The following is a 54964-nucleotide window of genomic DNA, read 5'->3' on the forward strand; positions in this document are numbered from 1 at the left end:
ACCGCAGCCGCCGGGCTTGTTGGCGCGGTTGAGGAAGATGCGGAAGGCGCCGGGCTCGTCATAGCGCACCGTCACCAGCGCCTTCTCGGTCAGGATGAAGGTGACGTCGGCGAGCTTCGGGACGATCGTGTCGGATTGGCAGATGACGCGCGCGGTCATGTAGCGCGCACCGCTCTCGCTGTAGATCAGCTCCGACGGCTCGAGATCGCGCATCTCCTCGCGCGTCGGGATGGAGATGCCGAGATGGGCCTCGACCTTGGCATCCTCCGCCGGCGTCGGCTTGAGCAGGTCGATCCAGACCGCGCCTGCCGGGATCGAAGCGTCCGCCGCGAGGCTGTCATGGACGAGGCGATCGCCCCGCTCGGGGCAGATTCCATGAATCAGGAGCATGAGCGATCATCCAGCCGGCCGGGTTGCCGCACCAATCGCAAACGCCCGGCCATGTCAAACCGGCGGCCCCGGCCGGCATGCCGACCGGCTACACCCCGCCCTTCACGCCCTGCGGCGGCGTCATCTCCTCAGGCACGAAGAAGTCCGGCATCAGCGGCACCGACGGGTCGACGCGATAGGGCGTGAAGTCTGTGACGCCCTCGCTCGCCATGAAGCTGTCGTCGATCAGGAAATTGCCCGAGAAGCTGCGCGAAGGCTTGTTGAAGATCATCCAGGCGGCATCGGCCAGCATCTCCGGCGTGCGGCTCGCCTGCACCATCTTGTCGCCGCCGAGCAGGTTCTGCACCGCCGCGGTCGCGATCGTGGTGCGCGGCCAGAGCGCGTTGACGGCGATGCCCTTCGGCGCGAGTTCGCCGGCGAGCCCGAGCACGCACAGGCTCATGCCGTATTTGGCCATGGTGTAGGCGAGGTGCGGCGCGAACCAGCGCGCCTTCATGTCGAGCGGCGGCGACAGCATCAGGATGTGCGGGTTCGCCGCCTTTTCCAGATGGGGAATGGCGTATTTCGAGACCATGAAGGTGCCGCGGGTGTTGATCTGATGCATCAGATCGAAGCGCTTCATGTCGGTCATCTGCGTGTTGGTCAGCGAGATCGCGCTGGCATTGTTCACGACGATGTCGATGCCGCCGAAGGTCTGCGCCGTCTTGGCGATCGCCTCGGCGACGCTCGCCTCGTCGCGGACGTCGACCATCAGCGGCAGGGCCCTGCCGCCGGCCGCCTCGATCTCCGCCGCGGCCGTGTAGATCGTGCCCTCGAGCTTGGGATGCGGCTCGGCGGTCTTGGCGGCGATGGTGACGTTGGCACCGTCGCGCGCCGCCCTGACGGCGATGGCGAGCCCGATGCCGCGCGAGCCGCCGGTGATGAAGAGCGTCTTGCCCTTGAGCGACATTCTGGTCTCCTCCCTCTCTATCCCTGCAAGCTGAATCGTTCCGGCTGGCTGCCGTCCGCATCGGTGAAGCCATAGGCGCGGGCAAGGTCGGCGACATGCAGCACCTGCCCGGCATGGCGCGCGACGGCGGGATCGGCCGCCAGCGCCGCAACCGCGCGGCCGGCATAGAGCGGCGTCTCGGTTGTCTCGGCGGCCAGGCCGGCGTCTCGCACCCGCTCGGTCAGGACATGGCCGGGCGACAGGCCGAGCGCGGTGACGCCATAGGGTCCGAGCTCCCGGGCCATCGCCAGCGTCAGCCGGTTCATCGCCGTCTTGGCCAGATCGTAGAAGACGTCGCCGAGATAGCCGGCCGCCGTGTCGAAGCTCACCGTGACGATCAGCCCCCGGCGCATCTGCACCATGGCCGGCGCGACGGCGCGGGCCAGCAATAGCTGAGCATAGACACCACTTTCGAAGCTCTGGCCCAGCCGCGCCACGGGCCGGCGCCAGAACGGCGTCGCGAAGGCGGAACCGTCCGGATAGCGCTCGCCATCATAGCCTTCATTGCCGCCCCAGACCGCGTCGACGACGCAGTCGAGTCGGCCGAAGCGGCGCAGGGACCAGGCCACGAGCTGGTCGACCTCGCGCTCATTGGTGTGGTCGCAGCGATAGGGCTCGCCGCGCCCGCCCACCGCCTCGACCTCGCGGGCCGTGTCCTCGAAGGTTTCCGCGCGCTGGTCGGTGCGCGGCCCGGCCTCGCTGGAGCGTCCGGTGACGATCACGCTCGCGCCGGCCTGGCCGAGCGCCCGCGCGATGCCGCGCCCGAGCCCGCGCGAGGCGCCGGCGACGAGACAGACCTTGCCGGCGAGCGGTTTTGGCGGGCTATCATCGGTCATGGCGATACCGCTGGCGCAATGCGAGCGGCTCCGCTAGAAGCCCCCTCCCCCGACCGGCGAGGACGATCATGGAAGCGAGCGAGGTCGCGGCCTGCTGGGAGGCCAATGCGGAAACCTGGACCCGGCATGCGCGGGCCGGATACGACCTCTACCGGGACGCGCAGAACACCCCAGCCTTCTTCGCGAACCTGCCAGACATCGCTGGCATGACCGGCCTCGACATCGGCTGCGGCGAAGGCTCGAACACGCGCAAGCTCGCTCAGGCCGGCGCGAGCATCACCGCGATCGACATCGCTCCGACCTTCATCCGCCACGCACGCGAAGCCGAGGCTGCCAGCCCGCTCGGGATCACCTATCGCATCGCCGACGGCATGGCCCTGCCCTTCGCCGATGCCTCCTTCGATTTCGCCGCGGCCTTCATGTCGCTGATGGATATGCCGCGCCCGGACCGCGTGCTGGCGGAGACGATGCGGGTGCTGAAGCCCGGCGGCTTCCTGCAGTTCTCGATCCTGCATCCCTGCTTCGCCACACCGGGACGCAAGGTGCTGCGCGACGAGGCCGGCAATGTGCTCGGCCTCGAGGTCCGGGAGTATTTTCACGTCGGCGACGGCGCGATCGAGAGCTGGCGCTTCGGCGCGGCCCCCGCCGAGGAGAGGGCCAGGGTCGAGCCGTTCAGGGTGCCGCGCTTCCACCGTACGCTGAGCGACTGGGTGAACCTGCTGATCGCCACCGGCTTCCGGATCGAGCACATGCACGAGCCGGGTGTGGATGAAGAGACGGCCAAGGCCGTGCCCTATCTCGCCGACACCTATATCGCGCCGCTCTTCCTGCACATGCGCGTGCGGAAGCCGGTCCGACCTTGATGCGGCGCCATTCGTGACGATGAAGCGCGGGATCCCCTCTCCCGGATGGGAGAGGGGTAGGAGTGAGGGACCGCCGCTGATGATTGCAACGAAACGGTGCCGCCGCGCCTTCTGCGGATAGGGCAGGCCCTCATCCCTGCCCTTCTCCCATCCGGGAGAAGGGTTCCCCGCGGTTGTCCCCTCGGCCATCGCTGGCAGGGTCAGCGTCGCTTTCACGCCGCGAAGACCGCGGCCGAATCCTCGACGGCGCCGGCGCCTTCCGTGACCGCGAGCTCGAGCGCCGTCGCCTCGCCGACGAGGTGCTCGGCGTAGAAGCGGGCGGTCGCCAGCGCGGCAGCGCCCTGGACGTCGTCGCGCATCGCCAGCGCCTTCTTCGCCAGGCCCGTGCCGCCCTGGGCGAGCGCGAACAGCTTGAGATAGGGCGTGGCGCCGGCGAGCGCGCTCGCCTGGTCGATGCCCATGGTCGCGAGCATCCATTCGGTCGCCCGCTCGAGCGAGTCGACCGCCGCGCCGAGCCGCGCCGCACTGTGGCCGAAGCCGGGCGTATTGGCCTCACGCACCTGTGCGACGACGCCGCGCATGTCGCCGATCAGAGCCCTGACGGCATCGCCATTGGAGAGCGGAAGCTTGCGCAGCACGAGGTCGATCGCCTGGATGCCGTTCGTGCCCTCGTAGATCGTGGCGATACGGGCATCGCGCAGATGCTGGGCGGCGCCGGTCTCCTCGACATAGCCCATGCCGCCATGGACCTGCACGCCGGTGGAGGCGACCTCGACGCCGATATCGGTGGCGTAGGCCTTGGCGACGGGCGTGATGATCGCGGCGCGCTCGGCCGCCGCCTTGCGCCTGGCCTCGTCGGTCTCGCGATGCGCGCGGTCGAGCGTCGCCGCGAGCAGCAGCGAGAGTGTGCGCGCCGACTGCGTCTTGGCGCGCATCTCCATCAGCATGCGGCGGATATCGGGATGGACGATGATCGGGCTCATCGGCGCGCCCTTGGGCGCGTCGAGCGCCGTGCCCTGCCTGCGCTCCTGGGCGAAGGCGAGCGCCTGCTGATAGGCGCGCTCGGCGATGGCGACGCCCTGCACCGCGACGTTGAGGCGGGCATTGTTCATCATCGTGAACATGCAGGCGAGGCCGCGATTCTCCTCCCCGATCAGCCAGCCGATCGCGCCGCCATTGTCGCCATAGCTCATCGCGCAGGTCGGAGAAGCGTGGATGCCGAGCTTGTGCTCGACGCCGGTGCAGCGGACATCGTTGCGCGCGCCGAGCGAGCCGTCGGCGTTGACGAGGTATTTCGGCACGAGGAAGAGCGAGATGCCGCGCGTCCCGGGAGGTGCATCGGGCAGGCGGGCGAGGACGAGATGGACGATGTTGTCCGTCATCTCGTGCTCGCCATAGGTGATGAAGATCTTCTGGCCGGTGATGCGGTACGTGCCGTCGCCGACCCGCTCGGCCCGGGAGCGCAGCGCATTGAGGTCCGAGCCGGCCTGCGGCTCGGTCAGGTTCATCGTGCCCATCCACTCGCCGGAGACGAGCTTGGCGAGATAGGTCTGCTTCAGATAGTCGGAGCCGTGGGCGTGCAGCGCCTCGATCGCGCCGACGGTCAGCAACGGGCCGAGGGCGAAGGCGAACGCGGCCGAATTCCACATCTCGGTGCAGGCCGACTGCACCAAAGTCGGCAGGCCCTGGCCGCCATAGGCCTCGGGCGCCGGCAGCGCGTTCCAGCCGCCCTGGGCCCAGGCGTGATAGGCCTCCTTCCAGCCCGGCGGGGTGACGACGACACCGTCCTGCAGCCTGGAGCCATGCCGATCGCCGATCGCGTTCAGCGGAGCGAGGACATCGCCGGCGAACTTCGCCGCCTCCTCCAGCACCGCCTCGGTGACGCCATCGGCGAGCTCGGGAGCGAGCCCCTCGGCGATCAGGGCGTCGAGCCCGGCGACATGGCGCATCGTCGCCAGGATATCCTCGACCGGAGCGCGGTACGACATCGTTCTCTCCCTCGGCGCCCGCGACATTCTGTCGGGACATTCCGTATCGTTGCGTTTGACGGCCATGCTAGCCGCGAATAATTCGCTTCGCCACGCGCCACCCGGCGCAGTTTCGCGCATGCCGGACCGGCATTGTTATAGTTTAGATATGAACTTTCAAGGGTGACCGTGACAGCATCCCGCCGGACCCAGCGCCTTTCCGCCAATGCAGCGGGCATCGCCGCCGCGGCGGACCTGCTCCGCGCCGGCAGGCTGGTCGCGCTGCCGACCGAGACGGTCTACGGGCTCGCGGCCGATGCCAGCGACGATCGCGCCGTCGCCTCGATCTATGCCGCCAAGGAGCGCCCGAGCTTCAATCCGCTGATCTCGCATCTCCCGGATCTGGATGCGGCGCGGCGCCAGGGCCTTTTCGATGCCCCGGCGCTGGCGCTGGCGAGGGCGTTCTGGCCCGGCCCCCTGACGCTGGTGGTGCCGGCATCCGGCGGCTGCACCGTCTGCGGCCTCGCCCGCGCCGGTCTCGACAGCGTCGCGCTGCGCGTGCCGTCCCATCCGGTGGCCCATGCCGTGCTGCAGGCGGCCGGCCGGCCGATCGCGGCACCGTCGGCCAATCGCTCCGGGCGGGTCAGCCCGACGCGGGCCGAGCATGTGCTCGCCGATCTCGACGGCCGCATCGACGCCGTGCTCGACGCCGGCCCGACGGCGGTCGGGGTCGAATCCAGCATCGTCGCCTGCCTGGGCGGGGCGCCGCGCCTGCTGCGCCCCGGCGGCGTGCCGCGCGCGGCGCTGGAGGCGGCGATCGGGCAGCCGCTCGCCATCGTCGCGGACGGCGGCGCCGCCCCGATCGCCCCGGGGCTGCTCGCCTCGCACTACGCTCCGCGCGCCGCGGTGCGGCTCGATGCGGAAGCGCCGGGCCCGGGCGAGGCCTGGCTCGGCTTCGGGCCCGAGCCGCACGACGGCGTCCTGCCCGCGCTCGCCGTCAATCTCAGCCCGACGGGGGACCTGACCGAGGCTGCGGCCAATCTCTTCGCCGCCCTGCGCCGGCTCGACGATCGCGGCCCGGCGACGATCGCCGTGGCGCCGATCCCGATGCGAGGCCTCGGCGAGGCGATCAACGATCGTCTACGACGGGCGGCGGCGCCACGCTGACGAGGCCGGCGGGCTCGCTTGCAGCCGCTTGCAATTCCGCAAGATCCGGCAATGCTGCGCGCGAGACCGACGGAGAACGTCCATTGCCGACATCCAAGCTCGCCTGGGACGATTTCCGCCTGATCAAGGCGATCGCCGACGCCGGCGGGCTGACCGGGGCCGCCGCGGCGCTCGGCGTCAATCATTCGACGGTGTTCCGCCGGCTCGGCCAGATCGAGGAGCAGCTCGGCCACGCACTCTTCGAGCGTCGCAAGACCGGCTATGTCGCGACCTCGGCCGGCGAGGAGATGACCACTCTCGCCTCGCGCATCGACGACGACGTCACCGCCTTCGGCCGCCGCCTGGCCGGCCGCGACCTCGCGCCCTCGGGCGAATTGCGCATCACCACGACCGACACGCTCTACCTGCACGTCCTGCTGCCGATCTTCGCGGCCTTCCGGGCGGCGCATCCGCTGATCCGGCTCGACATCGTCATCGCTAGCCAGACGCTCAACCTGTCGCGGCGCGACGCCGACGTCGCCATCCGCGCCAGCGATTCCCCGGGCGAAACGCTGGTCGGCCGCCGTCTCGCCACGCTGAGCTGGGCGGTCTATGCCCGCGCCGACGCGCCCGCGACGGAGGAAGAAGCGGCCGACCCCAGGCTGCTGTTCCGGCGCGACTGGGTCGCGCTCGGCGATCCGCTCGGCTATGTCAAGGCGGCGCGCTATGTCCGCGACCATGTTCCGGCCGAACGGATCGCGCTGCGCTCCTCGGCTGTGCTCGGCCTGACCGAAGCGGTCGAGCGCGGCATCGGCATCGGCCCCCTGCCCTGCTTCATCGCCGACCAGCGCCCCGGGCTCGTCAGGCTGCTGCCGCCGGACCCGGATTTCTCCACGGGCCTGTGGATCCTGACCCATCCCGACATCCGGCACGCCCCGCGCGTGCGCGCCTTCATGGACTTCGTCGGCGGCGAACTCGCCAAGCGCAAGGCGCTGATCGAGGGAGCGGGTTGACTGCCATCGCATCGCGCGAGCAGGTGTCCGCTTCCCTCAAAATTCTAGCCGATCTCGACCACCACCCGGCCGCGGACCTTGCCGTCGAGCAGGGCGCGGGCGGTCTCGACGACATCATCGAGCGGGATCGTCGTCGTCATCGCCGCGAGCCTGTCGCGGTCGAGGTCGCGGGCGAGACGGGCCCAGGCCTCGAGGCGACGCGGCTTCGGGCACATCACCGAATCGATGCCGAGCAGCGAGACGCCGCGCAGGATGAAGGGCGCGACCGAAGCGGGCAGGTCCATGCCCTGCGCCAGGCCGCATGCGGCGACGGCCCCGCCATATTTCGTCATCGACAGGACATTGGCGAGCGTATGCGAGCCGACAGCGTCGACGCCGGCGATCCAGCGCTCCTTGCCGAGGGGGCGGCCGGGGCCGGAGAGTTCGTTGCGGTCGATGATTTCGGCTGCGCCGAGGCGCTTCAGGTAATCGGCCTCCTCGGGGCGGCCGGTCGAGGCGACGACGTGCCAGCCGGTCCTGGCGAGCAGCGCGATCGCGACCGAGCCGACGCCGCCGGCGGCGCCGGTGACGACGACCGGGCCGTCGGCCGGCTTCACGCCATGACGTTCCAGCGCCAGCAGGGCGAGCATGGCGGTGAAGCCGGCGGTGCCGATCGCCATCGCGTCGGCCGGCGTCATGCCCTCGGGCAGCGGCACCAGCCAGTCGCCCCTGACCCGGCTCTTCTGCGCGTAGGCGCCGAGATGGGTCTCGCCGGTGCCCCAGCCATTGAGGATCACGAGGTCGCCGGGCTTGAAATCCGGGTGCTCGGACGTCTCGACCCTGCCGGCGAAGTCGATGCCGGGGATCATCGGCCAGCGCCGCACGACCGGGGCGCGGCCGGTGATGGCGAGCCCGTCCTTGTAGTTCAGCGTCGAATGGGTGACGCGGACGGTGACGTCGCCCTCCATCAGGTCGGCTTCGGCGAAGGCGCCGAAAGCGACGCTGGTACCGGCTTCCCCCTTGCTGGCGATCAGGGCCCTGAAGGTCGACATGGCATGCTCCCGGGATGTTTCCTGCGCTCTCGGCGAACCGCGCCGCCTCCCGAGAGTTGACCGCGCCCGGCCGCCACCCGCAAGCGGCAAGCCGGTGCGTCCTTGGTCAGGCCGGCTGCGGCGCGACGCGCGTCACCGGTTTCTCGACGATCGGCAGGTTGATCAGCGCCGAGGCGACGCCGAGCGCGACCGAGAGCCACCAGACGATGTCGTAGGAGCCGAAGCGCTCGTAGAGCACGCCGCCGAGCAGCACCCCGAGGAAGCCGCCGACCTGGTGCGAGAAGAAGGCGAAACCGTAGAGCATCGCCATGTATTTGGTGCCGAACATCAGCATGACCAGCGCCGAGGTCGGCGGCACCGTCGAGAGCCAGAACACGCCGATGACGATACCGAAGGCGATCGCGGTCAGCGGGCTCGGCGGCAGCAGGATGAAGGCGGCGATGGCGACGGCCCGGCCGAAATAGATCCAGGCGAGCAGATGGCGCTTGGGCATGCGCGCCGTCAGCCAGCCGGAACCGAGCGAGCCGACCGCGTTGGCGAGGCCTATCGCGGCCAGCGTCCAGCCGCCGACCCAGGCCGGCATGCCGGTGTCCTTGAGATAGGCCGGCATGTGCACGGTGATGAAGGCGAGCTGGAAGCCGCAGGTGAAGAAGCCGAGGACGAGCAGCACGTAGGAGCGATGCCTGAAGGCCTCGGCCAGCGCCTGCGGGATGCTCTGGCCGGGCGTGGCGGCCGCTCCGGGGGCGGCGCTCGCCTGGTTCGTGCCGCGCGTCGCCAGCATCACCGAGAGCGGGATCACCGGCAGCAGGGTGAAGGCGAAGACGATCAGCGCCTGCTGCCAGCCCAGCGTCTCGATCAGGATGTTGCCGATCGGCGGGAACAGGAACTGGCCGAAGGAGCCGGCCGCGGTGCCGGCGCCGAAGGCGAGCGGCCGCCATTGCTCCGGCAGCAGCTTGCCGAAGGCGGCGAGGATCAGGTTGAAGGAGCAGGCGGACAGGCCGAAGCCGATCAGCACGCCGGCGCCGAGATGAAGCTGCAGCGGCGTCGAGGCATAGGCCATCATGACGAGGCCCGCGGCATAGAGCAGAGCGCCGACGCAGAGCACGCGCACCAGGCCGAAGCGGTCGGCGATCGCGCCGGCGAAGGGGGCGCCCAGGCCCCAGAGCAGGTTCTGGATGGCCAGCGCCAGGCCGAAAATGTCGCGGCCCCAGCCATATTGGGAGGTCATCGGGATCTGGAACAGGCCGGCGCTGGCGCGCGGGCCGAAGCTGATCAGCGCGATCAGGCAGCCGGCGGCGACGATGATCTCCGGCGCGTAGCCGCGCTTGGCGGTTGCGGTCATGAGAGGCTCCGGAGCAAGAAACGTGTGTCTGCACGATAGGGTCTGCGGACCATGGTCGCCAACGCGATTTCGTTACGTTGCGCATCACAGGATTGCATGATCGCCACGCGGCAAGGTCATCGGAATGCGCCGGCAAACAGGGTGTTGTTCTGCTAGAGTTGCTCTCGCAAATGTGGAGGCTAGCTATGCGTGCCGTCGTGCAGTTGCTGTCCGCCTACTCCTCCTGGCTGTCCCGGATGCTGCTGGTGACGCCGGAATTCATCACCAGAGATCGACGGGGCAACATGCCTCCGCCTTCCGGCGGCATCGGCGCCTATTGACGATCGCTGCCCGCTTTTCGACGGCGGGCAGCAGGATCGACTGGACTACCTGCCCCAGCGGAGGGCGAGCGGATCGAGCTCGCGCGCGAGCTCGATCAGGCCTTCGCGCGTCTTCGGATGCAGCGGCGTCAGCGGATGGCGGACGGCATCGGACCCGATCACGCCGCCCTCCTTCATCACCGCCTTGGCCGAGCGCAGGCCGCATTGCCGGTTCTCGTAATTGACGATCGGCAGCACGCGGGCATAGAGCGCCGCCGCCTGCTTGCGATCGCCTGCGGCATGGGCGGCCAGGATCGGCTTGATCAGGTCGGGAATCATCGCCGAGGTCATCGTCCCGGTGGCGCCGGCATCGAGATCGGCCATCAGCGTGATCGCCTCCTCGCCGTCGAACGGACCGACGATGGCATCGCCGCCGGCTTCGATCAGGGCACGCAGCTTGCCCGCCGTGCCCGGCTGCTCGATCTTGAAGTAGCGGACGAGCGGCACCTCCCGGTTGAGCCTGACCATGAAGGGCACCGTCATGGTCACGCCGGAAAGCGGCGCGTCTTGGAGGATGATCGGGATTCCCGCTGCATCCGCCACGATCTTGAAGTGCTCGATCATGCCCTGCTCGTCGGCCTTGAGCAGCGCGCCGTGATAAGGCGGCATCATCATCAGCATCTGCGCGCCGGCCTCGGCCGCCGCCCTGGCGCGCTGCGCCGCGATGCGGGTCGAGAAATGCGAGGTGGTGACGCAGACCGGCACGCGGCCCGCGACCTGCTCGAGCGAAAGCCGCATCACCTCCTCGCGCTCGGCGTCGGTCAGGAGGAACTGCTCGGAGAAATTGGCGAGGATGCAGATGCCGTCGACGCCCTGGTCGACCATCAGGTCCATGACCCGGCGATTGCCGTCATGGTCGAGGTCGCCATTCTCGTGGAAGATCGTCGGCGCGATCGGGATGATGCCCTTATAGGGTTCGCTCATGGCAATGGTGTCCTTCCTGAAACCTCGAGCAGGAGCAAGAACGGCAGCGGCACTCCCTCGTAGAGCTTGCCGGACTGCAATGCGCTACACATTCGACGACAAGGGCGCCGGCATCGCCGTCAGGCCTTCGCCGCCCGCGCCGTCACCAGCTTGCGGATGCCGCGCCGCGTCGAGCCGATCAGCGGGAAGAGCAGCAGCGCGAGGCCGATCGCCATCAGGCTCGCCACCAGCGGGTTCGACCAGAAGATCGAGAGCGAGCCCTGGCTGAAGATCATCGACTGGCGGAAGGCGTCCTCGGCCTTGTCGCCGATGACCATGGCGAGCACCAGAGGCGCGATCGGATAGTCGAGCTTCTTGAAGAGATAGCCGACGATGCCGAAGGCGAGCGCCAGCCAGATGTCGAACTCCTTGCTGGCGACCGTATAGGCGCCGATGAAGCAGACCACCACGATCGCCGGGCCGATGATCGAGAACGGAATGCGCAGGATCGAGGCGAAGAGCGGCACGGTCGCGAGCACGACGACGACGGCGACGACATTGCCGAGATACATCGAGGCGATCAGGCCCCAGACGAAGTCGGGCCGCTCGACGAAGAGCATCGGGCCGGGGTTGAGCCCCCAGATCATCAGCCCGCCCATCATCACGGCGGCGGTCGCAGAGCCGGGAATGCCGAGCGCCAGCATCGGCAGCATGGCCGAGGAGCCGGCGGCATGGTCGGCCGTCTCGGGCGAGATCACGCCTTCGGGCTCGCCCTTCCCGAAGGCTTCCGGCCGGCGCGAAGAGCGCTTGGCCATGGCGTAGCTCATGAAGGAAGCCGCGGTCGGGCCGCCCGGGGTGATGCCCATCCAGATCCCGATGATGCTGGAACGCAGCAGAGCGAGCCAGTAGCGCGGCAGCTTCAGCGCCGTGGCGAGCACGTCGCGCGGGCTGACCCTGGCCTTGACCCCGTCGAAGCGCAGCCCCTCCTCCATGGTCTGCAGCAGCTCGCCGAGCCCGAACAGGCCGATCACCGCGATCAGGAAGCTGACGCCGGCGAGCAGCACGTCGAACTCATAGGTCAGGCGGACATTGCCGGAGACCGAATCCATGCCGATCGAGGCCAGCGCGAAGCCCATCGCCATCGAGACGATCGTCTTCAGCGGCGAGGCGCCGCCGAGGCCGACGAAACTGGCAAAGGTCATGAAATAGACCGCGAAATATTCCGGCGACGAGAATTTCAGCGCGAAGCGCGCGACCCAGCCCGAAAGCAGCGTGATCAGGATGACGCCGGCCATGGCGCCGAAGCCGGCCGACAGAAAGGCGAAGGAGAGCGCTTCGGTCGCCCGGCCCTGCTTGGCCATCGGATGGCCGTCGAAGGTGGTGGCGACCGAGGACGGCTCGCCGGGGATATTGAACAGGATCGAGGTGGTGGAGCCGCCGAAGAGCGCGCCCCAGTAGAGCGAGGTCAGGAGGATGATCGCCGAGACCGGGTCCATGGTGAAGGTCAGCGGCAGCATCAGCGAGACGCCGTTCGGCGCGCCCAGCCCCGGCAGCACGCCGACCAGGATGCCGAGCAGCACGCCGGCCATCATCAGCGCGACATGATGCGCCGTCAGCGCGACCTCGAAGCCGTGGAGGAGCGAGGCGAAGTTTTCCATGAAAGGCTCCGGCGCGCAGGATCAGAGGCCGAGCATCGCCTCGACCGGCCCCTTGAGCAGGCCGACCTGGGCGAATTTCTCGAGGCCGAGATAGAAGAAGGCGGCGGTGGCGAGCGCCGTCGCGAGCGAGGGCAGCCAGCCGAAGCGGCCCTGGAAGCGCATCGCGAAGACGAGATAGAGCAGCATCGCGACATACATGCCGAGCGTGACGCTGAGCACGACGAAGGCGAGCATCGGCAGGAAGAAGGCGAGGACGCGCCCGGCCTGCTCCCTGTCGAGAACGATGCCGGCGAGCGCCGCCGAGCCACCCATGCGCCGGCCGACCGTCGTCGCGATGGTGCCGAGGCTGGCGAGGGCGATCAGCAGGCCGCAATAGAAGGGGAAGGCGCCGGGCTGGGGTCCGGAGGAATCCCAGCCGATGCCGAACTCGCGGGCGCCGACGACGATGACGAGGCCGAAGGCGAGCGTCGCCAGCGCGGTCGCGATCTCGGCCTGGAAGCGGCTGATCATCGGCTTTCCTCCTACATTTCCCCATCCAGCAAAGCCCGTCATTCCGGACAAGCCGCGAAGCGGCGCAGATCCGGAATCCATCGAAGGGCGGCGTGTTCTACGATGGATTCCGGCGCTCCGCTTCGCTGCGGCCGGAATGACGACGAACTGGCTTCGATCAGTTCACCACCCAGCCTTCGTTCTTGAAGACCTTGGCGTTGGCGGCCTCGTCCTTGGCGACGAAATCGGCGAACTCCTTGCCCTTCATGAAGCGGCCGGTCTGCGCGGTGCGGGCGATGAACTCGGCCCATTCCGGCGTCTTGCTGACCTTTTCCAGCACATCGGCGTAGAAGGCGACAGCGTCGGCCGGGACATCGGCCGGCAGCCAGACCGTGCGCGGCATCTGGAAGGACTCGATCGGCAGGCCCGCCTCCTTGCAGGTGGGGATGTCGCCCCAGCCCTTGCCGCCATGGACCGGCTCGCTCTTGGCGAGGCGCACCGGCGAGAAGACGCAGAGCGGCTTCACCTGGCCGGCCTTCCACTGACCGATGTTCTCGTTCGGGTTGTTGGTGTTGGAATCGACATGGCCGCCGGCGAGCTGGGTCGCGGCCGCTCCGCCGCCCTGGAAGGGCACGTAGATCCAGCGGGCGCCGGTCGCGTCCTGGATCATCGCCGTCAGCGTCTGGTCGGTGTCCTTCGACTGGCTGCCGGCCATCTTGAAGCTGCCGGGCTTGGCCTTCACCGCCTCGATATAGGATTGGGCGTCCTCATAGGGCGCGCTGCCGTTGACCCAGATCAGGAACTCGTCGAGCGCCAGCGCGGCGACCGGGGTCAGGTCCGAGAACTTGTAGCCGAGCTTGGCGACATAGGGCAGCAGATAGGCGTTGTTGGTCCCGAAGACGACGCGATGGGGCTCGCCCTTGCCGCCCTTGCCGTAGACATAGCCCTCCGCGCCGCTGCCGCCGCCCTTGTTGAGAACCACGATCGGCTGCTCGATCAGCTTGTGCTTGGTGATGATCGACTGGATGACGCGGGCGAAATTGTCGGTGCCGCCGCCGGCACCAGACGTCACCACGAACTCGATCGGCTTGCTCGGCTGCCAGGCCGCGGCGGGAGCCGCCGCGACGGCGAAGGAAGCGGCGGCGAGACAGGCCGCGATGCAGAGACGTTTCATGCTGTTTCTCCCTGGACGTTCGTTGACATGAGGCGCGGCTCTTCGCGGCCGCTTGCCGGGGTGGGCTCAGGCGGCCTTGCGCGCCGCCCTGCCCTCGCTCGCCATCTTGATCGCCAGCGAAAGCGCGGCGCGTGTCGCGCCGAGATTGGCGATCCCCTTGCCGGCGATCTCATAGGCCGTGCCATGGGCCGGCGTGCAGATCGGGAAGGGGAAGCCGCCGATCAAGGTGACGCCGCGATCGAAGCCCATCAGCTTCATCGCGATCTGGCCCTGGTCGTGATACATCGTCAGGACGGCGTCGAAATCGCCGTTCCTGGCGCGCAGGAACACGGTGTCGGACGGGAAAGGCCCCTCGACGGCGTAGCCCCTGGCCTTGGCCGCCTGAACCGCCGGCTCGATCACCTCGATCTCGTCGCGGCCGAAATTGCCGCCGTCGCCGGCATGCGGGTTGATGCCGGCGACCGCGATGCGCGGCGGGTCGAAGCCGGCGGCGCGCAGGTTCGTCTCGGCGAGGTCGAGCGCGCGCAGGATGCGCTCCTGGGTGATGTTCCGCGCGACCTCGGAGAGCGGGATATGCGAGGTGACGCGCGCGTTCCAGAGCTTCTCGAGGACGTTGAATTCGCTCGCCGGACCGTCGAACCCGATCGCATCGCGGACGAAGCGGATCTCGTCGTCATAGCCCGGATAGGCAAAGCGCATCGCCGCCTTGTTGAAGGGGGTGAAGAACACCGCATCGGCCTTGCCCGAGGCAGCCAGGCGCAGCGCCCGGCGGAAATTCTCGGTCGCGGCCCTGCCGCCGGCGAGCGTCGCCTTGCCGCGCTGGAGATCGCCCGGGTCATGATTCTTCAGATCGACGAAGATCGGCTTGCCGGCATCGGCCGGCAGGGCATCGCCGTCACCGACGACATGCAGATCGGGGATCAGGCCGGCATCCTGCGCACCGAGCTGGAGCAGGCGATAGTCGCCGAAGACGATATAGCGGGCGGCGGAGCGCAGATCGGGCTCGGCCAGGATGCGGGCGGTCAGCTCCGGGCTGATACCGGAGGGATCGCCCATGGCGACCGCGATCACCGGCAAGGAAGCCTGCGCCTTCGTATCCATCTCGTCCTCCCGAAGCCGGCCGCCGCCGGTCTGCGTGCCCATCGCCTACCATGCTGCGGTCGGCGATAGCAAGTATGCTGTATGCAGCATAACGGAAACGCACTACCCTGCCGCGCATGCGGCAGGCTTCACCCGTCCACAGGCGAGGCCACGCCGAACGCGGGTGTCGCGATACCGGCGCGAAGCCCGTCGCGTTGACAGCGCGAAAGCGCCATGCCGTACAGGTGCAAAGGAGAGCCGCGATGACGAACGAGGCCGGCATGTCGAGCGAGGCGCAGGCCTATCCGCGCATCACCCGCCGCACCCTGCACGAGGAGGTGCTCGAACGGCTGCGCGACATGATCATCGAGGGCCGGCTCGCGCCCGGCCAGCGCATCAACGAAGGCGCCGTCGGCGCGCAGCTCGGCGTGTCGCGCACGCCCCTGCGCGAGGCAATCAAGACGCTCGCGAGCGAAGGGCTGGTCGAGATCCAGCCGGCGAAGGGCGCGATCGTCCGCAAGTTCTCGGCGCACGACCTGCTGCAGATCCTCGAGGTGCTGAAGACCCTGGAGCAGCTCGGCGGCCGGATAGCCTGTGCCCAGGCGAGCGAGGAGAGCATCGCGGCGATCAAGGCGCTGCACGACCAGATGATGGCGCTCTACGAGACGCGCGACCGGCTCGACTATTTCAAGCTCAACCAGGCGATCCACAGCGCCATCGTCGCCGCCTCGGGCAACGCCGTCCTGGTCGAGATGCACGGCACCCTGCAGGCCAGGATCAAGCGCCTGCGCTTCATCGGCAACGAGGGCCCGGAGAAATGGGCCGGCGCCGTGGCCGAGCACGAAGAGATGATGGACGCCCTGCTGAAGCGCGACGGCGAAGCGCTGGCGGCCGCGATCGGCCGGCACATGGACTCGACCCTGGTGCGCGTGCGCGACGTGCTCTGACCGGCGCGCATCGTCTGCGAACCGAAAGCCTTCGAGATACGCAAGCGTCAAACTGACGCAACGGCGCCTAAGCAATCAGTGCCGCCGCATGCTTGACCATGCCCGCCTTGGTTGCCTACGCTACATCGGCGCAACTAAAAGAATCAAATTTAAGTTTCAATCAGCAAGTAGAAGGCTTGTTTTCCGTAGACTTCGCTGTCGGGGGAAATGCTCATGTCCTGGCCGCATGCCCTCTTTGCCCAGTCCCCCGAGATCGCCTTGTTCCTATCCCTGGCAATCGGCTACTGGATCGGCAAATTTCAGTTCGGCAAATTTCAGCTCGGCGGGGTGGCCGGCTCGCTTCTCGCCGCGGTGATCATCAGCCAGGTCGGCGTCTCGATCGACAACGGCATCAAATCCGTCCTCTTCGCCCTGTTCATCTATGCGGTCGGTTATGAGAGCGGCCCGCAATTCTTCCGCTCGCTCGGCCGCCAGTCGCTGCGCGAGATCGCGATGGCCACGGTTCTCGCCGTCAGCGGCCTCGTCACCGTCGTCCTGCTGGCTCGCGCCTTCGGCCTCGACAAGGGCCTCGCGGCCGGGATCGCGGCGGGCGGCCTGACCCAATCGGCGATCATCGGCACGGCCGGTGCCGCCATCGCCAAGCTCGGCCTCGCCGCCGACGAGGCCGGGCGCCTGCAGGCCAATGTCGCGATCGGCTATGCGGTGACCTACATCTTCGGCTCGTTCGGGGCGATCATCGTCTGCGTCAACGTCCTGCCCTGGCTGATGCGGCGAAGCATCCGCGACGATGCGATCAAGGCCGAGGCCGAACTCCATGCCGGCGCGCACAGCTACGGCGTCGGAGAGCATGCCGCGACGCCCGAGCTGGTCGGACGCATCTACCGCATCGAGGGCGCGGCCGGCCGCAGCGTGGCGGAGATCGAAGGCGCGAGCGCCCCGCCGATCAGCATCGAGCGGGTCAAGCGCAACGGCGTGCTCATCGGCACGGAACCGTCCCTGCGGCTCGAGACCGGCGACATCGTCCTGCTGGTCGGGCGCCGCGCGGGCGTGGTCGACCTGTCGGAGCAGCTCGGCCCGGAACTCGAAGCCTCCGATGGCATGGATGTCGTCGTCGTCACCCGGGACGTCGCGATCACCGCCGCCGCCTTCGTCAAGCGCACCGTGGCCGAGATTCGCGCCGCGACGGCCGAGACCCTGCGCCATGGCGTCTACGTCATCGCTGTCAAGCGAGCCGGCAACCCGTTGCCGCTCGAGGGCGGGACGGTGATCGAACCCGGCGACGTCGTCAGCCTCTACGGTACGGCCGAGGACGTGCAGCGCCTGGCGCGGCAGGTCGGCAGCATCATCATTCCGAGCGACAAGACGGATTTCGTCTTCCATGGCCTCGGCCTGGTCGCCGGCCTGCTGATCGGCCTCGTCGTGCTCCGGTTCGGCGATATACCGCTGACCCTGGGCAGCGGCGGCGGTGCCCTGCTCTCCGGCCTCGCCTTCGGCTGGTATCGCAGCCGCAACATGACGATCGGCAACATGCCGAGCGCAGCCTCGACGCTGCTGCGCGATCTCGGCCTCGCCGGCTTCGTCGCGGTCGTCGGCCTGCAATCCGGCCTCCAGGCCGTCAGCACGATCGCCGAAAAGGGCCTCTCGATCTTCCTGATCGGCGTCGTGGTGACCCTGCTGCCGCTGCTGATCACCATGCTCTTCGGCCGCTATGTCCTGCGCTACGACAACACCGCCATCTTCGCCGGAGCGCTGTCGGGCGCGCGCAGCGCCAATCCGGCCTTCGGCGAGGTCCTCGACAAGGCCGGCAACGCGATCCCGACCACGCCTTTCGCCATCACCTATGCGCTCGCCAACGTCTTCCTGACCCTGCTCGGGCCGCTCGTCGTCGCCTTCGCCTGAACCGATGGGGGTTTCCCATGACCACCGACTATTCGAAATACGCCAAGCTCAGCCCGTTCGAGCTCAAGGACGAGCTGATCAAGCTCGCATCGGGCAAGGCGAACCGCCTGATGCTCAACGCCGGCAGGGGAAATCCGAATTTCCTGGCGACCCTGCCCCGTCGCGCCTTCTTTCATCTCGGCCTGTTCGCCGTGGCCGAGGCCGAGCTCTCCTATTCCTACATGCAGAACGGCGTCGGCGGCCTGCCGAAGATCGAGGGCATCGAAGGCCGGTTCGAACGCTTCACGGCCGAGCATCGCGACCAGCCGGGCGCCGTCTTTCTCGGCCGGGCGCTGAGCTATGTCCGCGACCAGCTCGGGCTCCCGGCATCCGAATTCCTGCACGAGATGGTCGAGGGCGTCCTCGGCAGCAACTACCCCGTGCCGCCGCGCATGCTCAGGATTAGCGAGGAGATCGTCAAGCAATACATCGTCAAGGAGATGATCGGCGGCTTCCTGCCGGCCGGCAGCGTCGACCTGTTCGCCGTCGAGGGCGGCACGGCGGCGATGGCCTACATCTTCAACACGCTGAAGCAGAACGGCCTGCTCGAGCGCGGCGACAAGGTCGCCATCGGCCTGCCGGTGTTCACGCCCTATATCGAGATTCCGGAGCTCGACGAATACGGGCTCGTCGAGGTCGCGATCAATGCCGATCCCGCCCGGGGCTGGCAATTCCCGGACGAGGAGCTCGACAAGCTCAAGGACCCGGCGATCAAAATCTTCTTCTGCGTCAATCCGAGCAATCCGCCCTCGGTCAAGATGGACGACCGCAGCCTCGACCGCATCGCCGCGATCGCGCGCGAACACCGGCCGGACCTGTTCATCCTGACCGACGATGTCTATGGCACCTTTGCCGACGATTTCCGCTCGCTGTTCGCGACCTGCCCGCAGAATACGATGCTGGTCTATTCGTTCTCGAAATATTTCGGCGCGACCGGCTGGCGACTCGGCGTCATCGCCACGCACAAGCAGAACGTCTTCGACGCCGCGCTCGGCGCCCTGCCGGAGGAGACCAAGACGAATCTCGACCGGCGCTACGGCTCGCTCCTGCCGGATGTAAGATCGCTCCGCTTCATCGACCGCCTCGTCGCCGACAGCCGGGCGGTGGCGCTCAACCATACCGCCGGCCTGTCGACGCCGCAGCAGGTCCAGATGGTGCTGTTCGCGCTGTTCGCCCTGATGGACGAAAGCGACAGCTACAAGGCCGAGGTGAAGAAGCTGATCCGCCGGCGCCAGGCCGCGCTCTATCGCGAGCTCGGCGTCGAACAGGACAGCGATCCCAATGCCGTCGACTACTACACCCTGCTCGATCTCGAGGAGATCGCTCGCAAGCTCCATGGCGACGCGTTCGCGGCCTGGGTGCTCGATCGTTCGGCAGCCGGCGACTTCCTGTTCCGCATCGCCGACGAGACCGGGATCGTGCTGCTGCCGGGACGTGGGTTCGGCACCCAGCACCCGGCAGGCCGCGCCTCGCTCGCCAATCTCAACGAGTATGAATACGCCAATATCGGGCGCGCCCTGCGCAGCATGGCGGACCAGTTGCACGCCGAATACGAGAAGAGCCGGGGCTGAGGCGCTCCCTGCGCCCAGAAAACTCCCGACATCGACGCCCGCTGGAGGTTGCCCATGATCCGAAGGATCAGCGCCGGCGCGTTCGCCGTCCCGGCCATCATCGCCTTGTGTTCAAGCCTGCCCGCCGGCCCCGCTGCAGCCTGCAACCGGATGGACGGCTGCATCCATGACGCCCAGCTGGAGAATTACGGGATGATGCATGACGGCCGCATGAGCGAAGCCATGCGCAGCGGCGCAGCGAATGTCGAAGCGTTCCGGTCGGCGGGTACGACGGTCAGCCGGCAGGAGCAGCCCCCGTCCAAGCCACGGAAGCGAACGGCCGGCCTCAGTGGCCGCTGAAGACCAGCGTCTGGATCGGCAGCACCAGCGCCTGGATGCGCAGCAGCATGGCGTGAACCACTCCGGTCGCGTCGACCGCATGCAAGGCGATCCGGCGCAGCGTGCCGGTGCCCCTGGCGGCGATGATGTCGTGGTTGTTGCTGTAGGCGTTGGCGATGCAGCTCGAACCGGGCGTCACGCCGTCGAGCCCGCCTGGATAGAGCGGCTCCATATAGGTCAGGATCGTTCCCGGGCGCACCGCCTGCTGGGCGTCGATCAGTTGTTCGCCGCTGCGGACCTGCCCCGTCGCGATGAAGTCCTGCACGCCGGTCACGACCATCGGGATGATGGTCCAGGGCTTCGAGATACAGGTGACCTCGGCGACCATGCCGACCTTGATGACCTGCGCCTCGATCTGGCCGAAGCCGGCCTGAAGCCGCCCGCGGCCGGCCTCCTCCGGGATGATCGCGCCGGCCGGACGCATGAACGGGTTGACGATGTCGCCGGGCCGCAGCGTGAACTGCTCGACATGGCCGTTGAAGCCGGCCCGCACCACGGTCTTGCCGAGCTCGACCTCCGCCTGCGCCAGCGTCGCCTCGGCGCTGGCCCGCTCGGCGGGAAGCAAGGTCGAGATCTTGGTCTGGGCTGCCGCCTGCGACGCCATCGTCGAGGCGACCGCGGCTTCGCGCCCGGCGGCGATGTTTTCGAGGCGCTCGATCTCACGGGTTGCGACGATGTCGTCGTTTCGCCGCTTCAGTTCGCGTTTGGTCTGCAATTCATCGAGGGCCTGCTGCAGCGCGCTCTTCGCCTCCTGGACCTTGCCGTCATAGGTGAGGATGTCGGCCTTCGCGACCACCAGCGCCGCGTCGACCTCGGCGAGCTTGCTCCGCGCCGTCTCGACCGCCGCCCGCTGGCTCGTGCTGTCGAGGGTGAAGATCGGCTCGCCCTGCGCGACCTTGCCGCTGACGCCGACGTGGACCTGGGCGACCCGGCCATTGATCTCCGGAATGATCGGCACGCTGCGGAAGAACACGGTCGCGCTGGTCGTCGAGGGGTGGTTGTAGAAGATCACGGTGATCAGGCCGATCGTCAGCATCACGCAGGTGACGATGCCCCAACGCAATTCGAACCAGACCGAATAGAACGTGATCTCCCTGCCCAGTCGCCGACCCTGGCCATAGCGGCGATACAGGTAGTCCGGGACGATGGTGAAGAGGGCGCAGACGAGGAGTTCGAGCATCAGCCTCTCCTCAATGCTGGCCGGCCGGCCCGGCTACGACTGGCGGAGGCGCCGGCTTGTCGTCCGGCGGGGCGATGCCGTGCTCGATAGCGGATGCCGCCTCGCCACCGCGGCCGGGGGCGATACCGGCGATCTTTTCGAGCGCGCCGGCCATGCGGCTGAACATGCCGGAGAAGTCGGGGACGTCGATCAGGGCCAGCAGCAGACCGATCACCCAGAAGAGATGCACATGCGTGAACAGAGCGAGCAGCCCGAGCACGGCGACGATCTCGAACTGCAGCTTGTGGGATTTGTGCGCGATGCGCTCGGGCAATGTGTGCAGGCGTAGAAACAGCAGGCCGACGCCGAGCACGGTGGCGAGCAGAATGATCGCCGCGACCACCATCAGAATATCCGTGCCGCCCGGTTCGATGATGAAAGCCGGCAGGTGATGCGCCGCCGCCGGATGAACCTGGTCCGCCATGGCATCTCCCGGAGCGATCGAAGACCTAAGGTCAGGTGAGAGCCAGATCGCGCGAAAGTCAATCGGCCCAGCGGACTACGCGTAGCGTCTTGACAGGTCGGCGGCCCTCACCTCCGCTTGCGGCAAGAAGCCGGCGAGGAACGGTCAGCCATGCTTACGCTGCGCCAGATCGAGGTGATCCGGGCGATCATGATCACCGGCACGATCGCCGGCGCGGCCCAATTGCTCAACGTCTCGGCACCGGGAATCAGCCGGCTGATGAAGCACACCGAGCGGACGCTGCGGCTCAAGCTGTTCGAGCGCAGGCATGGCCGCTATGTGCCGACGCCCGAGGCCAAGGACATTTTCGAGCAGATCAACGGCGTCTACCGCAAGGTCGACGACCTGCATTCGATGCTGGCGCGGATCGAACGCGGCAGCGAGGTCGAGTTCAAGCTCGGCTCGGTGCCGAGCATCTGCCATGTCATGGTGCCGCGCGCGATCGAGCGGCTGCGGCGCAAGCATCCCGACCTGCGCATCGACATCAACATCCTCAAGATCGAGGAGGCGCTCGACTATCTCCTGCTCGGCAAGGGCGAGATCGTGGCGATGAGCTACAAGCTGGACCACCCCGGCCTGGACTTCGTGCCGCTGGCCATGGGCGAGTTGCTCTGCATCGTCCCCCAGGACCATCCCCTCGCCGGGCGCGCCGTCATCTCGGCCCGCGAGATCGTGCAGCACCCGCTGATCGGCATCGATCCGAACGACCCCTACGGGCGGATCATGAGCGAGATTTTCGAGCGCCAGAGCCTGCACTACGAGATGGCGATCAAGGCACGCTTCGGCACCACCGTCTGCTCGCTGGTCAGGGCCGGGCTCGGCATCGCCGTCATCGACCAATTCACCGTCGCGCACGGCTCGATGCAGGGCATCGCGACGATCCCGATTTCGGAGCCGACCCGCTTCCAGACCTATGTGGCGATGAAGAACGACAAGGCTCCCTCACTCTATGCCGAGACCTTCGTCAGGCTGCTGCGCGAGGAGATGAACGCGGTGGTCGGACCACGCGTGGCACCTGCGTCCACCGGCATAACATCAGGTTAGGCATCCCGGATAAATTGGTTATCGCGTTAGCGGCGTAAATCGGCTTATGTCGAGTTGATCGAGAAGCCTGCCGAGACAGGCACCGAAGGGACGGGAATGTCGACCATCGCCATCGCCAGGAAGAGCAAGCGCGTCCTGCTCGGGCTGATCGGCTCGCCGATCAGCCATTCGGCAACGCCGGCGGCCCAGGAGGCGGCGGCACGTGCGGCCGGCATCGAGGCGCATTACCATCTGATCGAGGTCGCCGGGGCCGGGCGCGACGATCTCGCCGCCATGCTCGACGGCGTGCGCCGGCTCGGCTTCTCCGGCATCAACGTCACCTACCCCTACAAGGAGGCTGTGGTGCCGCTGCTCGACGGGCTGTCGGAGCAGGCCGCCGCGATGGGCGCGGTCAACACCATCGTCGTCGACGATGGCCGGCTGACCGGCCACAACACCGACGCCAGCGGCTTCGCCACCGCCTATCGCCGTCTCGGCCGGCAGGATGGCGACAGGCCGGTCGCGATCATCGGCGCGGGCGGCGTCGGCAAGGCGATCGCCTTCGCGCTCGCCGGCTGCGGCGTGCGCCGCCTGGCTATCCACGATGTCGACCGGAGCCGGGCGGAGGCTCTGGCCGCCCTCATCGGCGCGCGGGCGCGCGTCGCGATCGCCGCGACTGCCGAGGCGGCCGCGGACGGCGCGGCCGGCATCGTCAACGGCACGCCGGTCGGCATGCTGCCGAACCGCGACATGCCCGTCCGGGCCGAGGCGATCCGGGCCTCGCAATGGGTGGCCGACGCCGTCTATCACCCGCTCTGGACTCCGCTGCTGAAAGCGGCGCAAAAGGCGGGCGCGACGGTGATGACCGGGCGGGAGCTCGCCATCCACCAGGCCGTCGACGCCTTCCGGCTGTTCACCGGGCGGGAGGCGTCGGAAGCGGTGATCGGCGCGGCCTTCGACGCCGCGATCGCAGCGCGGGAAGGCGGAGATCGCGCCGCCTGACAATCAAAACGACCCGGCGGGACCGGGCAGAACGAGGGACGAGTGGAGGAGACGACAATGAAATCGCACTGGATCATCGCGGCCGCGCTCGGCATGGCCGTCAGCCTGCCGGCGCTGGCGCAGGACAAGGTCAAGCTGATCGACGTCGTGGAACTGTCCGGCGCCGGCGCGACGGCGGGCACCAACTGGAAGAACGGCATCGACCTCGCCGTCGCCGACATCAACGCCAAGGGCGGCATCCTCGGCAAGCAGATCGAGATCGTCCACTACGACACCCAGACCAATCCGGGGAACACCCGCGCCGCCGTGCAGCGCGCCATCGACGAAGGCACCTACGCCGTGCTCGGCCCGGTCTTCTCCGGCCCGATCGGCGCCTCGATGCAGATCGCCCAGCGCGCCGAGATCGCCCAGATCGTCGGCGGCGAGGCGGCGGGCCTGACCAAGCAGGGCAACCAGTACCTGTTCCGCACCTCGCTGAGCCAGAGCGCGGCCATGCCGAAGATCGCCAAATACCTCAAGGACACGGTCAAGGCTGCTTCAGTCGCCGTGGTCTGGGTCAACAACGATTTCGGCAAGGGCGGGCGCGACGCCATCATTCCCGAGCTGGAGAAGGCCGGCATCAAGCTCGCGGCCGACGTCGCAACCGAACAGGGCCAGGCCGATTTCGCCGCCGACGCGATCAAGGTCAAGAACGCCAATGCCGACGCGATCTTCGTCTATCTGAACGAGGAGGAGAGCGCCCGCTTCCTGCGCGCCGCCAAGCAGCAGGGCATCACCAAGCCGATGATCGGCGAGACGACGCTGCTCGGCGCCAAGGTGATCGAGCTCGCGGGCGAGGCCGCGAACGGCGTCAAGGGCCATGTCGGCCTCTCGATTGACGCGCCGATCCCGGCCTTCCAGGAGTTCGGCAAGAAGTTCCAGGCCAAGTACAATTATGCGTCCGACCATAACGGCCTGAAGGGCTACATGGCCGTCCACATGATCAAATGGGCGACCGAGAAGCAGAAGAAGTTCGACAAGAAGGGCGTCGCCGACACGCTGCGCGGCGCGACGATCAAGACGACCGAGGAGCCGGGGATCATGATCGAGACCACCATCGAAAAGAACGGCGACCTCGATCGCGAGAGCTTCCTCGCCGAGGTCAAGGACGGCAAGCAGGTGATCACAGCGACGCTGCCGAAGATCAACCCGTAGGGGCGGGAACCGCGCCCCCTCCCTTCTCCCCTTGCGGGAGAAGGTGGCTCGGCAAAGCCGAGACGGATGAAGGGTCGCGCAACGCCCGCAGCTTTCATCGCGTCGGACAGCCGGTCGCTGGATAGACCTGAGCGACCCCTCATCCGGCCCTTCGGGTCACCTTCTCCCGCAAGGGAGAAGGGAAGAGCCTCCTTCCGACGCGCCAAACGAGCGAGAAACCGCCATGGCCGAATTCCTCGCCTATCTCATCGCCGGCATCGCGACGGGGGCGATCTACGCGCTCGCTGCGATCGGCTTCACGCTGGTCTGGCAGACCTCGCAGACGATCAACTTCGCCCAGGGCGAGTTCGTCATGCTGCCGGCGGTGCTGGTGCTGCTCGCGATCAAGCTCCTCGGCGCCCCGGTCTGGCTGGGCGCGCTGATCGGCATCGCCGCCTTCATCCTGATCTTCGGCGTCGGCTTCAAGCTGGCGGTCGTCGACCCGATGATCCGGCACGGCGTGCTGCCGCTCGCCATCGCCACCATGGCGCTGTCGATCATCATGAAGGAAGGCGCCAAGGACGGCTTCTCGGCCGAGGCGCAGAAATTCCCCTCCTTCGTGCCGACCGAGACGATCTCGGTGTTCGGCGCCGCGATCTCGCTGCAGCACGTCGCGATCATCGCGGTTGCCTTCGCCGTGATCGGCCTGCTGCAATGGTTCGTCGGCGGCACCCGCCTCGGCCGCCAGATGCAGGCGACCGCGCAGAACCCGACCGTGGCCCGCATCCTCGGCATCCCGGTCGAGCGCATGGTGCTGCTGACCTTCGTCATCAACGCGGCGCTCGCAGTGGTCGCCTCCGTGCTGATCTCGCCGATCTACCTGGCGAAATTCTCCAATGGCGAGGTCATCGGCCTGTTCGCCTTCATCGCGGCGATCGTCGGCGGCTTCAACCAGGTGCGGGGCGCCCTGGTCGGCGGCCTGATCGTCGGCATCGTCGACAGCCTGGCGGCGGCCTATGTCTCGACTTCGTATCGGCTCGCCGTGCCGCTCGTGCTGCTCGTCGTCGTCATCCTCGTCAAGCCGGAGGGCCTGATGGGACGTAGAGAGGAGCGCCGCGTATGACCGCGCCCGCAACCCATGGCGCCGCGCCGGCGGCGCGTCGCCTCGCCCTGCCCGGCTTCGTCGACGGCACGCTGCTGACGCTGGTCGCAGCCGCCCTCATCCTCTGGTTCGCGCCCTCCGGCATGGGTCGCTACGGCACCTATGTGCTCTCGCTCTGGCTGGTGATGAGCGTCGCGGTGATGGGGCTCAACCTGACGCTCGGCTATGCCGGCCTGAAATCGCTGGCGCAGGCCGCCTTCATGGGCATCGGCGCCTATGCGACCGCGCTGCTGACCAGCAAGGTCGGGCTCGACTGGTACACTGCCTTCGCGATCTCGGGCCTGCTCACCTTCGCCGTCGGGCTGGTCCTCGGCTTCCCGGCGCTCAGGGTGAAGGCGCATTACCTCGCCTTCGTGACGCTGGCCTTCTCGACGCTGATCTGGCTGATCCTGCGCAATGAGCAATGGCTGACCGGCGGCGTCTTCGGCCTCTCCAACATCCCGCGTCCGAGCTTCCTCGGCCTCAAGCTCGACGGGGCGCTGGCCTTTCACCGCTTCGTCGTCGTCGTCACCTTCCTGCTCGCGGTCGTGCTCTGGTGGATGATCCGCTCGCCCTGGGGCCGCGCCTTCACGGCGCTGCGCGAGAACCCGATCCGCGCCGCCAGCCTCGGCGTCGACACCCGCATGTACACGCTGCTCGCCTTCGCGATCGGCTCGGCCTATGCGGGCTTCGCCGGCGCGCTCTACGCCCCGCTGGTCGAGTTCATCGACCCCTCGCCCTTCTCGCTGTCGCAGAGCTTCTTCCTGCTGCTGATGGTGGTCGCCGGCGGCGCCGGCTACCTGCTCGGCCCCTTCATCGGGGCGCTGCTCGGCGTGGTGCTGCCGGAATGGCTGCGCTTTGCCGGCTCGCTCTACCTAATCATCTTCGCGGCGATCGTCATGCTGCTGCTGATCGCCTGCCCGCAGGGCATGAGCGGCCTGCTGGAACGCGGCTGGAATCGATTGACCGGCAAGCCGGGGGCCGGACGATGACCCAGGTCCTCGAAGTCTCGAATCTCCACAAGGCCTTCGGCGGCATCAAGGCGGTGAACGGGGTCTCCTTCTCGGTCAACGAGGGCGAGATCCTCGGCATCATCGGCCCGAACGGCTGCGGCAAGTCGACCCTGTTCAACTGCATCCTCGGCCAGCTCGAGCCGAGCGAGGGCGCGGTCAAGCTCGACGGGCGCGACGTCACCAATATGCGTCCCTCCGAGCTCAACAAGCTCGGCGTCAGCCGCACCTTCCAGCTGCTGCAGGTCTTTCCCGAGCTCTCGGTGCGCGAGAACCTGATCCTCGCCGGCCAGGAGCACGAGGGCACGATGCTCTCGCGCTTCTTCGGAGCCCGCGACGCCGGGCTGACGGCGAAGGCCGAGCAGATGATCGGCTTCTTCAAGCTCGGCCATCTCTCCGACGCCAAGGCGGGCGGCCTCTCCTATGGCCAGCAGAAGCTGCTCGACGCCGCCATGGCCTTCATGGCCGGGCCCCGCCTCGTCCTGCTCGACGAGCCGGCGGGCGGCGTCAACCTGACCATGCTGGGCGATCTCAAGGAGCGCCTGCGCGCGATCAATGCCGAGCAGGGCGCGACCTTCGTCGTGATCGAACACAACATGGATTTCGTGATGTCGCTGTGCTCGCGCGTCATCGTGCTCGCCGAGGGCAAGGTCCTGGCCGAAGGCACGCCGGCCGAGGTCCGCGCCAACCCGGCTGTCATCGAAGCCTATCTGGGGCACTAGCCGTCATGCTCGGGCTCGACCGAGCATCTCCTGCCAGGGATTCTCGGGTCTGCGCTGCGCTCCGCCCGAGAATGACGCGAACGGGAACGGAGACGAGAATGACCACCCCCATCCTCGAACTCGACGGCGTGGTCGGCGGCTACGGCGCCATGACCATCCTGAACGGCACGAGCTTCACGGTGCCGCGCGCCGCCATCACCACGGTGATCGGACCGAACGGCGCGGGCAAATCGACCGTGTTCAAGGCGATCTTCGGCCTGATCAGGGTGCGCGAGGGCCGGATCGGGCTGGAGGGCCGGGAGATCACCAACTGGACCCAGCGCAGGCTGCTCGAAGCCGGCATCTGCTATGTGCCGCAGGGCCGCAACATCTTCCCCGAGCTCTCGGTGCGCCACAATATCGAGCTCGGCGCGGTCGCTGCCGGCAGCCAGATCACCGATATGCCGAAGCGCATCGAGGCGGCGCTCGACCGCTTCCCGGCGCTGCGGGCGAAAGCGGACATGCAGGCCTCGACCCTGTCCGGCGGCCAGCAGAAGCAGCTCGAGATCGTGCGCGGATTGCTGCTCGACCCCAAGCTCGTGCTGATCGACGAGCCTTCGATCGGGCTCTCGCCGATGCTGGTGCAGGAGACCTTCGACATCCTGAAGGAGCTGCGCGCCAAGGGCGTCACCATCCTGATGGTCGAGCAGAACGCCCGCTCGGCGCTGGAGATTTCGGACGAGGGCCTGGTGCTGGAACTCGGCCGGACGCGCATGCAAGGCCCTGCCGCCGAGATCCTCGCCGATCCGCGCGTCGGGCAGCTCTTCCTCGGCGGAGCGATGACGGAGGCGGCGTGATGGCGCCTTGCGCGTCGTTGCGAGGAGCGAAGGCGACGAAGCAATCCAAGAGCCGCAGAGCTCAATATCCCGCTGGATTGCTTCGCTGCGCTCGCAATGACGGACCACGCGATCTGACCACGGAGCCCGCATGAACCCGACCTCGATCGCCACCGTCTCGCTCTCCGGCGACCTCGCCGACAAGCTGCGCGCCATCGCCGCCGCCGGGTTCGACGGGGTCGAGGTCTTCGAGAACGACTTCCTCACCTTCGACGGCGGTCCGCGCGATGTCGGCAGGATGATCGCCGATCTCGGCCTCGCCATCGTCGCCTTCCAGCCCTTCCGCGATTTCGAGGGCATGCCGGAGCCGCTGCGCGGGCGCACATTCGAGCGGGCCCGACGCAAGTTCGCGCTGATGAACGAGCTCGGCGCCGAGCTGATGCTGATCTGCTCCAACGTCTCGCCGCAATCGATCGGCGGGATCGACCGCGCCGCCCATGACCTCGCCGAACTGGGCGATCTCGCGGCGACGCACGGCGTTCGCGTCGGATTCGAGGCGCTGGCCTGGGGCCGTCATGTCAACGATTATCGCGACGCCTGGGAGATCGTGCGCCGGGCGAACCATCAGCGCATCGGGCTGATCCTCGATTCCTTCCACACGCTCGCGCGCCGTTCGCCGCTGGAGCCGATCGCCGCGATCCCCGGCGACCGGATCGAATTGGTCCAGCTCGCCGACGCGCCGCAGCTCGACATGGACGTGCTGAGCTGGAGCCGGCATTTCCGCAACTTCCCCGGCCAGGGCGACCTGCCCGTCGCCGACTTCCTCCGGGCCGTCGAGGCGACGGGCTATGCCGGCCCGCTTTCGCTCGAGATCTTCAACGACCAGTTCCGCGCCGGCTCGGCCAGGCGCGTTGCGGTCGACGGCCTGCGCTCGCTGATCCAGCTCGCCGACCAGACGGCCCGCCTCAGCGACCCCGCCAAGGCGGAGATGCCGGATCGTGCACCGCTGCTCGGCGTCGAGTTCATCGAATTCGCGCTCGACGAGGAGCCGGCGCATGAGCTGGCCGCCCTGTTCGGCGCGCTCGGCTTCCACAAGAGCGGCGAGCATCGCAGCAAGACGGTAACGCGCTGGAGCCAGGGCGGCATCAACCTGATCGTCAACACCGAGAAGGACGGCTTCGCCCAGTCTCATGCGATCATGCACGGGCCCGGCGTCTGCGCGCTGACGCTGCGCGTCGCCGATGTCGAGGCGACGATGGCGCGCGCCAGGGCGCTGAAGGTCACGACCTTCGAGCAGCCGGTCGGGCCGGGCGAGATGGAGATCCCGGCGATCCGCGGCGTCGGCGGCAGCCTGATCTACTTCACCGAGCCGCGCCCGGACGGCGCCCGGAGCTGGCACGACGACTTCATCGCCAGCGGCGCCGACGGCGGCGCCCCCGCCCTGCTCACCGGCGTCGACCACATCTCGCAGTCGATGGACTACGACGAGATGCTGTCCTGGCTGCTGTTCTACACCTCGCTCTTCGCGCTGGACCGCGTGCCGCAGCTCGCCATCGCAGACCCGGCCGGGCTGGTGCAGAGCCGGCCGCTGGTCAATGCCGACGGCACGGTTCGCATCATCCTCAACGGCTCGCAGGCGACGCGGACGCTGTCCTCGCGCTTCGTCTCCGAGCATTTCGGCTCCGGCGTGCAGCACATCGCCTTCACCTCGCCCGACATCTTCGCGGCCGTGACGGCGATGCGCGCCGCCGGGCTCGACTTCCTCGACATCCCCGCGAATTACTACGACGATCTCGAAGCTCGCTACGGGCTGGAGCCGGCCTTCCTCGAGCGGCTGCGCGAGCACCACATCCTCTATGATCGCGACGGCGACGCCGAGTTCCTGCAGGTCTACACCCACGTCTTCGCCCAGCGCTTCTTCTTCGAGATCGTCGAGCGGCGCGGCGGCTATGCCGGCTTCGGCGCGGTCAACGCGCCGGTACGGCTGGCGGCGCAGGCACGCGAGGCGCGGCCCGTGACGGTGCCGCGCCCGCTGCACGAGGATTAGCTCGTCACCACGACCTTGCCGACGGCCCGGCCGCTCTCGACCAGTTCATGCGCCCGCGCCACCTCATCGAGCGGAAAGCGCGCAGCGATCTGGTGGGTGAGCCAGCCGTCGCGCAGGCCTGCGCTGATCGCGACCGCGGCCTCGTCATGCGCCGCCGCGTCCATGACGTAGACCAGCACGAAACGGATCGCCGCATCGAGCTGGAGCAGCGGCCAGAAGGGCAGCACGGGCTCCGCGACCGCATCGGACGAATAAGTCGCGATCACGCCGCGTGGCGCCAGGACCTGCATGGTCAGGGCGAGATTGGCGCCGAAGGCGACCTCGACGATACGGTCGACGCCGCGTTCCTTGCCGGTAAATGCGCGGATGCGCGCCGCAAGATCATCGGTCAGCCGGTTCAGCACGAGATCGGCACCCGCCGCCCTGGCGGAACGCGCCTGCTCCTCGCGGCTGACGGTCGCGATCACCCGCGCTCCGCCCTGCCGGGCGAACTGGATGGCGTAGCGGCCGACCGCACCGGCCCCGCCGGTGACGAGCACGACCTTCCCGGCGACCGGGCCATCGGCGAAGACGCAGCGATGCGCTGTCATCGCCGGGACGCCGAGGCAGGCGCCCTCCTCGAAGGAGATGCGGGCCGGCAGCGGCTGAACCTGCCGCGCCGGCAGCGCGACATACTCCGCAGCCGCGCCGAAGGGCCGGCCGAGCGAGGCCTCATAGAACCAGACGCGCTCGCCGAGGCGGCTCTCCAACTCGGGCGAGCCGGCGCCCACGACCTCGCCGGCGCCGTCCTGATGCGGGATGACGAGCGGGAACGGCATTTCGTCCCGGCCGAGCCAGCCCGCCCGCCCTTTCCAGTCCGACGGATTGACGCCGCTGGCGCGGACCCTGACCAGCAGTTCCCCCGGCCCGGCAACGGGGCGGGGCTGCTCGCCGACCTGCAGAACCTCGCTCGCCGGCCCCTTGCGCTGATACCAAGCTGCCTTCACCGCCATGCTCCTTACTCTGTTGCGGAAGCAGGCAAGTGTCGTCATAGCTCATCGCAGACAAGTACGCACAAAGAGAACATGTACTATCATGGATGTAAGTGTCTCCGAGCCTGCCCTCGCCCGCGGCACGAGACCGCGCCGTGAGCCGGCGGCCCGCACGGGCTGCGGGGTCGAGGCGACCTTGTCGGTGATCGGCGGGGTCTGGAAGCCGGTGCTGCTGTTCCAGCTTCTGCGCGGCAAGCTGCGCTTCAACGCGCTGTGCCGGCTCACGCCACGCGCGACGCCGCGGATGATCACCTTGCAGTTGCGCGAGCTGGAAGCCGACGGCGTCGTGCGCCGGACCGTCTATCCGGAGGTGCCGCCCAAGGTGGAATACGAACTGACCGAGCTCGGGCAATCGCTGGAGCCGGTGCTGCTCGCCATGCGCGCCTGGGGCCAGGGCTTCCAGGCGCGCATGGACGCTGCGGAGACCGAACCTCGGGGAGGACCGGCTCAGCCGCGCAGCATCTGCATCGGAGCGGGATAGTAGCGGAAGCCGTCGCCGGCCTTGGCGAGGTTGCCGAAGCCCGGCCAGGCGAAGTGATAGGACATCACCGGCGTCTTCTGCTCGGCCAGCATGGTGAGCAGCCTGACTCGCGACTGGACCGACTGCTTGGGATCGTAGTCATAGGCGAATTCGACGCGTGGATTCTCGGTCAGGAGCACCGGGTGATGCGTCAGGTCCCCGAGGAAGGCGAAGGATTTTCCGCCCGAGGAGACGTTGAAGATGGTGTGTCCGGGACTGTGGCCCGGCGCCGAGATCGCCGTGATCCCCGGCAGGAATTCCTGCCCGTCCTTGAAGAAGACGATGCGGTCGCGCACCGGCCTCAGATTGGCGCGGGCGTGCTCGCCGAAGGCCTTGAACGGGCCGCCCAGCCTGGCGTCGTCGAGCCAGTAATCATGATCGACCTGGCTGATATAGATCTGCGCATTGGGGAAGTTCGGCTTGCCGTCCGCCGAGCAGATGCCGCCGGTGTGGTCGATATGGGCGTGGCTGCAGACGATCGCGTCGATCGCGGCCGGGTCGATGCCGGCCTCCTGCATGCTCTTCAGCAACCGGCCCGTGGTCGGCCCGAAGGCCTTGGAGAAGCCCATGCCGGTGTCGAACATCACCAGCCGGTCGCCGAAATTGACGATCGGCACGTTCTGCTCGAGCACGACATTGTCCTTGGGCAGGAAATTCGTCTCGAGCAGGCCGTAGACCTGCTCCTTCGGCAGCCCGAGGAAGCTCGAGCCGGGATCGCCGAGCGGCAGCGGCCCGTCGGAGACGACCGTGATCTCGGCCTGGCCCAGCATGAAGCGGTAGAAATAGGGCACCTGGCTGTTCGCGAGCGGGGCCTTGGCGGTGGCGCCGCGGGGCAAGGCCGCGCCGGCGGCGAGCGCTGCGGCCCCCGACAGGAAGCCGCGGCGGTTGAGGGACGGGATCAGCAGATTCGACATGGCGGTCCTCCGGGAGAAAGGGGGCGGCGTCGGGCGCCGTCTTCTTCGCGCGGGAGGCCTGCATTGCGTCAGGCCTTGCCGGAGGGGAAGGATGCACGCGGGCGGAGTGGACGGCCAATAAGGCTTCGCTCTAGTCTGCATAAGCGAAAGCTGCCGCTCCCGCGGGCGCAGGCGGCACAGGACACCGGGAGGATCGAGCGGCGATGGATCTGCGCCAGTTGCGCTATTTCACGGCCATCGTCGAACAGGGCTCGTTCTCGAAGGCGGCGCTCAAGCTTCGCGTCGCGCAGCCGGCGCTGAGTCAGCATCTGCGCCATATGGAGGACGAGCTCGGCGTCGCCCTGCTGCACCGCGGCACGCGCGGCGTGCAGCCGACGGAGGCCGGCGAGCGGCTGCTCGCGAAAGCCCGCACCATTCTCGCCGAATTCGCCGAACTGCGCGACAGCGTGCGCGGCGAAGCGGCCGCGCCGGCCGGCGAGGTCCGCATCGGCCTGCCGGGCACGGTGAGCGAGCAATTCGGCGTGCCGCTGATCGAGGCGGCGCAGGACCGCTACCCGGATGTCCGTATCCGCATCGCGGAGGCGATGAGCGGCTTCGTGCTCGACTGGCTGCGCAAGGGCGAGGTCGACCTGGCTGTGATCTATTCGACCTCGGACCCGAAAGGGCTCGGCATCCACCATGTGCTGACCGAGGAGCTCTGCCTGTTCGGGATTCCGGCGTTGACGGCGCTCACGACCCCGCCCGGCAAGGCGGTGACGCTCGGCGAGGCGGCCGGGCTCGACCTGATCCTGCCCGGGCCGGGCCATGGCCTGCGCGACCAGATCGACGAGGCGGCAGCCGGCATCAACGCCACCGTCCACGCCGCGGTCGAGATCGAGTCCTATGCGCAGATCAAGCGCCTCGCCGAGCGCGGCCTCGGCTACGGCATCCTGCCGCGCATGGCGGTCAGGGCGCAGGAGAAGGCCGGCCTGTTCCGGACCTGGCCGATCGAGCAGCCTTTCCTCTATCGCAAAGTCTATCTCGCCTATTCGACCGAGCGGCCGATGACGGCGGCGGCGCGCGCCATCGGCCAGCTCTCCTGGGAGATCCTGCGCGGCCTCGTCACCGACGAGAGCTGGACCGCGACGCTCGGCGACGAGACCGATCCGCCGGCCTTATACGGCTGATCAGGATTTCGTCTTTGACAGGCCTTCGCGCGAGTTCGAAGGTCGACGGAATGCCTCGTCGTCATTGCGAGCGCAGCGAAGCAATCCAGGGGCATAGGGCACCGTTCGCCCCTGGATTGCTTCGTCGCTTTGCTCCTCGCAATGACGGCAAGGCCAAGCACCAACGAGCCGACGAGGATACGCCTTGAAGACCCGCGCCGCCGTCCTGCACGCCAGCCCCGTCGCCGCGCCCTATGCGCAGTCGAAACCGCTCCGGATCGAGGAGGTCGAGCTCGCCGCGCCGGCGATGGGCGAGGTGCTGGTCAAGGTTCGCGCCGCAGGCCTGTGCCATTCCGACCTGTCGGTGATCGACGGCAACCGGCCGCGCCCGGTGCCGATGGTGCTCGGCCATGAGGCAGCGGGCGAGGTCGAGGAGGTCGGCCCCGGCGTCACCGATCTCAGGAAGGGCGACCGGGTCGTCATGGTCTTCGTGCCGTCCTGCGGCCACTGCGCGCCGTGCAGCGAGGGGCGCCCTGCCCTGTGCGAGCCCGGCAACGCCGCCAACGGCGTCGGCGAGCTGGTGGCGGGCGGCCGCCGGCTCTCGCAGAACGGCAAGCCGGTGAACCACCATGTCGGCGTCTCCGCCTTCGCCGAGCACACGGTGATGTCGCGCCATTCGCTGGTGAAGATCGAGGCCGACATCCCGCACGAGATCGCGGCGCTGTTCGGCTGCGCCGTGCTGACCGGGGTCGGTGCGGCGGTGAACACCGCCAAGGTCCGAGCCGGCGAGACGGTCGCGGTCGTCGGCCTCGGCGGCGTCGGCCTCTCCGCCCTCCTCGGCGCCGTCGCCTGTGGTGCCGCGCGCGTCGTCGCCGTCGATCTGTCGGACGAGAAGCTCGGGATCGCTCGCGAGCTCGGCGCCACCGACGCCTTCAACGCCGGCGCGCCCGACGTGGTCGAGGCGATCCGGGCGGCGACGAAGGGAGGCGTGGATCACGGCCTCGAAATGGCCGGCTCGGTCAAGGCGCTGGAGCTCGCCTATCAGATCACCCGGCGCGGCGGCACGACGACAACGGCCGGCCTCGCCAATCCGGCTCATATGATGTCGTTGGCGCCGGTCCGGCTCGTCGGCGAGGAGCGGACGCTGAAGGGCTCCTATGTCGGCTCCTGCATCCCGGTGCGCGACATTCCGCGCTTCATCGATCTCTATCAGCGCGGCCGCCTGCCGGTCGACAGGCTCTGGACCAGCTCGAGCCCGCTCGAGGGCATCAACGAGGGCTTCGACGCGCTGCACGAGGGCCGGACGATCCGGCACGTCATCCAGATGTGAGGGATCGGGCGGCAGCCTGGCCGCTCGCCGTCGCGGCACGAGGCGCGAGCGCGGCGGCGAGGGCCGCCGCCAGCATCAGCGCGACCGCGAGCCCGGCCAGCGCGGCGAAGCCGGCATGGGCATAGAGCGGGCCGAAGCCGGTCGTCCCGATGAAGAGGGCGAGATAGGTGACGCCGCTGTTGAGGCCCATGATCGCGCCGCGGCGGCCAGGATCGAGCGCCGCCAGCCGCAGGATCAGCACGTTCAGCGCAGCATGGTTGGCCATGCCCCAGCAGAAGACGACGGCGAGCAGCGCCGGATAGGAGGCCGCGGCGGCGGCCATCGCCAGGTAGACGCCGCCGACCGCCAGGAAGAAGGCCGGGAGCAGGCGGGCCGGCCCCAGCCGGTCGATCCAGCGGTCGAGAAGAGCGGTCGCCCCGAAACCGAGACCATAGCAGAGCGCGAGCAGGCCGCCGGCGCTGACCGGCAGGCCGAGCCCGCGATGCAGATGGTCGCCGACATAGCCGTAGACGCCGTAGAACGCGGCCATGAAGGCGGCGCAGGCGACGAGCAGCGGGGCGATGCCGGGAACGCGCAGGGCCGAGAGCGGCGACGGCGCGGCGCGGCCGGCGGCGCCTCCGCCGGCGCTGAGCCGCAAGGTCCCGGCCATGGCGGCGAGCCCGGCGGCGACGACGAGGCCATAGACCATGCGCCAGCCGAGGAGGTCGGCGATCACCGCCGAGAGCGAAACACCCGCGACCATGCTGAGCGTCCAGCCGAACAGGACGACACCGAGCGTATCGCTCTCGCGGCCGGGCGGCGCCGCCAGCGCGGCGAGGGTGTAGATCGACGGCAAAGCGAGGCCGGCGGCGAGCCCGGCCAGCAATTGCGCCGCCACGAAGGCCGGCAGGACCGGAGCCGCCCCGCTCGCGGCGAGGGCGGCGAGGAAGGCCAGCAGGGCATGGCGCAGCACCCGCGCCGCACCGAAGCGGTCGATCAGCCCGGCGAGCAGCAGGGCACTCGCCGCCGTGCCGATGCCGAAAGCGGCCGAGGCCGTCATCACCGCCGGCACGCCGCGGGCGAAGCTCTCGGCCAGGCGCGGCGCCATCGGCCCGAGCGCCAGCGAGTTCGCGCCGACGAGCCCGATGCACAGGCACAGGGCATAGGCTGCCGAGGGGATGCGCGATGCGGCAGGGGCTCTTTGATTTTCATTCTGCATTTCATCAGAATGGCCGAATGTAATTCCGATTCAATGGGAGATGGACGAATGCTCGAAAAAACAGATGGGGTTCGGCGAAGTCGCGGGGCCGAGCGCGAGCTCGATGCCATGGACCGAAAGCTGTTAGGCGCCCTCGTCGAGGATGCGACGATCAGCTACGCCGAGCTCGGCGAGCGCGTCGGCCTGTCGCCGCCCGCGGCGCATGAGCGGGTGAAGCGGCTGCGGCGCGCGGGCGTGATCAGGCGCGTCGCGGCGCTGATCGAACCGGAGGCGACCGGCAAGACCCTGCTCGCCTTCGTCCATGTCGACACCACCGGCTGGGGCAAGACCACGGCGCTGCTCGCGATCGAAGCCCATCCCGAGGTCGAGGAGATCCATTCAGTCGCCGGCGATACCTGCATGCTGCTCAAGGTCCGAACCGAGAGCACCCATGCGCTCGAAGGCCTGCTGGCGAAGCTCTACGACGTACCGGGCGTCACCGCGACGCGCAGCTATGTCGTGCTGTCGACCTTCCTGGAGCGCCCGGTCCAGCCCGGCGTCACCGGCGACTGGCCGGGGCGCGTCAAGGACCCGCGCCCGCAGCCGGTCAGCCGAACATAGGGGGGTGGACGATCGGGCGCGGCCCGACCGGCACCTTGAGATGGTGCAGCCGGAGCGGCTGGTGCAGGATATAGCCGCCGTTCTCATGCTCCGACAGGGCCTCGAAGCGGGCGAGCAGCTTGCCCAGTGCCGCCTGCGCCCGCTCCTCACGCGAGGGATCGGCCGCGACGGCACGCGCGATGAAGGCGGCGGCGTCCGAAAACGTCTCGACGCGGTCGTATTCGATCCGCCTGCTCTCGCTGACGATGCCCCGGCGCGTCGCCCGGGTGATGGCGTCCTGCGCCGCCTGCCTGACCTCGGTCTCGTCCTCGATCAGCCGCAGCGCGTCGAAGAACGACCCTTCCGACAGCGATTCGACCACGACGACACTGCCGCCCTTGCCGACGACACGGGCGGCTTCCTCGAGCGCCAGCAGCATGTCGGCAGCCGGCACATGGTGCAGGCTGTTGAGGAAGATCGCCGCATGCATGCTGGCGTCGCCCCAGGGCAGCATCTGCGCATGCCCCTGCTTCAGCGCGGCCCTGGGCACGAGCTTCTTCGCGGCGTCCAGCACCGCCTCGTCCGGATCGAGCCCGGCGACGCCGGCGCCGCGTTCGGCCAGCGCCTGCAGCAGCTGGCCCTTGCCGCAGCCGATGTCGAGGAGGCGCCGCCCCTGCAAGGGGGAGAGGAGTCGCTCGAGAATCTCGACGGTATCGCCTGGCGGCCGCATGCCCATGGTCAATCAATGGTTGCGCCCGCGGCGGGGCGCAAGACCTGTTCTGGAGCGATCCAGAGCTACCCGCTTCGAGCAGGCAACCTGGCCGCGACCGGCGCCGCCGGACCTTACCCGTGCTTGTGCACGATGGTCTTGGCCACGGCGAATTCCTCGAGGGCCATGAAACCCTTCTCGCGGCCATGGCCGCTCTTGCCGGTGCCGCCGAAGGGCAACTCGATGCCGCCGCCGGCGCCATAGCCGTTGATGAAGACCTGGCCGGCCCTGACGCGCCTGGCGACGCGCTGCTGGCGCCCGCCATTGTTGGTCCAGACGCCGGCGACGAGGCCGTAGGGCGTGGCGTTGGCGAGCTTCACCGCATCCTCCTCGTCCTCGAACGAGAACGCGGCGAGGACCGGGCCGAACACCTCCTCCTGCTCCAGCCGGTTGCCGCGCGGCACCTGGCCGAACAGCGTCGGCGTCACATAGAAGCCGCCATTCGGCACGCCCTGCGCGATCTGCCCTTCGGCCAGGACCGGTATGCCCTGCTCGCGGGCCTGGTCGACGAAGCTCTGGACCCGGCCGCGCTGCTTGGCATTGATCACCGGGCCGCAGTCGAGATCCATCTCGGGCGTGCCGGCGCGCAAGGTCCTGAACTGCCTGGCGACGGCGCCGACGAAGTCGTCATAGATGGTCTTCTGGACCAGCACGCGGCTGCCGGCCGAGCAGGTCTGCCCGGTGTTCTGGACGATCGCCTTGCAGACGATCGGCACGGCGGCATCGAAATCGGCATCGTCGAAGACGATCTGGGGCGACTTGCCGCCGAGTTCCAGCGTGCAGGTGATGAAATTGTCGGCACAGGCCTTCTGGATGATCTGGCCGACCTGGGGCGAGCCGGTGAAGGAGATGAAGCCGACGCCGGGATTGCGGCACAGCGCCTCGCCCGCCTCGTGGCCGCGGCCAGTGACGATGTTGATCGCGCCGTCGGGGAAGCCGACCTCGCTGGCGAGCTCGGCGAGGCGCAGCGCGGTCTGGCAGGCATCCTCGGCCGGCTTCAGCACCACGGCATTGCCCATGGCGAGCGAAGCTGTGAGGGAGCGGCCGAACATCTGCGCCGGATAGTTCCAGGGCAGGATATGGCCGGTGACGCCATAGGGCTCGTGCACGACGCTGACATTGTAGCCGTTTAGGAAGGGAATGACGTGGCCGTGCACCTTGTCGGCGGCGCCGCCGTAGAACTCGAAATAGCGGGCGGTCGCCTCGATATCGGCCCGGGCCTGCGCCATCGGCTTGCCGGTGTCCTGCGCCTCGATCCGCGCCAGCTCGTCGAAATGATCCTGGACCTTGAGCGCGAGCTTCGAGATCAGCCGGCCGCGCTCGGCCGCGGTCAGCTTCCCCCAGGCGCCGTCATAGGCCGCGCGCGCGGCCTTCACCGCGTCGTCGATGTCCTCGGCGTTGCCGCAGGCGATGCGGGTGAACTCCTCGCCGGTCGCCGGCGCGAGCACCGCCATGGTCTCGCCGGTGCGGCCGGCGACGTGCCGGCCGTTGATGAAGTGCTGGGTCATGATGATCTCCGTCTACGGCGATGCCGTCTCGATCCTGTTCAGTGCAGCCCGGCCGCGGCGAGCGAGCTTTCGGCCAGCACGGTCTCGCTGACCTCGCCACGCTCGATCGCATAGGCCTTGGCTGCGAAGTTGCGCAGCAGACTGGGGTTGGATTCGGTGATCAGCAAGGCGATGTCGGGATGGCTGTCGCGCAAAGCGCGCAGGGCGGCGGCGTAGCGGTTGGCCAGCACCGGGGCAAGGCCCTGGAACGGCTCGTCGAGCAGGATGACGCGGCTGCCGATCATCAATGCGCGGGCGAGCGCCGCCATCTTGCCCTGCCCGCCCGACAGGCCCGCGGCCGCGCGCTGGCGCAGATCGGCGAGCTCCGGAAGGACCGCGTAAATGCGCTCCAGCCGCCGCGCGATCTCGGTTTCGCCGAGCTTCATCACCTCGGCCGGCAGGCGGATATTCTCCTCGATGGTGAAGGCCGGGAACAGCCGGCGGTCCTCCGGCGCATAGCCGATGCCGAGGCGCGGGCGCTGATGCGGCTTCACCGCGCCGAGCGGCTTGCCGTCGAGGCTGATCTCGCCTTCCGTCACCGTCATGAAGCCCATCACGGCGCGCAGCAGACTGGTCTTGCCGGCGCCGTTGCGGCCGATGAGGGCCACCGTCGCCCCCTCCTCCAGCGACAGCGAAGCCCGGCGCAGCACCTGCACGCCTTCGATCTCGGCCGAGAGCTCCCTGATCTCCAGCATGAGCTAGACCTTACCGCCATCGAGAGGAGCCGCACCGTCGTTCCGGGTTGGGCCACAAGGCCGAGCCCGGAACCCGTGACCATGGGGCCATGACGACGGGTGCGGCGATGGCAGGGCAAATCCTGCGCCGCCGGTGGTCATGGATTCCGGGCTCTTCGCTGCGCGAAGCCCCGGAAGGACGGAGGTGGCGCCAGGTGAACTCCACATGGTCAGACCCCCACCCCGATCACGGTCTCGCGCACGTCCGGATGGCTGAGGATCTCCTCCGGCGTGCCCTGATGGGCGATCCGCCCGCCGGTCCAGACCGCGACGCGCCCGGCATAGCGCGCGACCACGTCCATGTCGTGCTCGACGAAGACCGCGGCGGTGGCGCGGGCGTCGAGCACGCGGGCCAGCGTGTCCATCACCTCGAACTTCTCGGTCGAGGAGACGCCGCTGGTCGGCTCGTCCATGAAGATCAGCTTCGGCTCCAGCGCCAGCGCGAGCGCGATGTCGATCAGCTTGCGCATGCCCTCGGGCAGCTCGCGGACCACGCGATTGCCGATCTGCTTCAGGCCGACCAGCTCGAGCAGCGCCCACATCTCCCCGGCTTTCGGATGGCGCCGCATGGCGAGCAAGGGCGACCACGAGCCCTCGCGGGCCGAGAGCGCCAGCAGCAGGTTCTCGATCACGGTGTTGTCGAGGAAGAGCTGCGGGATCTGGAAGGAGCGGCCGATGCCGAGGCGAGTGATCGCCCGCGGCGAGAGGCGCGTCACATCCTGCCCGGCGAAGACGACCCGGCCCGATTGCGGCTTGAGATAGCCGGTGCAGAGATTGATGAAGGTGGTCTTGCCGGCGCCGTTCGGGCCGATGATGGCAATGCGCTCGTTGGCCGCGACCTCGAGCGAGGCGCCGTTCGCCGCCTGCACGCCACCGAAGCGCAGATGCAGGTCGTCCGCCTTCAGGATGACGCCGCTCATCGCCCGCCCTCCTCGCGCTTGCGGCCGGCGACGATGCCGTAGAGGCCCGCCGGCGCGAAGAAGATGATGACCAGCAGCATGATTCCGAGCACGGCGTGCCAGGTCTCGGGCGCGTGGACCGCCGCATAGCCGCGGATGATCTGGAACATCAGCGCGCCGAGGAAGGGGCCGGCGACGCCGCCGATGCCGCCCAGGATCGCGATGAAGACGAACTCGCCCGAGCGCACCCAATAGGCCAGCTCCGGCGTGACGTGGCCGGAGACCAGCGCGATGATCGCTCCACCCAGGCCCGCCAGCAGGCCGGAGAGCAGATAGGCGCCGTAGAGCACCTTGCGCGGCGAGACGCCGAGATATTCGAGCCGGGTCTCGTTCGACTTGATCGCCTCCAGCGCCTTGCCGCCGGGCGACAGCAGATAGCGCGCGACGAAGAGCGCCGCGACGATGCAGAGCAGGAGCGTGAGATAGAAGGTCGCGAGCTCGAACTGCTCGCGGCCGAATTCGATGCCGGCGAAGGTCGGGCGCGGCACGCGCTTGCCATCGGCGCCGCCGGTGATCGGGAAGAGCTTCTCCAGAAGCGAGAAGAACACCATCGAGATGGCGAGGTTGAGCATGCCGAAGAAGATCGCCCGGTAGCGCACGACGAACAGGCCGACGAGCGCGGCGAGCAGACCGGAGGCCGCCATGCCGAGCGGGATCAGGACCAGCGCCTCATGGCCGAAGCGGGCGGCCGCGAGGAAGGCGACCGCATAGGCGCTGAACGAGAAGAACAGGCCGTGGCCGAAGGAGACCTGGCCGGCGCGCAGCAGCACCATGATGCCGAGCGCCGCCAGCCCTTCGCACAGGGCCACGGTGAGGATCACCGTCGACCAGGGCGAGAACAGCGGGAAGACGGCGAGCGCCGCGGTGAGCGCAAGGCCGAAGACGAGCTGGCGCGCCATCACACCTTCCTCGTCTGCACGGTCGAGAACAGGCCCTGCGGACGGATCAGCAGCACGACCATCATGATGAGATAGGGGATCAGCACGTCGAATTCCGGCGCGAAATAGACTGCGGCCGAGCGCCCGAGCCCGATCAGCAGCGCTGCGACCGCCGCCCCCTCGATCCGCCCCAGACCGGCGGTCGCCGCCACGGCGAAGGAGAGGACGAGCGTGCCGGCGCCGATGCCGGGGGTCAGCGAGGTCGTGGCGGAGGCGAGCGCCCCGCCGAGCGCCGCAAGCGAGGCGCCGATGATGAAGGTGATCAGGTAGACCCGCGTCGCGTCGATGCCCATGGCGGTCGCGGCCTCGCGATCCTGCGTCACCGCGACGATGGCGCGGCCGAAGCTGGTGCGGCGCAGGAAGAAGCGGAGGCCGAGCAGCACCGCGAGCGCGACCAGCGGCATCAGGATGAGCTGGTAGCCGGTGTAGAAGATGCCGAAGACCTCGACCGTGCCGAGCCAGTTCATCGGCGCGTTGGCGAAATAGGGCTGCACGCCGAAAACGACCTTCTGCGCGTCCTCCAGGATCATGAAGACGGCGAAGGTGACGATGAGCTGCAGCACCTCCTCCTTGCCGTAGATCCGGCGCAGCAGCAGCGCCTCGGTGAGCCCGCCGAGCAGGATGCCGACCAGCGCGGCGGACGCCAGCAGCGCCGGGAAGGCGAGCCAGGTCGGCAGCCCGGCGGCGCCGAGGGCGAGCACGCTCGCCGCCGCGACATAGGCGCCGATCGCGTAGAACGAGCCATGGGCGACGTTGACGATGCCGAGCACGCCGAAGATCAGCGACAGCCCGACCGCGACCAGGAAGATCAGCGAGCCATAGGCCAGGCCGTCGAGCGCGGCGAGGAGAAGCATTTCAGGAGGCATGCGGTCCGTTACCGGGTTCCCCTCCCCCTTGTGGGGAGGGGTTAGGGGTGGGGGGCGAAAAGCCAGTCGCGAGGGGAGGGTGTCGAGCGTCCGCGCTCGCGCCGTTCGACCTGGGCCGGTCACCCGGTCGGACGCCCCCCACCCCTGCCCCTCCCCACGAGAGGGAGGGAGGGGTTCGCGTTGCGGTTCGTCGGTCTCACTTCGCGTAGTCGAAGGTCTCGATCGACTTGTCGGTGACGAGGTCCGGCTTCACCTTGGCGAACCAGTCGAGCGACTTCTCGCCGATCGGCGTGGTCACCAGCTTGCCGGGATAGAGCGCCATCTTGTCGTAGACCGCGAAGGGATAGTCCGGAACGCGCCTGGTGGTGCCGAGCAACTGGTCCTCCAGGCCCTGATGGTCCTGGCGGATGGTGATCGTGCCGGTGAGCGACTTGAACTCCAGCCCCTCGAAGGCGGCGATGACCTGCTCCCTGCTCGGCCACTTGCCGCCGGCGGCGGCGCCGGCCTTCTCATAGGCCTTCTGCAGCCCGGTCAGGGCCTGTTGCATGTGGAAGGTCGGGTAGATCGGGTAGACGCCGGTCTTGTCCTTGTACTTCTTCACGAAGGCCTGCATGTCCGGCGTGTTCTTGTGCTTGGGGTGCAGCCAGTAATGGTCGCCGCGCGAGCCGACGATCACCCCTTCCGGCAGGACGTTGCCGAGCCGCTCCAGCGAGCTTTCGGCCAGCGGCAACACGAAGGTCGACTGCTTCAGGAGGCCGCGGGCCGCGGCCTGCTGGACGAAGGTGTCGAGGTCGCCGCCCCAGGAGGTCGAGATCACGACGTCGGGCCGCAGCGCCGAAAGCCTCGTGATCTCGGTCGAGAAATCGGGCGCGCCGAATTTCGGGAAGAGCTCGGCGACAACCTTGACGTCGGGCTTCAGCGCCTTCAGGCCGGCCTGCAGCAGCGCCCAGGATTCACGGCCCCAGGCATAGTCCTGATTGACGACCGCGACGCTCTTGAAGTCCGGCTTGACCTTCATCAGGTAGAGCAGCGTCGCCATCATCTCGGCACCGGCATGAGCCTGGGTGCGGACGGAATATTTCCACTTGCCGTCCTCGAAGATGGTCTGCGTGCCGCAGTCCCACATCACGTTGACGACCTTGAGGTCTTCCGCCACAGGGGCGAGCGCGTTGCAGGAGCCCGACGAGATGGCGCCGAGCATCACCTGGGCGCCCTGCTCCTGCACGACGCGGCGGTATTCGGAGAGGAGCTGGTTGGTGCCGGCGCCCTCGTCGACATAGACCGGCTTCAGCGGCACGCCGAGCACGCCGCCCTTGGCGTTGATCTCCTCGATCAGCAGGTCGGCAGCGTTGCGGCCCGGCACGCCGAACACCGAGGCCGGCCCAGAGAGGAAGGTGGCGATGCCGACCACCAGCTCCTTCGGCTTGTCCTGCGCCAGGGCCGAGCCTGCGAGCAGCGCGCCGGCCAGCGCAGCGGTGGCCAGTTTCATCGTCTTCATCAGCGTCCTCCCTGAACCTTCGCATGACTGCCGGGCGCTCTTGAAAGGCGCCTCGTCCGGCAAAAAGGGGCGCATAGCCGCCGCGGTGGGGCAAGTAGGATAAAGCGATGAAGGCCATAGGCTTTTTCTATGGAGCTGGCGCTATGGCCGTTATCGCGAAACGCTATTTGACTTCGCGCCGCCAAAGGCGACCTCTCGCGGCATCCTCGGTCCTCATCCTGAGGAGCGCGTCTCGAGGAGGCTCCAGCCTGCTCTGGATTCTCCCGAAGCATCCTTCGCGATGCGAGCTTTGCTCGCTCCTCGGGATGCGAGCCTGCGGGACGCGGGACGGCGGCCAGCGCACGAGCAGACCTGAAGATGATGAATGCCCTCGACGGAATCCTGGTGGTGGCGCTGGAACAGGCGGTCGCCGCTCCGCTCGCGAGCTGCCGGCTGGCCGATGCCGGGGCGCGCGTCATCAAGCTGGAGCGGGGGGAAGGCGATTTCTCGCGCGGCTATGACGATTATGCCCGCGGCCTATCCTCCTATTTCGTCTGGATCAATCGCGGCAAGGAATCCTGCCGCGTCGACCTGAAGCACCCCGAGGACCTCGCTCTGGTCGCAGCGATGCTGGCGGAGGCCGACGTCTTCATCCAGAATTTCGCGCCCGGCGCGATGGACCGGCTCGGCATCGGCAGCGAAGCGCTGCGCCGACGCCATCCCAGGCTCATCACCTGCGACATCTCCGGCTATGCGCCGGGCACGCCGCACTACACCCGCAAGGCCTACGACCTGCTGATCCAGGCCGAAGCCGGCCTCGCCGCCGTCACCGGCAGCGCCGAGTCCGGCCCGACCCGGATCGGCATCTCGATCGCCGATATCGCCACCGGCAATGCCGCCTATGCCGCGATCCTGGAGGCGCTGATCCGGCGGGGGCGCACCGGAGAGGGCTCGCGCATCCAGCTCTCGCTGTTCGACACCATCGCCGACCTGATGAACGTGCCCTATCTGACGCGGCGCTATGGCGGAATCGAGCCGCCCCGGCTCGGCCTCGCCCATCCGTCGATCGCGCCCTATGGCGTCTTCCGCCTCGCCGATGCCGAGGTGCTGATCTCGATCCAGAGCGAGCGCGAATGGCAGATTCTAACCCGCGACGTGCTGCGCGATCCCGGCCTCACCGAGGACCCGCGCTTCGCCAGCAACGTGCTGCGCGTGCGCAACCGCCCGGCGCTCGACGCCGCCATCCAGGCGATCCTGATCGCTCGTACCTACGCCGAGACGGCGGCCGGGCTCGATGCGGCCCGGATCGCCTATGGCACGGTCTCGACTGTCGCCGGCCTCATCGAGCACCCGGCCGCGACGGCCCTGCCCGTCCCGACGCCGAACGGCCCGGTCGAGGTGCTGGCGCCGCCGGTGCTGGTCGACGGCGAGCGCGTGCCGATGCGCGCGCCGCCGGGCCTCGGCGAGCATGACGAAGCGCTGCGCCGGGAATTTGCGGCGAAGGCGACGCGATCAGCCTGATGCCGCACGACCTCATCGACACGACGATCAATCACAGCCGTCATTCCGGCGCTCCGCTTTGCCGCGGCCGGAATGACGGTGGAGGGAACGGCGACAGCCGATGCAGACGATGAATACTCAGGCCGACCACGCCGACATCCGCGAAGCGGTGGCGAGACTGTGCGCGGACTATCCGGGCGAGTACTGGCGCAAGCTCGACCGCGAGATGGCCTATCCGGCCGCGTTCGTCACGGCCCTCACGCAAAGCGGCTTCCTATCGGCGCTGATCCCGGAGGATTATGGTGGCGCCGGGCTGCCGCTCTCGGCCGCCGCCGTCATCATGGAGGAGATTCAGCGCCAGGGCTGCAATGGCGGCGCCTGCCACGCGCAGATGTACGTGATGGGAACGCTGCTGCGCCATGGCAGCGAGGATCAGAAGCGGAGGTATCTGCCCAGGATCGCCTCCGGCGAACTGCGCCTGCAGGCCTTCGGCGTCACCGAGCCGGGCAGCGGCACCGACACCACCGCGCTCAGGACGACGGCGCGGCGCGAGGGCGACCAATACATCGTCAACGGCCAGAAGATCTGGACCAGCCGGGCGGCTCAATCCGACCTGATGCTGCTGCTCGCCCGCACCACGCCGCGCGAGCAGGTGCAGAAGCGCACCGACGGGCTCTCGGTCTTCATCCTCGACATGCGCGAGGCGCTTCAGGCCGGCCTCACCATCCGGCCGATCCGGACGATGATGAACCACGCCACCACCGAGGTGTTCTTCGACAATGTCAGGGTTCCGGCTGAGAACCTCGTCGGCGAGGAGGGCAAGGGCTTCCGCTACATCCTCTCGGGCATGAACGCCGAGCGCATCCTGATCGCCGCCGAATGCGTCGGCGACGCCAAATGGTTCATCGACAAGGCCTCGACCTACGCCAGGGAGCGCCAGGTCTTCGGCCGGCCGATCGGCCAGAATCAGGGCATCCAGTTCCCGATCGCGAGAGCCTACGCCAATATGCGCGCGGCCGAGCTGATGGTGCGCGAGGCGATCCGACTCTACGAAGCCGGCAGCAATCCGGGCGCGGAAGCAAACATGGCCAAGCTGCTGGCGGCGGACGCCTCGTTCGAGGCCGCCAATGCCTGCATCCAGACCCATGGCGGCTTCGGATTCGCCGAAGAGTACGATATCGAGCGCAAGTTCCGCGAGACGCGGCTCTACCAGGTCGCGCCGATCTCGACCAACCTGATCCTGTCCTATCTCGCCGAGCATGTGCTGGGCATGCCACGCAGCTACTGAGCCCGATGAACATCGACCATCTGAAGTCCTGGATCGGCAAGACCGAAGTGGCCTCCGACCTGATCACGCCGCGGCTGGTCGCGAGCTATGAGGCGACGTTCTCTCCGCATCTGGCGCCATATCGGGAAGGCGAGGTGCCGCTCGCACTGCACTGGTGTCTGGCCCCGCCGATCGCGCCGATTCGGGAGCTCGGCGCGGACGGCCACCCCGCCAAGGGCAAGTTCCTCCCGCCGGTGCCCCTGCCGCGGCGGATGTGGGCGGGCGGGCGGATCGAGACCGTCGCGCCGCTCCGGATCGGCGACGAGGTCATCCGCCGCTCGACCATCGGCGATGTCACATACAAGGAAGGACGCGCCGGTCCGCTCTGCTTCGTCGCCGTCGCGCACGAGATCATCGGCCCGCGCGGGCTTGCGCTGCGCGAACGACACGACATCGTCTATCGCGAGGCGGCGGGCCCCGCGGACAGCCCGCGGCCTGCTCCCGTCACCGCGGGGCCGCGCGCGGCCGACCTGGCCTGGACGGTCGAGGCCTCACCGGTGCTGCTGTTCCGCTATTCCGCCCTCACCTTCAACGGCCATCGCATCCATTACGACCACCCTTACGTCACCGGCGTCGAGGGTTATGCCGGGCTCGTCGTGCACGGGCCGATCCAGGCGAGCCTGATCATGAACATCATCGCGACGCTGTCCGGCGGCGCGCCGATCCGGCTCGACTATCGCGGGCTCGCGCCGCTGATCGCGGGCGAGGCCTTCCAGGTGAAGGCGAAGCGCCTGGAGGACGGCGCCATCACGGCCTGGACCGAGGGCAGCGACGGGCTGGTGCGGATGGAAGGCGTGAGCCGCTGAGCCGCGTCATTCTTGGACGGAGCGAAGCGCAGATCCGAGAAGCTCGGGACGAGAAGGCGCCAAATGGAGCCTCCTCCGTCCTGAGATGCTCGGGTCAAGCCCGAGCATGACGTCAACTCACATCTTCCCCGGTGTCACGGTCCCGCCATGGTGCTAGCGTCTCTCGCTGCACCTTTGTTCAGGAGCCGACGATGGACCGCGCCCGTTTCAGCCGCCGCGACACGCTCAAGGGCGGGGCTGCCATCGCCGCGGCCGCCGCGCTCCCCGCGCCGCTGGCGGCGCAGGCTCCGACGAAGCTCAAGCTCCGGCTGCTGGAGACCAGCGACCTGCACGTGAACGTCGTGCCTTACGACTATTTCCGCGACGCGCCGGACGACACGGTCGGCCTCGCCAAGACGGCGAACCTGATCAAGGCGGCCCAGGCGGAAGCGAAGAACAGCCTGCTCTTCGACAATGGCGACTTCCTGCAGGGCTCCTCGCTCGGCGATTTCGTCGCCTACAAGAAGGGGCTGAAGGCCGGCGAGACCCACCCGATGATCGCCGCGATGAACGCCCTGCCCTATCAGTGCGGCACGCTCGGCAATCACGAGTTCAACTACGGGCTCGACTTCCTGGAGCACGGCCTCGCGCGCGCCGAGTTCCCGATCGTGTGCGCCAATGTCGAGCGCGTCGGCGGCGGCACCCTGATCGAGCCATGGCGCATCTTCGAGCAGAGCTTCGAGGACGAGGCCGGCGCCAAGCATGTGCTGAACATCGCGGTGATCGGCTTCGTGCCTCCGCAGATCATGCAGTGGGACAAGGCCAATCTCGAGCGCAAGGTCACGGCGACGGACATCGTGGAGGCCGCGCAGAAATACCTGCCGGAGATCGCGCTCGCCCACCCCGACCTCACCATCGCGCTCTGCCATTCCGGCATCGCCGGCGGCGAGCGCAAGGGCGGCGAGGAGAACGCGGCGCTGCACCTCGCCGCGCTCGACGGCATCGACGTCGTCCTGACCGGCCACCAGCATCTCGTCTTTCCCGGCGGCAAGGCCTTCGATGGTATCGCCGGCGTCGACAACAGGAAGGGCTCGCTGCACGGCAAGCCGGCCTGCCAGCCCGGCTTCTGGGGCTCGCATGTCGGCATCGTCGATCTCGAGCTGGAGAAGCGGGACGGGCGCTGGCGCGTCGCCGATTTCAAGGTCGATCCCAAGCCGATCTACGAGCGGACGCCCGATCGCAAGATCGTGCCGAAGGCCGAGATCGAGGCCGCGGTGCTGGCGACGGTGAAGGCCGACCACGAGGCGACGCTGAGCTATATGCGCGAGCCCGTCGGCACCACCACCGCCCCGATCGACAGCTATTTCGCCCTCGTCGCCGACGATCCGTCGGTGCAGATCGTGGCGGAGGCGCAGATCGCCTATGCCAGGCCGCTGCTGGCGCAGACGCCGTACAAGGATCTGCCGATCCTGTCGGCCGCCGCGCCGTTCAAGTCGGGCGGGCGAGCCGGGCCCGCCTTCTTCACCGACATCCCGGCCGGGCCGATCGCGATCAAGAACGTCGCCGACATCTATCTCTATCCGAACACGGTGCAGATCGTGAAAGTCACCGGCGCCCAGATCCGTGAATGGCTCGAGCGTTCGGCCGGCATCTTCAACCGCATCGACGTGACGAAGAGCGAGGAGCAGCCGCTGATCAATCCCGGCTTCCCGGCCTTCAATTTCGACGTGATCGACGGCGTCACCTACCAGATCGACGTGACGCAGGCCTCGCGCTACGACGGCGACGGCAAGCTGGTGGCGCCCGACGCCCATCGCATCGTCGACCTCGCTTTCCAGGGCAAGCCGATCGACGAAAAAGCCGAGTTCATCGTCGTCACCAACAATTACCGCGCCTCCGGCGGCGGCAATTTCCCGGGTACCAGGACGACGGTGGTGCTGGAGGCGCCCGACCTCAACCGCGACGCGATCGTGCGCTTCATCGTCGAGAAGAAGACGATCAACCCCAGTGCGGACGGCAACTGGTCGCTGAAACCGCTGCCGGCGAGCGTCAACGTCACCTTTCCGACCGCACCGGCGGCTGCCGGCAAGAAGCCGGAGACGCTGAAGGCGCAGGCGGTCGGCGATGCCGGCGACGGTTTCGTGAAGTACCGGCTGGGCGGCTGAGCAGCAGCTACCGGTCCGTCCGGCATCGGCGGGCTCCCGCCCGGAGCGCGACGAGGGGCCGCATGCCGAGCGGCGCAGATGGACAAAGTTTAACTTTTGCAGCGCAGCATCCGCGTCCTAGATTGGAAGAATTCCAATCTAGGACGCCGGCCATGCCCACCTCAGCCGCCCTCGCCGCCCCTACCCGCTATGATCGCGTCGCCAGGGCGCTGCACTGGTCGATCGCCGCCCTGATCCTGGCGGCCTTCGCTCTCGGCCTGACCGTCGACGCCTTTCCGAAGACCTGGAAATACGCGGTAACCGAGCTGCACAAGGTGATCGGCGTCACCATCCTGCTGCTCGTGCTGCTGCGCGTCGCCTGGCGGCTGGGCCATCCGGTCGGCGCGGCCGCCGAGCTGTCCGGCGGGATGCGCCGCGCAGCCGCGGCCGGCCATGCCGGGCTCTATCTGCTGATGCTCGCCGTGCCCGCCATCGGCATCGCCTTCTCGCTGCTGCGCGGACAGGGTCTCGATTTCGGCTTCGCGGCGATCCCGCCGCTGATGGAGGCGGCCGCACGCACGGTCAGCCGCCCCGTCAAGGAAGTGCATGAACTCGCCGCCTACGCGCTGATCGCGCTCGCCGGCCTGCATGCGCTGGCCGCGCTCTGGCACCATCTCGTCCTGCGCGACTCGGTCCTGCGCCGCATGCTGCCGGAGCACTGATCGTCCCCGACGGCGCCGGCCGGGCTCTAAACCAGAGGCGAAAGACCGATTACCGATCAGATTGACTCAATCTGATCGGATCCGGCTCCAGCGGCGCTCGCGCGAGGTGCAATACGGCAGCGGCCGGCGGTCGCGCCTCTCAATCCGCCGCCTGCTTGCGGGCCTCCGACAAGAGGGCGTGCGCGCCTCGCACGGCCTGATCGAGCGACAGCAGCTCACCCTCCTGCGGATCGAAGCAGATGCCCTTGCAAGCCGCGACGAGGGCCGCGGCTACGGCGTAAGCGAAGGCCCCCTCCACGAAGCTCGCGCCCCAATAGAAGGCGACGACGCGCGCGATCCCGTCCGCATGCGAGCCGAAAAGCTCGACCTCATCCTCGAGCTCTGCCCGATCAGAGACGTCGATTTCGATCCCGGCCTGCATCTGCGCCAGCCTGCCCGGCTGAAATCCACCGACGTCATCGAGCGAAAAATCCTCGTCGAACGAGAGCTCGAGGCCGAGACGCCTGGCCTCGGCCGCGATCGCTCCGCCCGTGGTCGTCATTCCAGCCGGCAAGCCGACAAGCAACTCCATGGACATCGTACCCTCCCCCATTGAGCGGCCAGCCAGCCGCATGTTCACTATTTGTTCTCAATGAGCTATTGTCAAGCGAATCGCGTCCGGGCCGCCGTATCAGGAAAGCGCCGTCGCCGATCGCCGCCGTATCGACATGGAAGGGCGTGGCCTCGTTCAGGCGACCGCCCTCAAAGCGCAGCAGTTCGGCGAAGGGCTGTACGAGGGCCCTGTCATTGCTGCGCGCCGTGATGCGCAGGCTGCAGGTCATGAGGACGCTATCGCCTGTCCTCGCGCCTGTCGGCCCATCGACCGACAGCGCGCTCCAGGTAGCGCGACAGCGAAGACACGCTCCAACAGGTCCATGGCGGACAGGCCGCCAGCATCGGCATTCATCGAAAAGCTCGGAGTCGGCGCGGACGAAGCAGCCGCGACGGCTCCAGAGCCTGTGTCACGAATAATCGCCACCTGCTTCCTGCACTGGTGGCGATGCGAGAGATCAGCCGCGCGCTTCGAGCGCCTTGACGATGGCGTCGCCCATCTCGGTGGTCGAGACGGCGTTGGCGCCCGGCGCGGCGATGTCCTTGGTGCGGGTGCCGGCGCCGAGAACGTCGGCGATCGCGCCCTCCAGCCGGTCGGCCGCCTCGCCTGCGCCGAAGGAATAGCGCAGCGCCATGGCGAAGGAGCCGATCATCGCGATCGGGTTGGCGAGGCCCTTGCCAGCAATATCGGGAGCCGAGCCATGCACGGGCTCATAGAGCGCCTTGCGCTTGCCGGTCGCCGGATCTTCGGCGCCGAGCGAGGCGGAGGGCAGCATGCCGAGCGAGCCGGTCAGCATCGCCGCGACGTCGGAGAGGATGTCGCCGAAGAGGTTGTCGCAGACGATGACGTCGTACTGCTTCGGCCAGCGGACCAGCTGCATGGCGCAGTTGTCGGCGAGGACGTGCTCGAGCTCGACGTCCTTGTACTCGGCGGCGTGCAGGGCCGTGACCGTCTGCTTCCAGAGCACGCCGGTCTTCATGACGTTGTGCTTCTCGGCCGATGAAACCTTGTTGCGGCGGGTGCGCGCCAGCTCGAAGGCGACGCGGCAGATGCGCTCGATCTCGGGCGTGGTGTAGAGCTGGGTGTCGACGCCGCGCTTGCTGCCGTCCTCCAGGGTGACGATCTCTTTCGGCTCGCCGAAATAGACGCCGCCGGTGAGCTCGCGCACGATCAGGATGTCGAGACCTTCGACCACCTCCGGCTTCAGCGACGAGGCCGAGGCCAGCGCCGGATAGCAGATCGCCGGACGCAGGTTCGCGAACAGGCCGAGATCCTTGCGCAGGCGCAACAGGCCGGCTTCGGGACGATGCTGATAGGGCACATCGGCCCATTTCGGCCCGCCGACAGCGCCGAACAGCACGGCGTCGGCTTCCCGGGCGAGCTTCATGTCGCCTTCGGAGATCGCCGCCCCGTGGGCGTCATAGGCCGCGCCGCCGACGAGGCCGCGCTCGAGCGAGAAGGTGGCGAGGCCCTGCCGCTCGAACCAGGACACGATCTTCTCGACCTGCCCCATCACCTCGGGGCCGATGCCGTCGCCGGGGAGCAGCAGGAGCTTGTGGTTCGCCATGGGAAGCCTCGCGGGAGCTGTCTGTCGCGGGGCAAGCGGCCCCTCGCGGGGCTGACTACGGGCGGATCGCTCGCGACGCAAGCGGCAGGCTGGACTCGGCCGTCCCGGCCGCCTATCCGTGAAGCGTCTCAACGGGGTGCCCGCAACCGGGCTGAGAGGGGCGCGAGCGGCGCCTCGACCCGAAGAACCTGATCCGGATCGTGCCGGCGGAGGGATTGAGCACCGCTATCCTGCAGCGGACGACGTCCCCTCCCGTCGCGGTCAGCCGTCGAGCCCCGAGGGGATGTGATGAGGTTGCTGAACCGCCGGACAGGCTCGCTCGTCGCCGCGCTCACGTTGCTTCTGCTGGCAGCTCCGGCCGCGGCTCAGGACAGGCCCGTACTGACCGTCTACACCTACACTTCCTTGACCGGGAAATACGGCCCCGGCGGCAAGGTGAAGGACGCCTTCGAGGCGCAGTGCGGCTGCTCGCTGCGCTGGGTCGCGAGCGACGATGCCGGGTCGCTGCTCGCCCGCCTGAAGCTCGAAGGCGAGACGACCATGGCCGATCTCGTCCTCGGCCTCGACATGAACCTCGCCGCCGAGGCCCGGGCCACCGGCCTGTTCCGGCCGCACGGCCAGGACAGCACCGCCCTCAACCTGCCGATGCCCTGGCACGACGATCTCCTTCTGCCCTTCGACTGGGGGCATCTCGCCTTCATCTACGACTCGACCAGGCTCGCCGTTCCGCCGCAGAGCCTGAAGCAGCTCGTCGACGATCCCAAGGGGCCGACGCTGGTCCTGCAGGATCCGCGCACCAGCGCGCCTGGCCTCGGCTTCCTGCTCTGGATGCGGGCGGTCTATGGCGAGCATGCCGACGAGGCCTGGACCAAGCTCAAGCCGCGCATCGTCACCTTCACCAAGGGCTGGTCGGAGGCCTATGGCCTGTTCCTCAAGGGCGAGGCCGAGATGGTGCTCTCCTACGCGACCTCGCCGGCCTATCATCTCAGCGTCGAGAAGAAGACGCAGTACAAGGCCGCGGCCTTCGCCGAGGGCCACTATCTCCATGTCGAGCTCGCCGGTGTCGTCCGCACGACCAGGCAGCCGGAGTTGGCGCAGCGCTTCCTCGCCTTCATGCTCTCCGACACCTTCCAGGCGCTCATCCCCGAGGGCAACTGGATGATGCCGGCGAAGCGGCCGGCCGCAGGACTGCCCGCCGCCTTCACCGAGGTGATCCGGCCGGAGAAGACGCTGCTGATCGCGCCCGAGACGGTGCGCAGCCAGCGCCGCGCCTTCATCGATGCCTGGCTTGCAGCGACCACCCGCTGAGATCGTGCTCCACCCGGCCAGGCTCACTGCGCTCGCCATCCTCGCTCTGGTCTGCGGCTCGCTGCTCGGGCTGGCAGGAGCCGGCTCGGGCGCGGCGACGCCAGCCCCGCTCGGCCCCTATCTCCAGCATATCGCGGCCTCCGCGGCCGTGCAGGCGGGGCTGTCGACGCTGCTCTCGCTCCCGGTCGGCACCGCGCTGGCGCTGGCGCTGCTGCGCCGCCGCTTTCCCGGCCGCGATCTCCTGCTCGCGCTGCTCGCCTCCGCCGCCGTCGCGCCCACCATCGTGATCGCCTTCGGCATCGTCGCCATCTATGGCCGCTCCGG

52 protein-coding genes and 1 riboswitch (2 of these 53 cut by a window edge) are annotated in these 54964 nt (G+C 68.3%); of the genes, 27 read left to right on the forward strand and 25 right to left on the reverse strand.

Annotated elements, in window-relative coordinates; translation table 11 throughout:
- The 3 genes from CS1GBM4_RS06715 to CS1GBM4_RS06725 all read right to left on the reverse strand — a co-directional run.
- On the reverse strand, positions 1 to 390 hold the 5' portion of the coding sequence (locus CS1GBM4_RS06715) for a magnesium transporter CorA family protein (RefSeq protein WP_186417928.1). It extends 600 nt beyond the left edge of the window; 390 of the gene's 990 nt are visible here — the first part of the coding sequence; its start codon is at positions 388 to 390; its stop codon lies beyond the left edge, outside the window.
- Positions 391 to 478: 88 nt separating this feature from the next.
- Positions 479 to 1339 (reverse strand): NAD(P)-dependent oxidoreductase, encoded by an 861-nt coding sequence (locus tag CS1GBM4_RS06720; protein ID WP_186417929.1) that lies wholly within the window; start codon positions 1337 to 1339, stop codon positions 479 to 481.
- Positions 1340 to 1356: 17 nt separating this feature from the next.
- Complete coding sequence (locus CS1GBM4_RS06725) at positions 1357 to 2214, reverse strand: SDR family NAD(P)-dependent oxidoreductase (RefSeq protein WP_186417930.1); 858 nt, start codon at positions 2212 to 2214, stop codon at positions 1357 to 1359.
- A gap of 68 nt (positions 2215 to 2282) precedes the next feature.
- On the opposite strand from CS1GBM4_RS06725, the gene CS1GBM4_RS06730 reads away from it, so the two are divergent.
- A complete protein-coding gene (locus tag CS1GBM4_RS06730) occupies positions 2283 to 3077 on the forward strand; it encodes a class I SAM-dependent methyltransferase (protein WP_186417931.1) in 795 nt (264 codons plus the stop codon).
- A 212-nt stretch (positions 3078 to 3289) separates the two neighbouring features.
- On the opposite strand, the gene CS1GBM4_RS06735 is transcribed toward CS1GBM4_RS06730, so the two are convergent.
- The gene (locus CS1GBM4_RS06735) at positions 3290 to 5065 is read right to left on the reverse strand and encodes an acyl-CoA dehydrogenase (RefSeq protein WP_186417932.1); all 1776 of its coding nucleotides are present in this window, start codon (positions 5063 to 5065) and stop codon (positions 3290 to 3292) included.
- Positions 5066 to 5233: 168 nt separating this feature from the next.
- On the opposite strand from CS1GBM4_RS06735, the gene CS1GBM4_RS06740 reads away from it, so the two are divergent.
- A complete protein-coding gene (locus CS1GBM4_RS06740; RefSeq protein WP_244607093.1) occupies positions 5234 to 6211 on the forward strand; it encodes an L-threonylcarbamoyladenylate synthase in 978 nt (325 codons plus the stop codon).
- Between the two features lie 83 nt (positions 6212 to 6294).
- Complete coding sequence (locus tag CS1GBM4_RS06745; RefSeq protein WP_186417934.1) at positions 6295 to 7203, forward strand: LysR family transcriptional regulator; 909 nt, start codon at positions 6295 to 6297, stop codon at positions 7201 to 7203.
- A 44-nt stretch (positions 7204 to 7247) separates the two neighbouring features.
- On the opposite strand, the gene CS1GBM4_RS06750 is transcribed toward CS1GBM4_RS06745, so the two are convergent.
- The gene (locus tag CS1GBM4_RS06750) at positions 7248 to 8234 is read right to left on the reverse strand and encodes an MDR family oxidoreductase (protein ID WP_186417935.1); all 987 of its coding nucleotides are present in this window, start codon (positions 8232 to 8234) and stop codon (positions 7248 to 7250) included.
- A gap of 106 nt (positions 8235 to 8340) precedes the next feature.
- Positions 8341 to 9576: an MFS transporter gene (locus CS1GBM4_RS06755; RefSeq protein WP_186417936.1), complete on the reverse strand. Its 1236-nt coding sequence runs from the start codon at positions 9574 to 9576 to the stop codon at positions 8341 to 8343.
- Between the two features lie 185 nt (positions 9577 to 9761).
- Between CS1GBM4_RS06755 and CS1GBM4_RS24730 the strand changes: the two genes are divergently transcribed.
- The gene (locus CS1GBM4_RS24730) at positions 9762 to 9896 is read left to right on the forward strand and encodes a hypothetical protein (protein ID WP_280177685.1); all 135 of its coding nucleotides are present in this window, start codon (positions 9762 to 9764) and stop codon (positions 9894 to 9896) included.
- 45 nt (positions 9897 to 9941) lie between these two features.
- Here the strand turns inward: CS1GBM4_RS24730 and CS1GBM4_RS06760 are convergent, their stop codons facing one another.
- The 5 genes from CS1GBM4_RS06760 to CS1GBM4_RS06780 all read right to left on the reverse strand — a co-directional run bounded on the left by CS1GBM4_RS06760 (position 9942) and on the right by CS1GBM4_RS06780 (position 15260).
- Positions 9942 to 10859, reverse strand: a complete 918-nt coding sequence (locus CS1GBM4_RS06760; protein ID WP_186417937.1) for a dihydrodipicolinate synthase family protein — start codon at positions 10857 to 10859, stop codon at positions 9942 to 9944.
- Positions 10860 to 10978: 119 nt separating this feature from the next.
- Positions 10979 to 12496: a tripartite tricarboxylate transporter permease gene (locus CS1GBM4_RS06765; RefSeq protein ID WP_186417938.1), complete on the reverse strand. Its 1518-nt coding sequence runs from the start codon at positions 12494 to 12496 to the stop codon at positions 10979 to 10981.
- A gap of 21 nt (positions 12497 to 12517) precedes the next feature.
- Positions 12518 to 13006, reverse strand: a complete 489-nt coding sequence (locus CS1GBM4_RS06770) for a tripartite tricarboxylate transporter TctB family protein (RefSeq protein WP_186417939.1) — start codon at positions 13004 to 13006, stop codon at positions 12518 to 12520.
- A gap of 157 nt (positions 13007 to 13163) precedes the next feature.
- Positions 13164 to 14159 carry a tripartite tricarboxylate transporter substrate-binding protein gene (locus CS1GBM4_RS06775; protein WP_186417940.1) on the reverse strand — a complete coding sequence of 332 codons (996 nt, stop codon included), beginning with the start codon at positions 14157 to 14159 and terminating at the stop codon, positions 13164 to 13166.
- Between the two features lie 66 nt (positions 14160 to 14225).
- Complete coding sequence (locus CS1GBM4_RS06780) at positions 14226 to 15260, reverse strand: 4-hydroxythreonine-4-phosphate dehydrogenase PdxA (RefSeq protein ID WP_186418050.1); 1035 nt, start codon at positions 15258 to 15260, stop codon at positions 14226 to 14228.
- A gap of 242 nt (positions 15261 to 15502) precedes the next feature.
- Between CS1GBM4_RS06780 and CS1GBM4_RS06785 the strand changes: the two genes are divergently transcribed.
- The 4 genes from CS1GBM4_RS06785 to CS1GBM4_RS06800 all read left to right on the forward strand — a co-directional run bounded on the left by CS1GBM4_RS06785 (position 15503) and on the right by CS1GBM4_RS06800 (position 20034).
- Positions 15503 to 16186, forward strand: coding sequence for a GntR family transcriptional regulator (locus tag CS1GBM4_RS06785; protein ID WP_186417941.1), 684 nt, complete (start codon positions 15503 to 15505; stop codon positions 16184 to 16186).
- 213 nt (positions 16187 to 16399) lie between these two features.
- On the forward strand, positions 16400 to 18085 hold the full coding sequence (gene aspT, locus CS1GBM4_RS06790; RefSeq protein ID WP_186417942.1) for an aspartate-alanine antiporter: 1686 nt from the start codon (positions 16400 to 16402) through the stop codon (positions 18083 to 18085).
- A 17-nt stretch (positions 18086 to 18102) separates the two neighbouring features.
- Positions 18103 to 19695: a bifunctional aspartate transaminase/aspartate 4-decarboxylase gene (locus CS1GBM4_RS06795; protein ID WP_186417943.1), complete on the forward strand. Its 1593-nt coding sequence runs from the start codon at positions 18103 to 18105 to the stop codon at positions 19693 to 19695.
- Between the two features lie 54 nt (positions 19696 to 19749).
- Entirely contained in the window at positions 19750 to 20034 is a 285-nt protein-coding gene (locus CS1GBM4_RS06800) for a hypothetical protein (protein ID WP_186417944.1), read from the forward strand.
- Here the strand turns inward: CS1GBM4_RS06800 and CS1GBM4_RS06805 are convergent.
- Together CS1GBM4_RS06805 and CS1GBM4_RS06810 are read right to left on the reverse strand one after the other, a co-directional pair.
- On the reverse strand, positions 20021 to 21253 hold the full coding sequence (locus tag CS1GBM4_RS06805; RefSeq protein WP_186417945.1) for an HlyD family secretion protein: 1233 nt from the start codon (positions 21251 to 21253) through the stop codon (positions 20021 to 20023). The genes CS1GBM4_RS06800 and CS1GBM4_RS06805 overlap by 14 nt on opposite strands.
- Before the next feature lie 10 nt (positions 21254 to 21263).
- A complete protein-coding gene (locus CS1GBM4_RS06810; RefSeq protein WP_244607094.1) occupies positions 21264 to 21716 on the reverse strand; it encodes a hypothetical protein in 453 nt (150 codons plus the stop codon).
- 150 nt (positions 21717 to 21866) lie between these two features.
- On the opposite strand from CS1GBM4_RS06810, the gene CS1GBM4_RS06815 reads away from it, so the two are divergent.
- The 8 genes from CS1GBM4_RS06815 to CS1GBM4_RS06850 all read left to right on the forward strand — a co-directional run bounded on the left by CS1GBM4_RS06815 (position 21867) and on the right by CS1GBM4_RS06850 (position 30688).
- On the forward strand, positions 21867 to 22799 hold the full coding sequence (locus tag CS1GBM4_RS06815; protein WP_186417946.1) for a LysR family transcriptional regulator: 933 nt from the start codon (positions 21867 to 21869) through the stop codon (positions 22797 to 22799).
- A gap of 96 nt (positions 22800 to 22895) precedes the next feature.
- Entirely contained in the window at positions 22896 to 23780 is an 885-nt protein-coding gene (locus CS1GBM4_RS06820; RefSeq protein WP_186417947.1) for a shikimate dehydrogenase, read from the forward strand.
- Between the two features lie 57 nt (positions 23781 to 23837).
- Positions 23838 to 24974 carry an ABC transporter substrate-binding protein gene (locus CS1GBM4_RS06825; RefSeq protein ID WP_186417948.1) on the forward strand — a complete coding sequence of 379 codons (1137 nt, stop codon included), beginning with the start codon at positions 23838 to 23840 and terminating at the stop codon, positions 24972 to 24974.
- 223 nt (positions 24975 to 25197) lie between these two features.
- Positions 25198 to 26076 carry a branched-chain amino acid ABC transporter permease gene (locus CS1GBM4_RS06830; protein ID WP_186417949.1) on the forward strand — a complete coding sequence of 293 codons (879 nt, stop codon included), beginning with the start codon at positions 25198 to 25200 and terminating at the stop codon, positions 26074 to 26076.
- On the forward strand, positions 26073 to 27086 hold the full coding sequence (locus CS1GBM4_RS06835; RefSeq protein WP_244607095.1) for a branched-chain amino acid ABC transporter permease: 1014 nt from the start codon (positions 26073 to 26075) through the stop codon (positions 27084 to 27086). The genes CS1GBM4_RS06830 and CS1GBM4_RS06835 overlap by 4 nt, the downstream gene beginning before the upstream one ends.
- Positions 27083 to 27826: an ABC transporter ATP-binding protein gene (locus CS1GBM4_RS06840; RefSeq protein WP_186417950.1), complete on the forward strand. Its 744-nt coding sequence runs from the start codon at positions 27083 to 27085 to the stop codon at positions 27824 to 27826. The genes CS1GBM4_RS06835 and CS1GBM4_RS06840 overlap by 4 nt, the downstream gene beginning before the upstream one ends.
- Before the next feature lie 98 nt (positions 27827 to 27924).
- Positions 27925 to 28662: an ABC transporter ATP-binding protein gene (locus tag CS1GBM4_RS06845; protein ID WP_186417951.1), complete on the forward strand. Its 738-nt coding sequence runs from the start codon at positions 27925 to 27927 to the stop codon at positions 28660 to 28662.
- A gap of 130 nt (positions 28663 to 28792) precedes the next feature.
- Positions 28793 to 30688, forward strand: a complete 1896-nt coding sequence (locus tag CS1GBM4_RS06850; RefSeq protein ID WP_186417952.1) for a sugar phosphate isomerase/epimerase and 4-hydroxyphenylpyruvate domain-containing protein — start codon at positions 28793 to 28795, stop codon at positions 30686 to 30688.
- Here the strand turns inward: CS1GBM4_RS06850 and CS1GBM4_RS06855 are convergent.
- Entirely contained in the window at positions 30685 to 31674 is a 990-nt protein-coding gene (locus CS1GBM4_RS06855; protein ID WP_186417953.1) for an NADPH:quinone reductase, read from the reverse strand. The two genes, CS1GBM4_RS06850 and CS1GBM4_RS06855, sit on opposite strands and share 4 nt — an antisense overlap.
- Positions 31675 to 31762: 88 nt before the next feature.
- Between CS1GBM4_RS06855 and CS1GBM4_RS06860 the strand changes: the two genes are divergently transcribed.
- Complete coding sequence (locus CS1GBM4_RS06860; protein WP_186417954.1) at positions 31763 to 32200, forward strand: helix-turn-helix domain-containing protein; 438 nt, start codon at positions 31763 to 31765, stop codon at positions 32198 to 32200.
- Here CS1GBM4_RS06860 and CS1GBM4_RS06865 read toward each other — a convergent pair.
- Positions 32167 to 33141 carry an MBL fold metallo-hydrolase gene (locus CS1GBM4_RS06865; RefSeq protein WP_186418052.1) on the reverse strand — a complete coding sequence of 325 codons (975 nt, stop codon included), beginning with the start codon at positions 33139 to 33141 and terminating at the stop codon, positions 32167 to 32169. The genes CS1GBM4_RS06860 and CS1GBM4_RS06865 overlap by 34 nt on opposite strands.
- 215 nt (positions 33142 to 33356) lie before the next feature.
- On the opposite strand from CS1GBM4_RS06865, the gene CS1GBM4_RS06870 reads away from it, so the two are divergent.
- Entirely contained in the window at positions 33357 to 34319 is a 963-nt protein-coding gene (locus tag CS1GBM4_RS06870; RefSeq protein ID WP_186417955.1) for a LysR substrate-binding domain-containing protein, read from the forward strand.
- Positions 34320 to 34503: 184 nt separating this feature from the next.
- Complete coding sequence (locus tag CS1GBM4_RS06875; protein ID WP_186417956.1) at positions 34504 to 35628, forward strand: zinc-dependent alcohol dehydrogenase family protein; 1125 nt, start codon at positions 34504 to 34506, stop codon at positions 35626 to 35628.
- Here the strand turns inward: CS1GBM4_RS06875 and CS1GBM4_RS06880 are convergent.
- The gene (locus CS1GBM4_RS06880) at positions 35615 to 36826 is read right to left on the reverse strand and encodes an MFS transporter (protein WP_186417957.1); all 1212 of its coding nucleotides are present in this window, start codon (positions 36824 to 36826) and stop codon (positions 35615 to 35617) included. The genes CS1GBM4_RS06875 and CS1GBM4_RS06880 overlap by 14 nt on opposite strands.
- A 48-nt stretch (positions 36827 to 36874) precedes the next feature.
- Here CS1GBM4_RS06880 and CS1GBM4_RS06885 point away from each other — a divergent pair, with 48 nt between their 5' ends.
- Positions 36875 to 37426: an Lrp/AsnC family transcriptional regulator gene (locus CS1GBM4_RS06885; protein WP_186417958.1), complete on the forward strand. Its 552-nt coding sequence runs from the start codon at positions 36875 to 36877 to the stop codon at positions 37424 to 37426.
- Here CS1GBM4_RS06885 and CS1GBM4_RS06890 read toward each other — a convergent pair.
- The 7 genes from CS1GBM4_RS06890 to CS1GBM4_RS06920 all read right to left on the reverse strand — a co-directional run bounded on the left by CS1GBM4_RS06890 (position 37413) and on the right by CS1GBM4_RS06920 (position 44716).
- Entirely contained in the window at positions 37413 to 38135 is a 723-nt protein-coding gene (locus CS1GBM4_RS06890) for a class I SAM-dependent methyltransferase (RefSeq protein WP_186417959.1), read from the reverse strand. The two genes, CS1GBM4_RS06885 and CS1GBM4_RS06890, sit on opposite strands and share 14 nt — an antisense overlap.
- 113 nt (positions 38136 to 38248) lie before the next feature.
- A complete protein-coding gene (locus CS1GBM4_RS06895) occupies positions 38249 to 39682 on the reverse strand; it encodes an aldehyde dehydrogenase family protein (RefSeq protein ID WP_186417960.1) in 1434 nt (477 codons plus the stop codon).
- Positions 39683 to 39720: 38 nt separating this feature from the next.
- Positions 39721 to 40416, reverse strand: coding sequence for an ATP-binding cassette domain-containing protein (locus CS1GBM4_RS06900; protein ID WP_186417961.1), 696 nt, complete (start codon positions 40414 to 40416; stop codon positions 39721 to 39723).
- A gap of 209 nt (positions 40417 to 40625) precedes the next feature.
- Positions 40626 to 41375: an ABC transporter ATP-binding protein gene (locus CS1GBM4_RS06905; RefSeq protein WP_186417962.1), complete on the reverse strand. Its 750-nt coding sequence runs from the start codon at positions 41373 to 41375 to the stop codon at positions 40626 to 40628.
- Entirely contained in the window at positions 41372 to 42313 is a 942-nt protein-coding gene (locus tag CS1GBM4_RS06910; RefSeq protein ID WP_186417963.1) for a branched-chain amino acid ABC transporter permease, read from the reverse strand. Before CS1GBM4_RS06910 ends, CS1GBM4_RS06905 begins: the two co-directional genes overlap by 4 nt.
- On the reverse strand, positions 42313 to 43206 hold the full coding sequence (locus CS1GBM4_RS06915; protein ID WP_244607096.1) for a branched-chain amino acid ABC transporter permease: 894 nt from the start codon (positions 43204 to 43206) through the stop codon (positions 42313 to 42315). The genes CS1GBM4_RS06910 and CS1GBM4_RS06915 overlap by 1 nt, the downstream gene beginning before the upstream one ends.
- A 208-nt stretch (positions 43207 to 43414) precedes the next feature.
- Complete coding sequence (locus CS1GBM4_RS06920) at positions 43415 to 44716, reverse strand: ABC transporter substrate-binding protein (RefSeq protein ID WP_186417965.1); 1302 nt, start codon at positions 44714 to 44716, stop codon at positions 43415 to 43417.
- Between the two features lie 357 nt (positions 44717 to 45073).
- Between CS1GBM4_RS06920 and CS1GBM4_RS06925 the strand changes: the two genes are divergently transcribed.
- From CS1GBM4_RS06925 to CS1GBM4_RS06945, 5 genes are all read left to right on the forward strand, one after another.
- A complete protein-coding gene (locus tag CS1GBM4_RS06925; protein ID WP_186417966.1) occupies positions 45074 to 46216 on the forward strand; it encodes a CaiB/BaiF CoA-transferase family protein in 1143 nt (380 codons plus the stop codon).
- A 100-nt stretch (positions 46217 to 46316) separates the two neighbouring features.
- Positions 46317 to 47483, forward strand: a complete 1167-nt coding sequence (locus tag CS1GBM4_RS06930; RefSeq protein ID WP_186417967.1) for an acyl-CoA dehydrogenase family protein — start codon at positions 46317 to 46319, stop codon at positions 47481 to 47483.
- A 5-nt stretch (positions 47484 to 47488) separates the two neighbouring features.
- Entirely contained in the window at positions 47489 to 48328 is an 840-nt protein-coding gene (locus CS1GBM4_RS06935) for a MaoC family dehydratase N-terminal domain-containing protein (protein WP_186417968.1), read from the forward strand.
- A gap of 191 nt (positions 48329 to 48519) precedes the next feature.
- Positions 48520 to 50472 (forward strand): bifunctional 2',3'-cyclic-nucleotide 2'-phosphodiesterase/3'-nucleotidase, encoded by a 1953-nt coding sequence (locus CS1GBM4_RS06940; RefSeq protein WP_186417969.1) that lies wholly within the window; start codon positions 48520 to 48522, stop codon positions 50470 to 50472.
- Between the two features lie 152 nt (positions 50473 to 50624).
- Entirely contained in the window at positions 50625 to 51173 is a 549-nt protein-coding gene (locus CS1GBM4_RS06945; RefSeq protein ID WP_186417970.1) for a cytochrome b/b6 domain-containing protein, read from the forward strand.
- 139 nt (positions 51174 to 51312) lie between these two features.
- Here the strand turns inward: CS1GBM4_RS06945 and CS1GBM4_RS06950 are convergent, their stop codons facing one another.
- Both CS1GBM4_RS06950 and leuB read right to left on the reverse strand, forming a co-directional pair.
- Positions 51313 to 51792, reverse strand: a complete 480-nt coding sequence (locus CS1GBM4_RS06950) for a hypothetical protein (protein WP_186417971.1) — start codon at positions 51790 to 51792, stop codon at positions 51313 to 51315.
- Between the two features lie 430 nt (positions 51793 to 52222).
- Positions 52223 to 53332: a 3-isopropylmalate dehydrogenase gene (leuB, locus tag CS1GBM4_RS06955; RefSeq protein ID WP_186417972.1), complete on the reverse strand. Its 1110-nt coding sequence runs from the start codon at positions 53330 to 53332 to the stop codon at positions 52223 to 52225.
- A gap of 122 nt (positions 53333 to 53454) precedes the next feature.
- Positions 53455 to 53564, forward strand: a riboswitch (TPP riboswitch).
- A 56-nt stretch (positions 53565 to 53620) separates the two neighbouring features.
- On the opposite strand from leuB, the gene thiB reads away from it, so the two are divergent.
- Together thiB and CS1GBM4_RS06965 are read left to right on the forward strand one after the other, a co-directional pair.
- Positions 53621 to 54640 (forward strand): thiamine ABC transporter substrate binding subunit, encoded by a 1020-nt coding sequence (thiB, locus tag CS1GBM4_RS06960; RefSeq protein ID WP_186417973.1) that lies wholly within the window; start codon positions 53621 to 53623, stop codon positions 54638 to 54640.
- Positions 54621 to 54964, forward strand: the 5' portion of a protein-coding gene (locus CS1GBM4_RS06965; RefSeq protein WP_186417974.1) for an ABC transporter permease subunit. 1216 nt of this gene lie beyond the right edge of the window; only the first 344 of its 1560 coding nucleotides appear in the window; its start codon is at positions 54621 to 54623; its stop codon lies off the right edge, out of view. The genes thiB and CS1GBM4_RS06965 overlap by 20 nt, the downstream gene beginning before the upstream one ends.

Source organism: Allobosea sp. CS1GBMeth4 (assembly GCF_900185715.1).
Lineage (GTDB): Bacteria > Pseudomonadota > Alphaproteobacteria > Rhizobiales > Beijerinckiaceae > Allobosea.

What these genes read in the sequence shown, in the direction of transcription:
- CS1GBM4_RS06720 (WP_186417929.1), bottom strand. Translation starts at nt 1,339, where the DNA reads ATGTCGCTCAAGGGCAAGACGCTCTTCATCACCGGCGGCTCGCGCGGC.
- CS1GBM4_RS06725 (WP_186417930.1), bottom strand. Translation starts at nt 2,214, where the DNA reads ATGACCGATGATAGCCCGCCAAAACCGCTCGCCGGCAAGGTCTGTCTC.
- CS1GBM4_RS06730 (WP_186417931.1), top strand. Translation starts at nt 2,283, where the DNA reads ATGGAAGCGAGCGAGGTCGCGGCCTGCTGGGAGGCCAATGCGGAAACC.
- CS1GBM4_RS06735 (WP_186417932.1), bottom strand. Translation starts at nt 5,065, where the DNA reads ATGTCGTACCGCGCTCCGGTCGAGGATATCCTGGCGACGATGCGCCAT.
- CS1GBM4_RS06750 (WP_186417935.1), bottom strand. Translation starts at nt 8,234, where the DNA reads ATGTCGACCTTCAGGGCCCTGATCGCCAGCAAGGGGGAAGCCGGTACC.
- CS1GBM4_RS06755 (WP_186417936.1), bottom strand. Translation starts at nt 9,576, where the DNA reads ATGACCGCAACCGCCAAGCGCGGCTACGCGCCGGAGATCATCGTCGCC.
- CS1GBM4_RS24730 (WP_280177685.1), top strand. Translation starts at nt 9,762, where the DNA reads ATGCGTGCCGTCGTGCAGTTGCTGTCCGCCTACTCCTCCTGGCTGTCC.
- CS1GBM4_RS06760 (WP_186417937.1), bottom strand. Translation starts at nt 10,859, where the DNA reads ATGAGCGAACCCTATAAGGGCATCATCCCGATCGCGCCGACGATCTTC.
- CS1GBM4_RS06765 (WP_186417938.1), bottom strand. Translation starts at nt 12,496, where the DNA reads ATGGAAAACTTCGCCTCGCTCCTCCACGGCTTCGAGGTCGCGCTGACG.
- CS1GBM4_RS06770 (WP_186417939.1), bottom strand. Translation starts at nt 13,006, where the DNA reads ATGATCAGCCGCTTCCAGGCCGAGATCGCGACCGCGCTGGCGACGCTC.
- CS1GBM4_RS06775 (WP_186417940.1), bottom strand. Translation starts at nt 14,159, where the DNA reads ATGAAACGTCTCTGCATCGCGGCCTGTCTCGCCGCCGCTTCCTTCGCC.
- CS1GBM4_RS06780 (WP_186418050.1), bottom strand. Translation starts at nt 15,260, where the DNA reads ATGGATACGAAGGCGCAGGCTTCCTTGCCGGTGATCGCGGTCGCCATG.
- CS1GBM4_RS06785 (WP_186417941.1), top strand. Translation starts at nt 15,503, where the DNA reads ATGACGAACGAGGCCGGCATGTCGAGCGAGGCGCAGGCCTATCCGCGC.
- aspT (WP_186417942.1), top strand. Translation starts at nt 16,400, where the DNA reads ATGTCCTGGCCGCATGCCCTCTTTGCCCAGTCCCCCGAGATCGCCTTG.
- CS1GBM4_RS06795 (WP_186417943.1), top strand. Translation starts at nt 18,103, where the DNA reads ATGACCACCGACTATTCGAAATACGCCAAGCTCAGCCCGTTCGAGCTC.
- CS1GBM4_RS06800 (WP_186417944.1), top strand. Translation starts at nt 19,750, where the DNA reads ATGATCCGAAGGATCAGCGCCGGCGCGTTCGCCGTCCCGGCCATCATC.
- CS1GBM4_RS06805 (WP_186417945.1), bottom strand. Translation starts at nt 21,253, where the DNA reads ATGCTCGAACTCCTCGTCTGCGCCCTCTTCACCATCGTCCCGGACTAC.
- CS1GBM4_RS06810 (WP_244607094.1), bottom strand. Translation starts at nt 21,716, where the DNA reads ATGGCGGACCAGGTTCATCCGGCGGCGGCGCATCACCTGCCGGCTTTC.
- CS1GBM4_RS06815 (WP_186417946.1), top strand. Translation starts at nt 21,867, where the DNA reads ATGCTTACGCTGCGCCAGATCGAGGTGATCCGGGCGATCATGATCACC.
- CS1GBM4_RS06820 (WP_186417947.1), top strand. Translation starts at nt 22,896, where the DNA reads ATGTCGACCATCGCCATCGCCAGGAAGAGCAAGCGCGTCCTGCTCGGG.
- CS1GBM4_RS06825 (WP_186417948.1), top strand. Translation starts at nt 23,838, where the DNA reads ATGAAATCGCACTGGATCATCGCGGCCGCGCTCGGCATGGCCGTCAGC.
- CS1GBM4_RS06830 (WP_186417949.1), top strand. Translation starts at nt 25,198, where the DNA reads ATGGCCGAATTCCTCGCCTATCTCATCGCCGGCATCGCGACGGGGGCG.
- CS1GBM4_RS06835 (WP_244607095.1), top strand. Translation starts at nt 26,073, where the DNA reads ATGACCGCGCCCGCAACCCATGGCGCCGCGCCGGCGGCGCGTCGCCTC.
- CS1GBM4_RS06840 (WP_186417950.1), top strand. Translation starts at nt 27,083, where the DNA reads ATGACCCAGGTCCTCGAAGTCTCGAATCTCCACAAGGCCTTCGGCGGC.
- CS1GBM4_RS06845 (WP_186417951.1), top strand. Translation starts at nt 27,925, where the DNA reads ATGACCACCCCCATCCTCGAACTCGACGGCGTGGTCGGCGGCTACGGC.
- CS1GBM4_RS06850 (WP_186417952.1), top strand. Translation starts at nt 28,793, where the DNA reads ATGAACCCGACCTCGATCGCCACCGTCTCGCTCTCCGGCGACCTCGCC.
- CS1GBM4_RS06860 (WP_186417954.1), top strand. Translation starts at nt 31,763, where the DNA reads ATGGATGTAAGTGTCTCCGAGCCTGCCCTCGCCCGCGGCACGAGACCG.
- CS1GBM4_RS06870 (WP_186417955.1), top strand. Translation starts at nt 33,357, where the DNA reads ATGGATCTGCGCCAGTTGCGCTATTTCACGGCCATCGTCGAACAGGGC.
- CS1GBM4_RS06880 (WP_186417957.1), bottom strand. Translation starts at nt 36,826, where the DNA reads ATGCAGAATGAAAATCAAAGAGCCCCTGCCGCATCGCGCATCCCCTCG.
- CS1GBM4_RS06885 (WP_186417958.1), top strand. Translation starts at nt 36,875, where the DNA reads ATGCTCGAAAAAACAGATGGGGTTCGGCGAAGTCGCGGGGCCGAGCGC.
- CS1GBM4_RS06890 (WP_186417959.1), bottom strand. Translation starts at nt 38,135, where the DNA reads ATGCGGCCGCCAGGCGATACCGTCGAGATTCTCGAGCGACTCCTCTCC.
- CS1GBM4_RS06895 (WP_186417960.1), bottom strand. Translation starts at nt 39,682, where the DNA reads ATGACCCAGCACTTCATCAACGGCCGGCACGTCGCCGGCCGCACCGGC.
- CS1GBM4_RS06900 (WP_186417961.1), bottom strand. Translation starts at nt 40,416, where the DNA reads ATGCTGGAGATCAGGGAGCTCTCGGCCGAGATCGAAGGCGTGCAGGTG.
- CS1GBM4_RS06905 (WP_186417962.1), bottom strand. Translation starts at nt 41,375, where the DNA reads ATGAGCGGCGTCATCCTGAAGGCGGACGACCTGCATCTGCGCTTCGGT.
- CS1GBM4_RS06910 (WP_186417963.1), bottom strand. Translation starts at nt 42,313, where the DNA reads ATGGCGCGCCAGCTCGTCTTCGGCCTTGCGCTCACCGCGGCGCTCGCC.
- CS1GBM4_RS06915 (WP_244607096.1), bottom strand. Translation starts at nt 43,206, where the DNA reads ATGCTTCTCCTCGCCGCGCTCGACGGCCTGGCCTATGGCTCGCTGATC.
- CS1GBM4_RS06920 (WP_186417965.1), bottom strand. Translation starts at nt 44,716, where the DNA reads ATGAAGACGATGAAACTGGCCACCGCTGCGCTGGCCGGCGCGCTGCTC.
- CS1GBM4_RS06925 (WP_186417966.1), top strand. Translation starts at nt 45,074, where the DNA reads ATGATGAATGCCCTCGACGGAATCCTGGTGGTGGCGCTGGAACAGGCG.
- CS1GBM4_RS06930 (WP_186417967.1), top strand. Translation starts at nt 46,317, where the DNA reads ATGCAGACGATGAATACTCAGGCCGACCACGCCGACATCCGCGAAGCG.
- CS1GBM4_RS06935 (WP_186417968.1), top strand. Translation starts at nt 47,489, where the DNA reads ATGAACATCGACCATCTGAAGTCCTGGATCGGCAAGACCGAAGTGGCC.
- CS1GBM4_RS06940 (WP_186417969.1), top strand. Translation starts at nt 48,520, where the DNA reads ATGGACCGCGCCCGTTTCAGCCGCCGCGACACGCTCAAGGGCGGGGCT.
- CS1GBM4_RS06945 (WP_186417970.1), top strand. Translation starts at nt 50,625, where the DNA reads ATGCCCACCTCAGCCGCCCTCGCCGCCCCTACCCGCTATGATCGCGTC.
- leuB (WP_186417972.1), bottom strand. Translation starts at nt 53,332, where the DNA reads ATGGCGAACCACAAGCTCCTGCTGCTCCCCGGCGACGGCATCGGCCCC.
- thiB (WP_186417973.1), top strand. Translation starts at nt 53,621, where the DNA reads ATGAGGTTGCTGAACCGCCGGACAGGCTCGCTCGTCGCCGCGCTCACG.